This is a genomic window from Scytonema sp. PCC 10023 (genome assembly GCF_963920835.1).
GTDB lineage: Bacteria > Cyanobacteriota > Cyanobacteriia > Cyanobacteriales > Nostocaceae > Kalymmatonema.
Genome location: NZ_CAWUDP010000003.1, coordinates 1 through 57,671 on the forward strand (window position 1 = coordinate 1; position 57,671 = coordinate 57,671).

Sequence of the window (57,671 nt, forward strand, 5' to 3'; positions counted from 1 at the left end):
ACCAATACACTGAGCAAAATGGTGCTGCTGTCAACGGTAGTTCTACGGTTCAAACTTCGACAACCAACAGCCGCCAAGTGCAAAATCAGAGAAACTCTCGCCCTGGCTACGGCCGCTACGGTCAGCGTTACGGTAGCAGTGGCAAAGTTAACCAACGTCAAGATGCTCGCCAAGGTACTGTTCAAAATGGTGCGGCAACCGATGGTTCTAACACTGACCAAGTCGGTCGCACCAACAACAACCAGAGCCAAAATGCTGGTCGTCGCTAATCATCATTGATTTCGTGCAAAGGCGTTGCACAGTCAAAGGTATAAACGCAACGCCCTTGCCTGACTACAACACATAACTTTCACAACACACACACAACTAACAAGGTCCATCAAAATGTTGAACAAATCTATCGCTTTCGGTTTGCTGGCTGCTGGTTTGATGATTGCTCCCACCGCTGCATTCGCAGGTCAATCACAGAGCGTTGACCAATACACTGAGCAAAATGGTGCTGCTGTCAACGGTAGTTCTACGGTTCAAACCTCCACAACCAACAGCCGCCAAGTGCAAAATCAGAGAAACTCTCGCCCTGGCTACGGCCGCTACGGTCAGCGTTACGGTAGCAGTGGCAAAGTTAACCAACGTCAAGATGCTCGCCAAGGTACTGTTCAAAATGGTGCGGCAACCGATGGTTCTAACACTGACCAAGTCGGTCGCACCAACAACAACCAGAGCCAAAATGCTGGTCGTCGCTAATCATCATTGATTTCGTGCAAAGGCGTTGCACAGTCAAAGGTATAAACGCAACGCCCTTGCCTGACTACAACACATAACTTTCACAACACACACACAACTAACAAGGTCCATCAAAATGTTGAACAAATCTATCGCTTTCGGTTTGCTGGCTGCTGGTTTGATGATTGCTCCCACCGCTGCATTCGCAGGTCAATCACAAAGCGTTGACCAATACACTGAGCAAAATGGTGCTGCTGTCAACGGTAGTTCTACAGTTCAAACTTCGACAACCAACAGCCGCCAAGTGCAAAATCAGAGAAACTCTCGCCCTGGCTACGGCCGCTACGGTCAGCGTTACGGTAGCAGTGGCAAAGTTAACCAACGTCAAGATGCTCGCCAAGGTACTGTTCAAAATGGTGCGGCAACCGATGGTTCTAACACTGACCAAGTCGGTCGCACCAACAACAACCAGAGCCAAAATGCTGGTCGTCGCTAATCATCATTGATTTCGTACAAAGGCGTTGTTGAATCTTTGCTATCAGTGAACCTCTTTCCTATTCAAGCAACGCCAGTTCTGTTTGCTCAATCCAATCATAATTTGAGACAAAAATAGTATGGTGAAGAAAACCTATAGCCTGGCTCTCCTAGCTGCTGCTGTGATGATAATGCCAACTGCAGCTTTCGCAGGCGAAGCCGTTACTCGGCAAGAAATTAATCAAAATGCTGCTGTTGGTGGTGAAAATAGCCGAGTCAATCAGAAAGCTGATCAAAGAAGCATTCAGCAAAGAGCGGGTTACCCCAATTCTGGAAGACAAAATGCCAATCAGCGCATAGACCAAAATGGTGCCGCTTTCGACAACAGTGTTGTTGACCAGTATGCTTCTCAACGAAGCGAGCAGCGGCAACAAAATAGACAATATAAAGTGCGTTATTCCCCCCGTTAAGCCGTGCTGTACTAGTCTGTGTTTTTGCTGTTTCAATTGACTGTTCGTGTTGGGCTACACATCTGCCAAACTTCTGATGAGTTTAACTTCCGAGATACATGAGGGTTCCGGCTAATCAACCATTGGGCGTTGCTTTCTGTATTAACAAAGCAACGCCAAATGACTCACCAGCTTGCAAAAAATTGCCAGTGTCTGTTCGCAGTGCGGTGGTGTGTTATAGGTGAGGAGTTAACAGAGGTTTTACCGATTTCCTAGCTTGCTATGTAAAAGTCGGTTGTTTTTTACGAAGAGAGGAATTAAGCCATGCCTGCCAGACAAATAATTTCATTAGTAGTAGTACTCTCTGCGCTGATTGGATTACCTGCTGGAATTGCTATTGCCAATGACTATGACTATGACAATGACAATGACGTTTATGTTCAAGGTAGTAACAGCAGGGTAACAATCGATCAGGACGGTGGTATCACCATTAGGAGAAGTCCTACTAACAGAACCACCTATCCTTCGCGTTTACCTAGTTCTAGAAGGCAGATTCAACAAAGCACTCTAGAACGGCGTCTCCGGAGTTTGAGATATCCTCGCACAACACAAAACATTTGTAACGGCAGAAGAGTAGTTAAAAACAGCACTGTACGCAGTGGCTCTAATCGCGGAAATAGTACTTACAGCTCCACAACTACAACAACTTGTCAATAATTCTAAGGATGCATACATGAAATCCAAATTACTTTCTCTCGGCTTGTTCTCTCTGACGGCTGTATCCCCCTTGTTTATTCCTTCCTTAACCCCTTCTGCATCAGCAGGATGTGTAGGTGTTAGTGCTGGAACACAAATATCGATTTCTAGAGAAGCACAGCAATCTACAAGAGTTAATCGCCAATTTAGTCCAAATTGTAGCGGTAACAGTGCTACTAGTACAGCAACCCAAGTTTGTGTGAATAATGGTCGCTGCGAACAACGTCGCACTGTCAACCAAAGCATTCAAGGTGGTAACCGCAAGGGTTATGATCCTGTAAAAAACATTGAAGTTGATGTCAACGTTCCCGTACACGTTAAATCACCAAGAGCACCTAGGTTTTAGGTACTAGGTAACATAGTCCTAGAAACTGCTCACCAGTAATTTCAGCTATCCGAAGTCCCTAGCAGGCGGGAACTTCGGCTTCATTGCTAGGGACAACTTTTCTTTGGCGAATTTTTTTTGTTAAGTTCACAGCACTAACTCAAATTTTTCTTTTCGCCCAACTTCTTTTTTCAGCATTCAGCAGGTAGAGGAAATTTAACAAACAAATAAATCAGTTGGTTTGCCCTGGTACCTGCTGTTTCCTAAATCTGGTTATGTCATCATGAGTAAATTAGTGATTCTTGCAGGTTGCCTAGTTCTTGTAACTGTAAGCACAGCTGTAGCACAAACTTTTGTCCGTAGCAACCAGAGTACTTCCTCTGTTGTTGTTCAGACAGACAATGGTAACAGCCACAGCAACCAGAGCAGTTCCTCTGTTGTTATTCAGACAGACGGTGGTAACAGCCACAGCAGACACAGCAGACACAGCACTTCCTCTGTTGTTGTTCCTACAAACGACAGTGACGACGAAAGCAGCCAAGATTCTTTTGTTGTTCCCACAGACGACGATGAAGACGAAAGCAGCCAAGATTCTTCCGTTGTTATTTCATCAGGTAGTAGTAGTGATATGAATAGATCTAGGACATTTACTAGCCAGCACTCTAGTTCGGGTGATTCCTTCGCATATCAAAAAAGCTCACTCACTCTAAGTGCGGCTAATCTCAGTAAACCCCATATCTTGAGCATCAATACATCAGGCGCTCAAATGACAGGTGAGATTACTGTTAATGGTAAAGTTGTTAAACAAATCAGCAACGACAAAAACGTCAATATTGATTTGTCACCTTATCTTTCGGTTGGAGAACAAAAGGTTGAAATTTCAGCCCGTTATAATCCTCCATCATCTTCCGTCAGCGTAGAACTCAGTGGTCCTGGCACGAATGTCACCCAACAAAACAGTGGCAATGGTGCTTTGAAGTACAGTATGGATGTTAGCGTACAGTAGCATGATGTGGTCAATTGTGTAGCAAGCCTGAATTGAAAGTCTTTTGGAAAAAAATCATGAAAGGTTTGCTACCCCTAATTTGAACGAATTCCTTAGAGTTTTTTTCGTGCTTACTTAGTTACGTTGCTGGAGAGCGATTTTCTGTAAGCTGGGCACTGCTCACCAATATCTCAAATCGATACCACATGGATTTTTACGGGCAATGCCCACCCTACCATTTGTGGTCTAATCATTGAAAAACGCTATATAACTTGTTGCTTTTTTAATTTGTATACAGCTATCAAATGACATAGTTGTCAATATTGCTTTTATTCATTTTGTGCTTCTTGAGTCGGAGTTTCAGGCTTGGCTTTGCGTGTCTGTAAGTCATATAGTGGTTCGGGGGTTGAGTTGCAATACATCACATCAGGAAATAGGAACCACAGATGGACACAGATGTAGGCGTAAGCCGTGCCGGAGGCTACACAAATAAATTAGTACTTCATTAAAACGAGAAGCCCTATATTTGCAATTGCTAAGAAATAGACTTAGTTGTACGCAGTTGGTTTTCTAAATTGGCACGCACCCACAATTCTGCGACTGACCAAACCCAAAACTTACTTGGTACTTCGGCAAAATCATCGTTGTTGTGAGTGACAATTGCATCTAATTGTTTATCAGTAGCACAAACTAGCTCTACAGCAGATTCAAAATCCTTAATAGGTGAAGAGCGGGCTTGCTGAATAATACTCTGATCTACAGTACAAATTTGGATTTTTTCTTGCAACCAATTAAGGACTATCTCAGCAATCTTTGTATTTCGCAAACGGCTTGCATATGTATATATTTTTTGCCAACCAAGATCTGTTACATACATTTGAATCAACGGATGCACTCTATCTAATAATTCGCTGACTTCTGCGACACACCCGTTACGATTCATTAAAGCCTCTAATACTAAGTCAGCATCAACTAATATTCTGAACACTTTAAAACCCCGTGATTAACGTAATTAATATATTGTGAGAAATAAGTATTGTATCTCACATCGGTAGGAATATACTTACATACAAACTGAAAGGACAGTATTTCAGATTTACATACAATAATTCGTAAAATTGCCAACCCTGGGAAACGTACACTCGCTTTGGCACTATTTTGTCGTTTGGCAAAGATGAGCCGGATTTGGTTGGATCGCTAACACCAGGTACGTATGACGCCAGAGAAATTTTTGTAGTTCCAGCTTCAAACTAAAGTTATTTAGACTGAGATTTTAAGCAAACTTGATATTATATCATGTTAGCTTTATTTAATTTTCACAAGCTTAAACAGTGCTTAGAACTGAAAGTTATAACAGTAGTAGGAGTTGGCTATTGTAGCATTAATCTATGAAAAAAATTAAAATACCCTATTCATTGTATGAATTTTATGAAAATTATGAATCAATTATATAAACATAAGTTTAAATAATTAATTTAAATTTTATATATAAATATGGTTGCCCCTTTATTATAGATGTGATATTTTTGGACAACCAATGACTAAAGTCATCGGTAAACAAACAAAGTCTCCTTGCGCAGAACTTTTATAGTTGTTTTCAATGATCTAGCGAAACAGGCAAGGTTCCTATCCTTAACAAGGATGAAATTGTTCTTCGTTATTCCTCATTTTTTAAGTAATAAATAATATAACTGCCCATAACTAACAGTCACGCCAGCGCGATCGCCCGCCACTTTACCAGAACCTAGAAAATAATCTACTCTTCCCGCGCCTTTAATCGCACCTCCAGTATCTTGATCAAGAACATATCTACTTACAATACGATGCTCCATCTGTCCGGAAAAATTATTGACAAAAGGGAAAGGAGCGCGAATCAACGCCAAAGCACCAGGGGGCATAAGGGATTTATCTGTTGCTATTGAGCGTTCTGGTGTCAGCGGTACTCTAATCGAACCTTGTGCTGGCGCACCATGGTTTTCTTGAAAAAACACAAAGCTGGGATCGCGAGGGATATAAACATTTAACTGTTGTGGATACTTTTGAAAATAGTCGAGGATCTTGGGCATAGTCAGACCTTCAAGCTGTAACTTACCATCGTTCGCCAGTTCTCGCCCAATGCTCTTGTAGTTGTAAGCGGTGTTACCGGCATAACCTATTGTTGTTTGAGTCCCATCAGGAAGCTGAAGTTTAGCCGAACCTTGAATTTGCACTTGGTATGGTTCGAGGCGATCGCGAAACCAAAACAACTCTAACCCGCGCAACCGACCTTTTGATCCTTGCAAACCATCAGCTCCTTCTAGTTGCAAGCGTGTAGGATGAGGTTTTTGCCATGAGTCAATGTCAGGTGGTAAGCGATAAACAGGATAGCGATATTCTGCTGTGGGAACGCGACTAGCAGCATAAATTGGTTCATAATACGCGGTAAACAACACCGAACCTTTCTTGTCTCTCCCCACCGACTGATAAAAGACAAATTCCTTGGCGATCGCTGCATTAAGTTCGGCGGCTGATTTAGACTTAAGTACCAGTTCCCGGAATCTTTGCAAACTTTTGATCACATCAACGTTTGTAATTTCCCCCACCTGATACCGTTGATACGCCGCAGCTGCGTTGCTAGAAAACAGATATTGTAAACTTTTCTCAACAGCCGCCAACAAAGCCTTTTTATCTGGTGCTTGACCGTTTTCGCCCCATAATTGGTTATCGAGACACGAACTATCGCCCTTGCAACAAGGAAACGGTGGCTTTTGGATAGGTAGCAATGGAGGTTGCGCTGCTTGCTGTTGAACATTGCTATCCTGTAATTGTGTTTGAGAGGATACTGGTAATTCCCACTTTGTCACCCTACACTCCAACCTACTCAGTGCTAAATGCCCCAAAGGTTGCATAGGTAATAACAGGATTGCAGGAACTATAGGAAGGCTAATGAAGATGGCTGCAAGTGTCTTTTTCATACATTGAGAGTTAGTGGCTGGCTACTGGTGATTATTTATTAAGTGTAGGGTGTGATAAAAATTGCCTACATCCTACCCTTAACGATTAACCACTAACCCATTTCATCACTCATTCATGTTGTGATATGTAGCAACAGCAGAAGGCGATATGCGATTTAAGTACCGGAATATCCAGTATTTGAAGATCGTATCTAAAATTACCGGAAACGTGGCGATAAATAAGAAAATGAAATCGTGATTTGCTGGTAATCCCCAATGGCGCGAAATCCCATCTAGAATGACTTCCCAACCATGAGGAGAGTGGAAACCGACAAAAATATCCGTGAACAAAATGATAATAAATGCCTTGGCACTATCACTCAAACCATAGACGACATGGTCAAAGAAGTCTTTGAGTACCGCGATTTCTCGTTTGCTAGTGAGTAAAAGCCAGGTGAAAGTCACGACCGACAATATATCTGCAAAAACGTTTTTAATAGCATTAGAACTCGCGCCACGAAACTCTTCAGCAATCTCACGAGCCTTTGTTTTTACCTCACTTTCCAGTTGCTCAGGAGACAGTAATTCGCTAGTGCCAAGTAAGTTATTAAATTTTATTCTTTCTTCAAATCTTTCTAGTTCTTGTAGTGCTTCCTCTTCCATTTCATAATTGAGGAAAACTGTCGTTTTTTCAGAATTTCTATCAAAGAATCGGTCAACAATTGGTCCTACAACCAAGGCTTTTGACAATTGATGAGTCAGAATAGGAACTATGATGAGCAGAAGAATAAATCTAACAGATATTATTGTTCTTCTTTGTGTAGTACGGAAATTTTTAACAACATCTTGTTCTGCTTTGGGATCTAACTCAATTTGCAGACGAGTAAAGGTATTAAAAATCGAACGCGGTAGGACTCCTGTTGTATTTGTTTTACTTGTAACTGATTGACTATTTAATTTTGGGACTGATAAATTTGGTTGTTTTAATTGATTTCTTGAGGGTTCTACTATTGTTAAGCTATTGTTTGCAACTTTTGAATCATTGGTATGAATTTCGTCAAATTTATATTTTCCTGTGACTTCATCAATGAATTTGAGCTTTTCTAGAATCAAGGAAAGGTGCGGATACTCTATACCAAATTCCCTTGCGGCTTTTTCATTCTTATCGTTCAGAAACAAACGACTTGCCTTAAACTCTGTTAGCCGCATTCGGATAATTTTCAAGTGTTTTTTGACGTCTGACTCAAAATAATCCATAACACTGCGGCTATACCTGGTTGAGTCAAAGTCTATTTTATTACCATTAAAATGTTCGTCTTCTATCGCCTTAATCTGCAATGCCTCTGTGTAAGCTTGATCCAGAGAACGCTCTGATGTGCGTAAGTACCACTGGTAAGCTCTTACTAAAAAGGGGTATATTTTTTGACGAAAAACAGAACTAATCATTGTAGGCAATAATCCAGCATTGTTTTAAGAGTCTTAAACATAAGTTAACGTACGAAGTATATTAACAAATCTCCAAGGAGATAATTTGTGAATTCTGATTTCCTTTGGATAACAGGACCTAGCCGCAGCGGTAAGACTGCTCGCTTGGTGAAGCAGTTCTGTAATTGGGTACTCAGTGAAAGTGGCGCTAAAGAGTCATATTATACGAAAAATCGAGGACAAAAAAATAGCGAGATTATACTAAAACGCTTGTATCTTCATCAAACAGAACCAGGGGTCTTAGCTTTGGCTGCTAATGACGAAAATCGCCGAGATTTGGCGGATAGAATTGTCACGGCAACTGAGGGAAAATATCCAGTACGTTGCAAGACACCTTTAGGTTTTATTCAGGATGAAGTTATTTTATTTTGGCCTTTGCTGATTGAGTCGTTGAAGTTGAAGGCGCAATTTCCAGTACGACTGCGTCCAGAAACTGAACAGGAACTAGCAACGAAGCTGTGGCGTTCCCAATTGGACGAGGAAACTTTGCGTCGCGCGGGAGAGAATGAGTACCGATTGGTACGCCGCATCTTGGATTTACTGCAATTAGCGGCTTACAGTGGCACAGCTTGTGAGAGAATTGGCAATGTTTTGGTAAATGCCATAGCACAAGACGAGAATAACATAAACCTAGAACCAGAATTTATAGGATCTTTGCTAGTAAATTGGCGTAACTGGTGTTTGCAAAGGGGATTCCTGACATATGGAATTATTACCGAACTTTACGGCACATACCTGTTACCAAACCCGATTTACCAGCAACAGCTCACAAAACGCTATCAGGCATTGCTGGCTGATGACGTGCAAGATTACCCTGCCCTATCGCGTCATCTATTTGAGTTGCTCCTAAAGGGCAGTGCAGTTGCAGCGTTTAGCTACAATCCTGATAGTGTGGTGCGTTTGGGACTCGGAGCCGACCCCAACTACTTGGAAGGACTATCAACAGTTTGTCAGCAAGAAACTTTAACTCAGCCTGCTTTTTCATGTCTTTCCGATAGCTTAACGACACCAATGTTGGAGCTGATTACAGAACAGACATTTGGCTTGAGCTTACCACAGACAGTGCAGGCAATTCAAACAACCTCCCGCGCTCAATTATTACGGCAAACGGGTGAGGTGATTGTTAAAGCCGTAAAACTTGGGGGTGTACAGCCGAACGAAGTGGCGATCATTGCACCAGGTTTGGATGCGATCGCCCGTTACACCCTCACAGAAATCCTCACCAAGCAAAATATCCCAGTACAGCCTCTCAACGACCAACGCCCCCTGATAAGTTCGCCTATCATCAGAGGATTGCTCACCGTCCTTGCCTTCGTTTATCCTGGCTTGGGACGCTTAGTGGATCGAGATGCTGTAGCCCAGATGTTGGTTGTGTTGAGTCGCAGAGTTTCTCCAGTAGGGGAAGCAGGGGAAGAAATAAATTCAAAATTCAAAATTCAAAATTCAAAATTAGAAGTTTCTCCCTCATCTTCCTCATCTCCCTCATCTCCCTCCCTCCCTCACTCCCTCATCTCCCTCCCTCCCTCATCCCCCCCATCTCCCTCATCCCCCCCATCTCCCTCATTCCCGCACATTGACCCCGTCAGGGCGGGATTAATAGCAGATTACTGCTTTGTGCCGCATCCAGATAAACCCAATTTGCTGCCCGTAACAGCCTTTGACCGTTGGGATAGACTCGGATATGCAGCTACTACGGCTTATAGTGAAATATTGCAGTGGTTAGAAGAGCAGAGAGCGCAGCAGGAGATGCGTTTGATACCCAGCCCCATTTCTCTTTTAGACAGGGCAATTCAGCGCTTTTTGTGGAATGGCAGCAATCTCGCTTATGACCAATTGGCAGCACTGCGGGAATTACTGGAAACTGCTCAACACTACTGGGAAATTGATACTAGATTGCGGCAAACCCATACATATACGGACACGGCAACGCGAGAACACAAAGACGCCCAGAGAAGAAATGTTTCTCAGTCATCACATGAAACAATTGCCGAGTTCATACAACTGCTGCGGCGTGGCACCATTACCGCCAACCCATACCCTGTTCGTCCTCTAGGACCTCAAGCAAACGCTGTCACATTGGCTACTATCTTCCAGTATCGCTCAAGCAGGCGATCGCACCGTTGGCATTTCTGGTTGGATGCGGGTTCGCCTTTGTGGGCAAAAGGCGGTGCAGCAACTTTGTTCGGTGCGCCATTCTTTCTTCAAGAAAGGCGGGGCGCACCTTGGACAGTAGAAGATGAACAATCGGCAGAAGAACAACGACTACGAACAATTCTGGCAGATTTGCTTTCCCGTGTGTCCCAAAGAGTTTATCTATGTCATAGTGATTTAGCTGTTAATGGGCAAGAGCAACTTGGTCCATTGTTACCTTTAGTACATGCGTGTGTAGCGGTTGTTTCTGAGCCTGCTCCGGTTTAGGATGATCCCCCTTTGTCTTCCTTTATAACGGCAATCTGCAATTGGGTAGTCAAAAATTGAATTATTGAGTAAATTCTTGCAAAAGCATGATGAATAGATGTTAAAAACCACAGATGGACACAGATGGACACAGATGAACACTAGTTCATTAACTCAGATCTTCCACGCAACAAGAGCCAGAGGCTCTAATATCTCGTTACTAAGTTCAACCTGGTAACGAGGGTTTGGAGGCTGAGCCTCCTCACTGTTGCAACTCTTACAAGATCTCAGTTAACCGATAGTTGCACGCTCCTTGCCTGTTTGGAAAATTCTCTGGAGTTAAAACTGATGGCTGAAGAGATTTTCCGTGCTGGAAGTTGACAATATAGGACAAATAGATTCCAAAATATTTACAATGTTAAGTAAGGTAAACGTATTTATGAGAAATCAAAGTAAAAATCAATGGTACTATTCGGATTTGGTAAAAAATTAACCCTACCCACTCCTGAGGAAGCTTTGCCAGGACGGGCAGAAGAAATGCCAGTACCTCAGCGTCACTATGTGAACGGTAATTCACTCAAGCCCCCATATCCAGGAGGTATGGAAGTGGCGGTTTTTGGCATGGGGTGCTTTTGGGGTGCAGAACGTAAATTCTGGCAACTTGAGGGAGTTTTCAGCACAGCAGTGGGTTACGCGGCTGGAATAACGCCCAACCCCACCTATAAAGAAGTGTGTAGCGGACGCACAGGTCATAATGAAGTGGTGCTTGTCGTCTTTGACCCGGAGGTCATAAGTTATTCTGAATTACTCAAAGTCTTCTGGGAAAACCACGATCCCACCCAAGGAATGCGTCAAGGTAACGACGTGGGTACTCAGTACCGTTCAGGGATTTACGTGTATTCAGAAGAACAAAGGAACCAAGCAGAAGCCTCGCGGGACGCTTATCAGCAAGCCCTAACCGCCTCAGGTTATGGAAAGATTAGTACTGAAATTCTGGATGCTCCTGAGTTTTATTACGCAGAAGATTACCATCAGCAGTATCTGGCGAAAAACCCCAATGGCTATTGTGGGTTAGGGGGGACAAACGTTGCTTGTCCTGTAGGCATTGCTGTCAAGGATTAATCAATAAACTTCTTGCAAAAGTATGATTAATGGATATTTAGAACCGCAGATGCACTCAGATAAACGCAGATAAATAACTAGTGTAGCCTACGGCACGGCTTACGCCTACATCTGTGTCCATCTGTGGTTTTTTTTTCATAAAATTGACTTTTGCACTCTTGTTTAATGTAGAAACGTAGCATGCTACGTCTCTACACAGTTGGGTTTTCAACCAAATGCTTGTCCGAGCAAACCAAGAGCGGCGAGCCACAAAATAATGCTGATGGGTGCGCCTACAAGAAGCCCGGCGATCGCCCAACCTCTTTGATGTTCTTTAAAGTGTTGAATGCTGCGCCAGCGTCTGCTTTTCCAAGCCCATTCATTGCCTTTAGCACCAAGTGCAATCGTCGTTATCCAACCAACTTGCGGTACAAAACAGAACAAACCAACCCACACTTGGTTAGTCCACAACCACAACCAAGGTAACAGAAATGCTCCCCAATTCCATCCTTGAATTTCATCGGGAATTTGTTCTGTCATATTATTTATACCGCAGCCAGAATTATTAATCACTTCTGGAACTTGCGATTGCTTTTTGGTAGTCAGACCAGACTTGAGAGCAATGAGTGCTTCCTGAGCTGTGGCAAAGCGTTGCTCTGGTGCGGGTTCGGTCATTTTTTCCAACCAGGAGACAAAACTCGGACTGAGGTTGACTCGGTCAGTAAACTGAATTCGCAAACCGCGCTGAGGCAAATCAGAGGGCGAAGTACCAGTTAACAGATGAATCAAACTGGCTCCCAACGCGTAGAGATCCGATGCAGCAACTGCTCTACCGCCAAATTGTTCCATTGGCGCATAACCATAAGTTCCGACCACAGTGAAGGAAACTCCCTCCTTTGCGGCTTTATCTTGAACTGCGCCAAAATCAACTAAATAAATGTTATCGTCTTCACCCCAAATTAAATTGCTCGGCTTGATATCCCGATGCAGTACAACTGGATTTAACTCATGTAAAACCGTGAGAATATTTAAAACTTCAACAGCGATTTTCCGCGCTTGCTTTTGTGTAAACCTTTTACCAAGAACTAGCAATTCCTTGAGAGACTCACCAGGGATATATTCTTGCACTAAGCCAAACCAGAGTGTCTGGTCATCAATACAAAAGTAATCAACATACTTGGGAATGCGGGGATGATTGAGTTGTTGGAGAATTTGTGCTTCTCGTTCAAACAGTTTGAGGTCGTCCCATTGTACAGCACCGCCAAAAGCAAGAATTTTAACTACAACTTGCTTCTTTTGTACATCAGGAGCCTGTAAATCCAATGCTAACCAAGTTTGGCGAATTCCATTGTTACCAAGTAGGCATTGGAGTTGGTAACGATTTTGTAACAATTGTTCTGCTTGCAGCATCTAGCACCTGCTTCATCACCAGCCTAATGTCTCTAATCTAGCTATAACTCTCTAAGAGTGGTAACAGAAATTGTTTAATCCTCACATTCTATAAATTCGCCAACAGCATCATTTATTTATGGCGATGTCCAAGCTGCGTTCTTACTGCACAGCAAGTTTTTATCTAACCTGAAGCCTTTCGTACTGGTTGTAGCGATATGCAACTCCAGAAATTGCAGAAAATAACAACCACGAGAGTGTATTTAAGCGAAAATCGAATAAGGTGACATCTGCTGTATTAAATAGCACCCAGCATACAAAAACCAGAAGATAACTGAAAAATATCAATTTATCTTCTGCCTCCTCTATATGTTGTGACTTTCGCAATAGTTGGACACCTGCAATAAATATCCAAACGAGTAAGCCACAAAATAAAAGAGCGGTGGGAAACCCAGTTTCAGCAAATACCATCAAAAACAAATTGTGGGGATGTCCCAACCAAACGTCCATCTTTGCTTGATAAAGTAGAGTGAAGTTGCGTAAACCCCAACCAGTCCAAGGACGCTGCCCAGTCAAAGACAAAGCAAATTGCCACTGTGTTTTGCGGAGTAACGCTACCGGTCTGTCAGGATACATTTGGTCGTTTAACCGTGCCCAGAAAAAAGCAGGAACGACCTTACGAAACAATTGAGCCACAGGTGAAGGAGCAAAAGCAGCCAAAAGTACGCTAGTGGCGATACCAGCGACACCAGCTACAAGAATCCGCCAGCCTTCGTAAAGCGCATAAGCTAAACAAGCAACAATAGCGATCGCCCAAGCATTCCGCGAGTCAGTCAAAATTAATGCCACGAAATTGGCAATCACCGCCACAGTCAGGAAGAGCAAGGTGAGATGGGGAGATGAGGAGGATAAGGAGGATGAGGAGGATGAGGGGGATGAGGAAGTTATGTCCTTTATCTCCCTCATTCCCCTTATCTCCCTCATACGTCGATAGCTTTCCACCCACAACCCTAACCCTAGGATAAAAACTATCATCAAATAACCAGCCAAGATGTTGGCGTACATGAATATGGAAGCCATGCGACCTAGTGGTTGTCCTCCACGTTCTATGTCCCATTCCACGACAAACCACAAAATTCTTATCTTAAAAGACCAGTCTAAAAACAGCTGCCCAAATCCAAGAATTACCACTGGTAGGGAACTGAACACCAAAATCCAAGACAATTGCCGCAATTGTGCAGGAGTCTGAATCAGGGCACTGAAGCCAGCAAAAACTATAAAATACGGTAAGAAATTAAATAAACCTAGGAACGCCGCCGTCTTGTCATAGGCAAAGCCAGCGGTGATGATCAGCAACACACTCAGGAGAGCAAACCCCCAGTTAAGGGGGCGGCTAATGATTGTGCGATATTGAGCAAGCCAAGTTCCTAGCGATGCCAAAACTATACCCACAGCTCCAAAAAATGGAGTCAGTGGGAAGATGAGCAGTCCCAGTTGGGCGTAGTTCCACAAGGATTGCAAACTAGGTTTGGGATGACGAAAAGCTGTTTTCAAGCAGGCTCCCAACATTCAGCACGAGTCAGACGAATTTGAGCTAAGGCGAATATGGTAGGTATGATCCGACCGTAGTTAGTGGCGATCGCTCTCCATCCCAAATCTGCAAAAAACCAACCCCACATCACTGGTCCTACAACAGCAAACACGCTGCGAGCTACCCCATATCGAGCCGCATTAACAGCCATACCCCGTTTTGCCATCTGCGCTGCGACATAGTTTTGAAACTGGTTCGCAGCCATCCCAGAACCTTGAATCGCTGCTTCTTTGGCAACTTGATATGTCGCAAAATGCAGCGCAAATTGACTGGCGATTTGTTTGAGCAACAATGGCTGGACGACAGAGGTGACAGCGAGGGCGCTACCGCCTTTGAAAAGTAATCCTAGGGGATCTCGCTGCAATGTCAGTGGTAGCGGTTGACTTAATTCTGCTTTAGCAAGCTGACGCTGTATCCGCACGGTCAATTTTTGCTTATCCTTCGCCGGCAATTTTTTCCATACGTGTCCCAAAAGGTGCAAAAACACCTCAGCTTCTAAATCAACTGTTGTCAGTTCACTAGAATAAGGTATTTTCAAATACTTACACACTTGAATCAGCGCTTGTCGGTAAGTCACCTGCTTCGTGCGTCCCCGTAAGACTGTCATCCCATCTGCTGCCAAAAAGCGAAACCGCTGTTCTAGTGCATCTAACCACGCTTTGCGACCTTGGCTTTGCACGTCTATCGGTTCTGGTGTGTGAACATAATCTAGGGGATTAAACTTACGACTAAACAGAATTGCCGTCAAATCCTGCAATTCTTCCTCGGTTGCTAGCTCTAATACCGCCCTTAGTTCATCCAATTTCCCTTCCTCCCTTCCATACAGCTTTTTCTGTACCTTATTCTACTATTAGCTTTCTGGACTCATAAGTAGTCGTGTCACTTGTCCTTATATTCTTTATTCTTTGACTAATGACTGACGTTGCAGTAATTGGTGCCGGCATGGCGGCTTTAGTTTGCGCCCAGCAATTAACTCAAGCTGGATATTCCGTACGAATTGTAGAAAAATCCCGTGGTTTAGGAGGACGAGTCGCCACACGCCGATTATATGGCACTTGCGCGGATCATGGGGCGTGCTACCTCAAACCAAAAGGCGAACTTTTAGGACGTTTTATTAAATTGTTACACCAACGTCATGTCCTCGAAGTCTGGGCAGATACGGTTTACGATTTCAAATCTGGTTCAGGGCTTACTATTGCCAACACCTCACCCCCCACTCCTCGATATGTTGCCCCTGCGGGAATGAGTGCTATTGCCAAATTTCTGGCTCAAGATTTAGAAATCTTGCTGAATCAGCGTGTCATAGCCATCACTCCTACCCCGGAAAACAATTGGCGTCTGACTTTAGAATCCAGCAGCGAAGAATTAACAGCTGCTTCCGTAGTTGTCGCCATTCCTGCACCACAAGCTTTAATGCTGTTGGAACCCTTAGGGGAAACTCTACTAGGCACAGCATTTCTGAATAACCTGCGTTCTGTAGAATTCTACCCTTGCCTCAGTGTTATTGCCGGATATCCTTCCACTTCCCAACCACTTCCACATTGGAAAGCCCTTAATTTTGTGGATGATGCTGATTTAGCATGGATTGGCTTAGATAGCAGCAAACGCCCAAACCCTGAACAACCCGTTTTCGTGGTGCAAAGTAGCGCTGCTTTTGCTCAGCGTCATGATCAAACCCAGGATTTACACCCAGTTGGACAGTATCTATTGCAACGTGCATCTGAGTTGCTGCTTTCTTGGTTAGATACTCCCGAATGGATGCAAGTACATCGCTGGCGATATGCATTTCCTAGCCGTCCTTTGCAGCAAGCTTGTTTACCTGCTAACTCTTCTCTACCTTTGATATGTTGTGGTGATTGGTGTGGCGGCAATCTTGTGGAAGGTGCAATGCTCTCTGGGCTAGCGGCTGCTGAGGAAATTAACAATTACCTACGCCATTTACCTCTACCCAAAGAGAGTTTTTTAAACTTTTTGTCTTGAATAATTTTATTTACATTTTCGGTCTATTGTAGTTGCGCGTCTATCCTAAAAATGGTGCCTAATGAAGTCTGAAATTGACTAAATGCATCAATTTAGAGTAGAAGCGCTACTACGGGTTTAAAATTATCTTTTATTTTAACGGGTCATGTCCCCAATTCATTAACGAGTAGCGCCAGCGTGTATGTTCAACATCGCCATCAGGTTGCTGTGCTGAATGGCGATGAATGTAACTGACGACTTTTTTCATGTGTGCTAAATCATCATCAGTGTAGTCATCTTTTTTCTTTTGCAATAGTTCGACAATGTGTTTCCCGGATTTATGTCCGATGGATTCATCGTCTCCTTCCTTTTGTCCAACAGATTGAGAGTCCTCAGTTTCTAGCCAATCTTTCAGTTCCTTTGCTGTCATGTTAACTGAGGAGTTGAACTCGTCTATGACTGATTTGACATCTTTACTCATAATGTTCATCACTCCTCAATTTTCTCTAAAGACTCAGGTTTGTGAGCCGCTTCTTTTCCGGTTTTGTCACTTTTAACCAAGTACTCAGGGTTATCTTCTGAGGCGGCGACATGATGCCCTTTAATGTCTGTGGGTGAGGTGAGTTTCTTTTCCACCTCACCAGTGGTTTCTCCTCGCGAGGTATTCCACTTCACGCGATCGCCTTTTTTCAACTCGTCAGTCACCGGGTTTTCTCCTATTTTATGTTTTACACCCCTTAATTATGTTTGCGGTAAGAGACGAATTAATCTTTCTATTGACATAAAAAGTGGTAAAGGCGATGTTAACTTGTTCTAAACGAAGCAGTTTACTGTCTTTTTATTAAGTAGGATTTTTGAAAATCCATTAACTCAGATTCCCGACTTCTTTAAAAAGTCGGGAATCTTGTTGTTCATTAATTTGAATGAAGAGATAGAAAAACTGCAAGCACAACGCATAGAATATTTGGCATTGGCGCGTATGCGTGAAGTTTCGCTCACTGCTTTGATGAAAAATTTACTTTTTCAATAATGCACAATGCGGAAATAAGTTTAATCGATGTTCAATATTTTCAGAAAGTTATACTTAAATGAATTCATGATTATAACAGGTCTGAGCAAGTAATTTATGAAGCTTTGAATCAGTCTTAAATAGAGGAAAAAATAAAAATAGGCATTCATATTTTCACCTCATAATCAAGAGCGAACGCCCTAGAACCGCACGTATAAATTTTTATAATAAAATTTTCTGAAAAGAGCGATCGCTTTCTACTTACGATATACAATTTATCAAAAATACTCTACGACAGACGATTTTTTAATTTTTGCTCCCAGTGTCGGGTCAAAATTACTCCCTTTGGTGGTCTAAGATTACCTGTAATAATTTACTCCTCTCTCTGTGTCCTCTGCGTCTCTGCGGTTAAAAAATAGGTATTCTTCTGGCGGGGAAGGGAGTAGCAAGCCAGATTTCACCCCGCTTGGGAGAAGGAGAACTAGTAATCAATCAAGTCTCCCGTTTGTAATTCCTGCCACTCTTTATCTTGCTGGTAATGTAGTAACATTTCCACTGCCTGTTGTGCTAGAATCCGTCGCCGTTCTTCTATTGGCAACTTCATAAACTCACGTCGGCTTATTTTGTTGCTCTGTGCAGTTATCTGTGAAGCCTGTAGTTTTTGGTTTTCTGCTTGAGGACTAGTATTCGATATTTCCATTTTTTCTTGCAATATCTACTTTTTATTGTCGTAAATAAGAGGAAAAAGCAATTCTCGAATGTTCGTACAAACTCAGACTATTTCCTCAGCTAACAGCCTACCGTCAACTCGCTCATATTCATCTTCAAGTAGCCATGAATGAGCCTCGTTGTAGGTCGAACTTGAAAAAATTGGTTTATAATTAGCGGCTGGATCGTAAATACAAGAATTACCCTGCTTATTACTTACTAGCATGAGAATACGAGGTGGGAAAACAATGGCGTCTACCCATAACTCTATAAATTCCCAATTATTGATTTGTGCCGCGATGTCTTGTGCGTGGAATAACATGGTATATATTTGTCCCTTTAATAATTTTGATTTCCGCATAGTAAAGTGGGATGCGGCTTCCATCAGCTTTAATTAGAGAACCTACAGGAGCAGAAAAGTATAGTCCATAAGCTTCATAAGCTGAAAATCTTACAATTTGCACACTATTTTTAAATAAAACTCTTGTGGGGTGGGCATCTTGCCCGCCCAAATATAGGACTCCTGTGCAGATTTTTGAACGACACGCTTGCGGAGGGCAGTGCGAACGCAAAACCCGGATGTAGTGGGCAAAATACGGTAAGCACTGCCCACCCTACAATACTTAAGATTTTTCATAAATCCTGCGCGGATTGCTATAGTGCAAATTAAATGCATAACAGCTTACCTCAATCATTTTCATTAGAGACGCGGCGACAAATAAACATCCTCAACTAACTCTTTTCATTAACAAGCTGACTTCGTGGGATACTGAGATTTGGATAAATCCTATTTCCTTTGCTATACTTGCCACCCGCTTCTCATGTTTTGGGTAGCGGTAAGCGTGCAGAAAAACTATGGTACAGGAAAGAATCCCATCATCGTATGCCGCTTGCAATTGGGGACGAACAGCGTCGAGATTTATGGGAATTTATTCTTCCCCTGGGCGCTGTGGCGTTCCTCTACCTCAATGAACCGCTTACATAAGGCATTTGTGACATAATAATCTGACGGGCAAAGATACCGGGACGGTTTTGGTAACTGATTCGTAGCGCATCCCGAAATCCTTTGGATTCAGGTAAAACTGTGAAAACGCCCCATTCATGGTAATTTCCTCGTCGATGCCAATCAACCAGGTTCAGGGTTATGACTATTGGTAAATTTGAGTTATATTTTTTAAGGTATCAAACACTAGCTTTAGCTGAATTCAAAAAATGGAATTCTTTCTTCTTTATGGGACTTCCAACTAAAAAAGTCTCCATTTTGTAGTGATGTATTAAAACAATGGTGGGTTACGGCGCACTTTAGTTACCATGTAAAACCTCAACTGTCATGCGCCTCACCCACCCTACATAATAGATCATTTATTTTTTGGTACTCCCTATAACCCTTGGATTTCTCTGTGAAATCATTCTACGTTGTACGTTCTGCGTTATTATCATTCCTTCATTCAAAATTTTTTTAGGAAAACATGACTGCAGAAAAAATGCAATGGTTACAAATAGCTTTCCAGCTTAAAGGTTCAGTTGTCACAGCCATTTACAAGCGCGTTCTCGCATGTGGTATTTTTGGTGTTTTTATTTCTCTACTTTACCATTTTAAACTTCCTGTCTCTCAACCTATTTTAGAAAGTGTTATTCCCAGTATTGTTTTAGGTTTATTACTGGTTTTTCGCACGAATACGGCTTACGAACGCTTTTGGGAAGGAAGAAAAATTTGGGGTAGTATCGTCAACGATGTCCGAAATCTGGCGCGGCAAATTTGGGTATCAATAGATGAAATTAACCCAGAGGATAGAGACAAAAAAATTAGGATTTTACGATTAGTGGTAGCTTTTGCCGTAGCAACCAAGTTACATTTACGGGGAGAACGTGTCAATAAAGAGTTAGAAGAATTAATGTCTATTTCTAAATACCTAACGCTGAAGACAATGAACAATCCTCCTCTAGAGATAGCGTTTTGGATTGGAGATTATCTACAGCTACAGTACAACCGCAATTGTATAAATAGCTATCAGTTGATAGCCATACAAGAATTATTAAACAGTCTGGTAGATAGTTTAGGGGCTTGCGAACGTATCTTAAAAACACCCATTCCCCTAGCATATGCGATTCATTTGAAGCAATTATTGTTACTTTATTGCCTCTTGTTGCCTTTTCAACTTGTCCATAATCTCGGTTGGTGGACAGGTGCCATTGTGGGGTTAATTAGTTTTACCTTATTTGGTATTGAAGCCATTGGCTTGGAAATTGAAAATCCCTTTGGTTACGATGCTAACGATTTGCCTTTAGACACTATTTGCAACACGATGAAGCGGAATATCGAGGACTTGATCAGTCTGACTCCCAGCGTTCATGTGTATACAGGCAAGGAAATCAGGAATCGGGAGTCGGAAGTTGGAAATGGTTAACTGAAAATCTCCACACTACACCCCTTTTTCACAAACGCCGAATACCACTTTCCAAACCTTGACAGACACCAGTCAGAAAATCTAAATCCAAAGTAGCAATAGTATCGCTGGGTTTGTGATAGTTTGGATTCCGCATATTGGCTGTATCTGTGACCATGATCGCTGGATAACCCGCATCCCAAAAAGGTGCATGGTCACTCCTTCGTGTATCAGGCACTATCTTACCTCTATTCGGCACTGGTAGCCACTGGCTAGGTACGCCAACTTTGCGAATACTACGGCTAATACTTATTAAGTCGCGAATTGTTCGCCAATTACCAATTAAAGCAATAAAATCACCACGATTAGGATAAAAGCGTTCTAAAGGAGATGGGTAACTTTGAGCACCTGGAGTCGGATCACAATATCCCAGCATTTCCAGAGAAATCATTAAGCGTAAGGGTTGCTGTTCTTGCTTCAGCTTAGCAACATACTCAGTACTACCTAGTAAGCCGTATTCTTCCATATCAAAAGCTACCAGCCGCAGGGGATGTTTTGTCGGTTCGGCAGCAAACATTCTTGCCAATTCCAGCAAGACTGCCATACCTGTGGCATTATCATCAGCCCCTGGTGTTCCGGGTACGGCATCGTAATGGGCACCGATTAAAATCGGTGGCAATTCCTTTTGTGAGCCAGGTTGTGAGGGTAAATTCAATATGAGATTTTGACAGGTTTTTCCCCTGACGCTAAAGGTGTGGATTTCCACACTTCCCAATTGTCCAAATTGTTGACGAATGTATTCTTGGACAAAAAAATGTCCAGCAGTCGCCAAATAGGGATCGCGATCGCGGGCTATTTGACTCAGGTGAGTTTCGAGTTGATTCTTGAGATTCACAAATTAACTAATGGTGAACACTGTTTGACCGTGTAATTCTCAACAGCAAGATACAATAAATCAAGCATTAGCTCTAAACAATTAATTTATAAGACACTATAGGAGAACAGTAACGCATGGGCAAGGTAGTCGGCATTGACTTGGGTACAACCAACTCAGTAGTTGCCGTCATGGAGGGTGGCAAGCCGGTGGTGATTGCCAATGCAGAAGGAATGCGAACGACTCCCTCCGTTGTCGGTTTTAGCAAAGAAGGCGAAAGAGTTGTTGGGCAAATGGCACGGCGACAAACCGTCCTCAACCCACAAAATACATTTTTCGCCGTTAAACGCTTCATTGGGCGCAGGTATGCTGAACTCAGTCCAGAATCAAAGCGAGTTCCATACACTATCCGCAAAGACGAAGTTGGTAACATCAAAATTTCTTGTCCCCGTCTCGATAAGGATTTTGCCCCAGAAGAAATTTCCGCAATGGTGCTGAAGAAATTGGCAGAGGACGCCAGTAAGTACCTGGGTGAACCAGTCACAGGGGCAGTGATTACCGTGCCTGCTTATTTTAATGATTCCCAGCGGCAAGCAACGCGAGATGCTGGCAGAATTGCTGGTTTAGAAGTGCTACGGATTCTTAATGAACCCACAGCGGCTTCTTTGGCTTATGGATTGGATCGTGGTAACAGTGAAACCATATTAGTCTTTGACTTGGGTGGTGGCACGTTTGACGTGTCAGTTCTGGATGTTGGCGATGGAGTGTTTGAAGTCAGATCCACCAGTGGAGATACACAGCTTGGTGGTAATGAATTTGACAAAAAAATCGTTGACTGGTTGGCAGAGAAATTTTTAGAAGAAGAAGGGGTAGACTTAAGACGCGATCGCTCAGCTTTACAACGCCTATTAGAAGCAGCGGAAAACGCCAAAATCGCACTTTCCTCTGTCAGCGTCACTGATATTAACTTACCCTTCATCACTGCCACAGAAGATGGTCCCAAACATCTCGAAACTCGGTTGACTCGTTCCGAATTTGAAGGGTTATGCGATGACTTACTTGGGCGTGTGCGCCTTCCCGTCAAACGTGCACTCAAAGATGCTGGGTTGACACCTGCAGACATTGATGAAGTTGTGCTGGTGGGTGGTGGGACGCGAATGCCAATGATACAGCAGCTTGTGCGGGCAATGATAGGCAAAGAACCCAACCAAAACGTCAATCCTGATGAAGTGGTGGCGGTGGGTGCAGCAATACAGGCGGGTATTCTCGCTGGCGAACTCAAAGATGTGCTGTTGTTGGATGTCACGCCCCTATCTGTAGGACTAGAAACCGTCAACGGCGTGATGAAAAAACTTATTCCCCGCAACACAACTATACCAGTACGTCGCTCTGACATTTTTTCTACATCAGAAAATAACCAAAACACTGTGGAAATCCACGTCGTCCAGGGTGAACGGGAGATGGCAGCAGATAACAAGTCCCTGGGACGGTTCAAGCTGTATGGCATTCCGCCAGCACCACGTGGAATTCCACAAATTCAAGTATCATTTGATATAGACGCCAACGGGATTCTACAAGTGACCGCTCTCGATAGAACCACAGGTAGAGAGCAGAGTATCACAGTTCAAGGCGCTTCTACCTTGAGCGAAGGCGAAATTAGGCAGGCAATTCAAGATGCTGAGAAATACGCCGAAATCGACCGAGAACGCAAAGAACGGGTAGAAAAGCGCACTCGTGCAGAGGCGCTGATTATACAAGCAGAACGACAACTCAGAGAAGTGGCGTTGGACTATGGGATGCAGTTTGCCCGCAGCCGTCGCCAAAGAATTGATAATATCTGCCGAGAACTGCGCGAGAGTTTGCAAGAAAACGACGACAGAGGCATTGACCAAGCTTACGCCGACCTGCAAGATGCTTTGTATGACCTAAACCGGGAAGTCCGCCAGTACTACGTTGACGACGAAGAAGATGACTTGTTCGGTACTATCCGTGACTTGTTTACTGGCGAGAAGGAACGAGAACGCGAATCTCCAAGGGATACGTTCCGCGATCCTCCCTATGGAAGCCGCCCAAGAGGTGATGGCGCAGAACGCTCACCCTACAGGGATGATGCTTCCGGAGGAAGCCGCCCAAGGGGCGATCGCGATTACTACGGCAAAAACTACGACAGGGATGATGACAGGGACTATGACAGAAGAGGTCGTTCCTCTTATGACAGCGGTTCTTCACGCAAACCCCGTCCTAGCTACCAAGATAACTGGGACGATGACGATGATTGGTTATGAAATAGAAGTGGATGTTTTTAGGAAATAAAGTTATAACTTTCACCGGCGGGGTTTCCCGCCCTTAATTCTTAAAATGACATCTCTAACGCAAAATAAAGATGAAAGAGGTTGATTCCGAATTCGGATTTGCTCATAAGTAATAGGTAATAAGTAATTAGTGAGTCGTTCAATAATTAATGAATCGTCATTCAAAAATATAAAATCTAAAAGCTAAACATAAACAACAGAACTATGCAAAATTTGCAGAATTTTCGCGATTATTACGAAATTTTGGGAGTCACTAAAGAGGCAACAAATGAAGATATTAAAAAGAACTATCGACGGTTAGCGCGTCAGTATCACCCAGACCTCAATCCAGGAAACAAAGCAGCAGAGGAAAAATTTAAGGATATCGGTGAGGCATATGAAGTCCTTAGCGATGCAACGAAACGGGCACGTTACGACGAATTTAGCCGCTTCTGGCAACAAAAAGGCTTTAGTGGCAAACAAGCAGCACGAGGAGGAAAAACCTGGGAAAGTCGCTCTAACGGTCGCAGTAGTACTGCTGACGTAGACCCAGGTAAATATGCTGATTTTGATAGTTTTATTAATCAAGTCATTGGTGTAGGTGTTCGCAAAGACAATAAAAATGGAAACTCCAGCAATGGTGCTGAGAGCGATCCGTTTAGTTCTCCAAATAGAAAAGTTCAATATACAGTCAACTCCCGCCCCAGCCGTCGGGATATAGAAGCAAGATTGACCCTGCCACTCGAAAAAGCTTATAAAGGTGGATCGGAAAGGATTCGCTTGGAAGATGGGCGATCGCTCGAAGTCAGTATGCCCCCAGCGATGGTTACAGGTCAAACCATCCGCCTAAAAAACCAAGGCATCAATGGTGGCGATTTATACTTAAAAATTACTGTAGAACCACATTCTTTATTTAAAGTAGAAGGCTCAAATGTCCTGACTCAAGTGCCGGTGACTCCTACGGAAGCGGTCTTGGGAGGACACATCGAAGCACCAACCCTAGACGGACCAGTCAAAATGTCTATTCCCCCTGGTGTCAGATCTGGTCAACGCTTCCGTCTGGCAAATAAAGGCTACCCCAAGGAAAACGGTGAACGTGGTGACCAATTGGTGGAAATTCAGATCGTTGCTCCCAAAAATATTAGTCAGCAAGAACGTGAACTTTACGAAAAGTTACGGCAGATAGAAAGCTTTAAACCCCGCGCTGATTTGGTGAGATAGGGATTGTGAGAGTAAGTGGTAATTAGGAAATGTTAATAACTAACAACTAACAACCAATAACTGACAAACTTACTGTCATCGTCTGCTTGCCGGGTTGGTTAGGTTTAGAATATTAGAAAAAAGTTTATTGCCAGGTGACTCAAACAGCCGTGAATCAGAATGGGGCAATGGCACAAAGCAGCGAACCGACTTATTACTCCCTGCTAGGACTGCATCCCTCAGCATCGCCAATCGACATCCGTCGCGCTTACCGGGAACTGAGCAAGCACTATCATCCAGATACGACAAAATTGCCGACTGCTTTGGCTACTGCCAAATTTCAGCAACTTAACGAAGCGTACGCCACCCTCAGCAGTCCAGAACGACGATTTAGCTACGACCTGAAAATTGGCTATTCGCGCTTTGGAGTTATTCAAGCACCCCCTGACTTGAATCGTCCTGTTTCCTATTCCCATGACTGGTCTAAATCAGCTTACCTCGACGCCAGCGATCGCCCCCTGTCAACAGGCGAAATCTTTGCTTTGTTTATTCTGGGATTGACATTTTTAGTTTGCTTGTTGCTGGCGATCGCGATCGGTTTAACCCGTGGAGAGGCTGCCTTTCAAATGCAGCTGCTACAAAATACCCCAGCAGTACAACAACACGATACCAGTATTTCACCCACTATCCCTTCAGAAATTCCAAATTAAAAATTAAATAAAAATTATCTTTTCACTCTTTACTGTTGACTTTTGACTAAAAATATGATTTTTCCTTCCCCGGAAACACCTTTGTATAACCATCCCCTTCCCCAAATTGAACAGTGGCTGAGAGAGCAAGGCTGCCAACAAGATGAAAAACAACTTCATTGCTGGCACGTACAGCGATCAAATTGGCAAGCAGAACTCTCACTAGATATCGAACAAATCATTGTGCGATATGTCCAAGCCGGAGAAGGTGGGCAAGATATCCAACGCGCGTTCAAGTATTCCCTCAGCCGAGAAGATATAGAACGAGCTGTTTTTTCTGGACCTTGAATAAGCGATTAGGGATTGGGGATTAGGGATTGGGGATTAGGGATTAGGGATTAGGGTAAGGTGCGAGTATTGTCCAGTCCCCAGTCCCCAGTACCCAGTCCCCAGTCCCCAGTCCCCAGTCCCCAATCTTCACACTTTGCCAAACCTACGATCCCGTTGCTGATAGGCGCACAAGGCACGATGAAACTCATTGCGGTTAAAATCGGGCCAGAAAGCTTCAGTTATATAAATTTCTGCATAAGCTATTTGCCACAGAAGGAAATTCGACACCCGCATTTCCCCACTTGTACGAATTAATAAATCTGGGTCACAAATGCCCTCAGTGTAGAGGTGACGTTCAAATGTCGCCTCATCAATTTCATCTGGTTCAAGTAGACCTTGCTGTACTTTATGAGCAATTGCACGGCATGCCTGTAAAATCTCCTGTCTCGCCCCATAATTAGTTGCGACTGTGAATTTAATACCGCGATTGTTTCTAGTTTCTTCCATTGAACGGGAAATTTCTTCTTGCAGCGAACCGGGTAAGGCGCTCAAATTGCCCACAAATCTAATTTGAACATTCTCCTCCATCATTTCCCGCAGTTCTTGGCGCAAAACCCGCTGAAATAGAGTCATCAAAAAATCTACTTCTTCGGTCGGTCTTCCCCAGTTCTCAGTCGAAAAAGCATAAGCCGTCAGCGCCCCAATTCCCCAATCATCGCAACAGCGAAGTAAATTTTTCAGCGCATCTACTCCCCGCTGATGTCCTATAAATCGGGGGAGTCCTCGACTTTTAGCCCATCGACCATTGCCATCACAAATCACCGCAACGTGCTTAGGCAATAGTTCTCGTTTTAAATCAGGGGGCAACTCTTGCAGTTCAGTGTGTTGTGCTGTCATTTCTTATCTCGTCGTGAAGCAGTCGATGGTAATCCGAGTAAACGTGAAATTAGTGCTAGTGCCTTACCACGAATCTGACGACCCAAACTTAACAAATCAGGAGCAACATTCTCCCGATCCACAGTTGGGGAAAATTGAGCCTCTAATGACTCTTTCAGCTTCGTAATGGTCAGTGGTCTATTTAGGGTTCCTCGTTCCGCTAAGGAAATGGAACCTGTTTCTTCTGATACAACGACACAAATGCAATTTTCGACCCGCTCAGTAATTCCCATTGCCGCCCGGTGGCGTGTTCCCAACTGGCGTGAGGCTGTGCGTCCCGATAGCGGTAAAATTATACCTGATGCCACGATGCGCGAGCCACGAATTAACGTCGCCCCATCATGTAATAAAGTTTTCGGCTGAAAAATCGTCTGTATAAGTTCTTTTGAAACTTCGGCATTCAGCTTTACTCCCGGCACAGAAAAATCCCGCTCGTCAATAGGACCAGTGGTTTCCAAAATTAGCAAAGCTCCAATCCGGTTTTTTGACAGTTCTTTAACAGCATCGACAATTTCATCAATTACACTATCAGATTTGGGAACCGCCAGACGCGACGGTTGAAACAACTGCCGGAATTCGCCACGTCCCAATTGTTCCAAAAATCGGCGAAACTCTGATTGGAGAGCAACCGCCATTGCTACAGCACAGCCAATCACTAACTTCTCCAACACAAAGTTCAGCAGATGTAACTGCATTCTGCCACTTATTGCTGACGCCAGCATCAGAATAATAAATCCCCGCACCATCCACAGTGTCCGGCGCTCACTAATAATAACGAGTATCATGTACGTCAGCGCCAGTACTAACACAATATCCAGAGTCTCAACCAGCAAGGACTGTGACCTTCCTAAGTTTGTCAGCCATTGCGTCCACCAATCTCCCATGACATCTGGCGTGAAAGTATGAAGTATGAAGTGTGAAAAATGAAGAATGAAGAAGGAAGAATCAAGAATGAAGAATGAAGAATGAAGGATAAAGGATGAAGTATCAAGTATGAAGTATAAAATTTTCATCCTTTACTGTTCTACCTTCCTTTCATCCTTTATCCTTCTTTCTTTGTTTCTTTCTCTATCCTTCTACCTTCGTTTCATCCTTCATCCTTCTTAAGTCTTTCTGGTAGACGATCCTGTCGAATCAAGTCTTGATAAGTTTCGCGTTGCAAAATCAAATTTGCTTCGCCATTGGCTACTATAACAGCTGCCGGTCGAGGCAAGCGGTTGTAGTTAGATGCCATACTGTAATTGTAAGCACCAGTTGCCATGACTACGAGAATATCCCCTGGTTCCGTTTTTGGTACCTGGGCATCCTTTATTACAATATCCCCTGATTCACAATGCTTTCCGGCAATTGTTACAGTTTCTGTAAGTGGAGCAGACAATCGATTGGCAACCACGGCGCGATACACTGATTGATATGTAATTGGGCGTGGGTTATCAGACATTCCCCCATCAACTGCTACGTAGGTACGTATTTCTGGAACGACCTTGGAAGAGCCAATGGTGTAAGCTGTCACACAAGCTGTTCCAATCAGGGAACGTCCTGGTTCAGATAATAATTTTGGCAAAGGCAAATTTGCTGCTTCACAAGCTTCTTGAATCACTTCACAAATCGGTTTTACCCACTCTTCGATGCTAGGTGGATCATCCGATTCTGTGTACTTAATTCCTAAGCCGCCTCCCACATTCAACTCTTTGATCGATAAACCGTATCCAGCAGCTTTACTCATCCACTGCACCATAACCGCAGCTAAATCCTGATGCGGTTGGCGTTCAAAAATCTGAGAACCAATATGGGCGTGTAATCCCACACAGTCAATGGCAGATTGTTGACTCACAAAAGTGAACAACTCATTGAGTTGATTGGGATCAAAGCCAAATTTACTATCCAAGTGTCCTGTGCGAATGTAGTCGTGTGTATGGCATTCTATACCAGGCGTCAACCTCAGCATGATCCGGACGGGAAGTCGGGAGTGGGACACAGCAGATGAGGAGGATGAGGAGGATGAGGAGGATGAGGAGGATGTTGCTCCCCTATCTCCCTCATCTCCCTCATCTCCCCCTGCTTCCCTCGCTAACTCCACCAAAGTGTGCAACTCATGCCAGTTATCCACTACGATGGTGCAGCGAGACTCAATGGCAAAAATCAGCTCTTGGCGAGATTTATTATTCCCGTGGAAGTAGATTTTATCGGGACTCACACCCGCACTTAAAGCAGTGTAGAGTTCGCCTCCAGAAACGACATCTATTCCTAAACCAACCGAAGCTGCTAGAGCGCAAACAGCCAAGCAACTCCACGCCTTGGAAGCGTACAGTACCTGAGATTCGCCTTTATAGTAGCGCTTGAAGCTGTCCCGGTACTGCCGACAAGCTATTGTGAGGGTTTCTTCATCTAAAATATATAATGGTGAACCAAATTGCTTAACCAAGGTTGTGACATCACAGCCTCCTATTTCCAAACAGTCATCACTGTTTCTTCTGGCTGTCAGCGGTAGAAGTTCCTGATTTGGTGAAAGACTTGTGTTTGAAGTGCTTGATGCAGGCAAATACTGACTACCAAAATGTTGAACCCCAGTAGGGTGTGTCGATACCATAACTATAAAAGTTGTCCTTGTCTAAATTACGGGCGTGAGTAAGTCCTCCGCTTCCCAGTTTACAAAGGGCTTGTACCATTACGAACAAGTGTGAGCAAATTACCATTAGAAATTAGATATGTAACTCCAGCAGATTTGAGTGCAGTGCTGGAACTTGATCAAGCCTGTTTTGGTGGTTTGTGGACTTTAGAAGCCTACCAACGAGAGTTAGATAGCCCCAACAGTGACTTACTCGGTTTGTTTTCCTCTGTTTCTCTCAACAGACTACTGGGAATATGTTGCTTTTGGTCAATTTTAGATGAAGCACACATCACAATTTTGGCGGTTCATCCCCAATACCACCATCAAGGCTTCGGACAGGCTTTACTGTATTCTGTGCTAAAAACTGCTTGCGATCGCGGCTTGGAGCGAGCAACTCTCGAAGTCCGAGCTTCCAACTCGGCGGCAATTTCCTTATATCAAAAATTTGGCTTCAAAACCGCTGGACGGCGGCGGCGCTACTACAAAGATAATGATGAGGACGCGCTCATACTTTGGCTACCAGACTTGCAACAGCAGCAATTTCAACAGACTTTAGATAACTGGTCTACCATAATTAGCGATCGCTTAACAAAAGCGTCTTGGTCATTCGTCATTGACCCGTAGCATTTTATTAGCTTTTTTTATTGAATTTATTATTTTCTTTATAGTGATTTTCGATAGGATACAAAATATATCTGCAGGCGTAGAGCCTACCCTCAGGAAGCGTTTGACGCTTACAATCCCACAATTTTGTGTCTTTCGTTATATAAGATATTGTCATAAAGTTGAAAACCTTCTTGACACGAATACTCAACTCTGGTATTAGTGTTTATTTGGGATTGAATAAAAACTTTTCAATCCAACCATCAATTGTTCGTGGTCAATCCTAAAAAAGGTAAATAAAGTTACCCTCCTCAGCACACTGACCGCACAAAAGTAAAGAAAATTAAATAAAAATCATGAAAATTTAGCAATCGCCCCATAAAGCTGGGTGAGTGATGTCGGATGTCTATTTCTTTATACAAGCATCCGTCCGCTTTGCCTGTGCTAAAATCAGCGTACCGGCACGACGCAGGTGATGGGACGAATGCCATATGTTTGAACGCTTCACAGAAAAAGCCATAAAGGTAATAATGCTAGCCCAGGAAGAAGCTCGCCGTCTTGGGCATAATTTCGTGGGTACCGAACAGATCCTCTTGGGTCTGATTGGAGAAGGTACCGGAGTGGCGGCTAAGGTACTAAAATCCATGGGCGTCAATCTCAAAGACGCTCGGATTGAGGTAGAAAAAATCATAGGTCGAGGCTCAGGCTTTGTCGCTGTGGAAATTCCGTTTACCCCACGGGCAAAGCGGGTTCTAGAACTATCCTTGGAAGAAGCGCGCCAATTAGGCCATAACTATATTGGCACCGAGCATCTGCTGTTGGGCTTAATCCGAGAAGGGGAAGGTGTAGCAGCCAGAGTGCTAGAAAACCTAGGGGTAGATCTATCTAAAGTAAGAACCCAAGTGATCCGAATGCTGGGCGAAACAGCTGAGGTAACTGGTGGTGGTCAACCACGCGGGAACAAAACCCCAACATTGGACGAGTTTGGCTCAAATCTGACCCAAATGGCAGCTGACGGCAAGCTTGATCCAGTGGTGGGACGTGCCAAAGAAATTGAACGAGTGATCCAGATTTTGGGTCGCCGGACAAAAAATAATCCCGTGCTGATTGGGGAACCAGGGGTAGGTAAAACCGCGATCGCCGAAGGTTTAGCACAACGCATTGCCAACAAAGATGTCCCTGACATCCTAGAAGACAAGCGTGTGGTGACTCTGGATATCGGTCTACTTGTTGCAGGAACCAAGTACCGGGGTGAATTTGAAGAACGCCTGAAGAAAATCATGGATGAAATTCGTCAGGCGGGCAATGTCGTTCTCGTGATTGACGAGGTTCACACCTTAATTGGCGCAGGTGCGGCAGAAGGCGCAATCGATGCAGCAAATATCCTCAAACCCGCCTTGGCGCGAGGTGAATTGCAGTGTATCGGAGCCACAACTCTAGATGAATATCGCAAGCACATCGAGCGGGATGCAGCCCTAGAGCGTCGTTTCCAGCCAGTCATGGTGGGTGAACCATCAGTAGATGAGACGATTGAGATTCTCTATGGTCTACGCGATCGCTACGAACAGCACCACAAGCTGAAAATCTCCGATGAAGCTTTGGTCGCAGCGGCGAAGTTGTCTGACCGTTACATCAGCGATCGTTATCTCCCAGATAAGGCAATCGACTTGATTGACGAAGCAGGAAGCCGAGTTCGCTTAATTAACTCCCAATTGCCCCCCGCAGCTAAGGAGTTGGACAAAGAACTGCGCCAGATTTTGAAAGAAAAAGACGATGCAGTCCGCGCTCAAGACTTTGACCGAGCTGGCGAATTGCGCGATCGCGAAATGGAAATCAAAGCCGAAATTCGCGCCATTGCTCAAAGCAAGACCAATTCTACCCGCACCGAAGGTGATGAACCTGTCGTGACGGAAGAAGACATTGCTCACATTGTTGCTTCCTGGACTGGAGTTCCGGTGAACAAACTCACCGAATCTGAATCCGAGAAGCTGCTGCACATGGAAGACACCCTCCATCAGCGCTTGATTGGTCAAGAAGATGCTGTGAAAGCAGTTTCGCGGGCAATTCGTCGCGCTCGTGTCGGTTTGAAGAATCCCAATCGACCGATTGCTAGCTTTGTCTTCTCAGGTCCTACAGGTGTAGGTAAAACCGAGTTGGCGAAAGCTTTGGCTTCTTACTTCTTCGGTTCCGAAGAAGCGATGATTCGCCTAGATATGTCGGAATACATGGAGCGCCACACCGTCAGCAAGCTGATTGGTTCGCCTCCTGGTTATGTCGGATATAACGAAGGCGGTCAACTGACCGAAGCTGTGCGGCGTCGTCCTTACACGGTAGTGCTGTTCGACGAAATCGAAAAAGCACACCCCGACGTCTTCAACATGCTGCTGCAAATTTTGGAAGACGGTCGCTTAACCGATGCTAAAGGTCGCACCGTAGACTTCAAGAACACCTTGCTGATTTTAACATCTAATATCGGTTCTAAGGTGATTGAGAAGAGTGGTAGCGGTTTCGGCTTCGATGTTGCTGAAGACCAAACAGAAGCGCAGTACAACCGAATTAAATCTCTGGTCAACGAAGAACTCAAGCAGTACTTCCGTCCTGAGTTCCTCAACCGTTTGGATGAAATTATCGTCTTCCGTCAATTGAGCAAGGAAGAGGTGTCCGAAATCTCCGACATCATGCTCAAGGAAGTGTTTGGTCGCCTCACAGAAAAAGGCATCGCACTGGAAGTTACCGACAAATTCAAAGACCGCCTCATCCAAGAAGGTTACAGCCCCAGCTACGGCGCAAGACCATTACGTCGGGCAATAATGCGCTTGTTAGAAGATAGCCTCGCCGAAGAGATTCTATCTGGTCGCATCAAGGATGGCGATACAGCCATAGTTGATGTCGATGAAAGTGGCAATGTGGTTGTCAGAGCTGAACAGCGCCGGGAATTGTTGACCCCTGTCGTTGAATAGGAAGAAAGAAGATTTAATATTTCTTTATTCTTCAGTCTTTTTTTAAACGGTAGAGTATGCAACTGCTCTACCTTTTTTTTGTATTTCATTTGGGAAGGAAGCGAGTTCTATAATAAGAAAAGATGAGTTATTCTCAGAGGCTAGCTATGTTTGCTGTAGAATTTCAAGCTAATATCCAAAATGGCTTTATCGAAATACCCGAGCAATACAAATCACAATTCGTCACACAAAAAAGTATTAAAGTTATTCTGCTGAAACCAGAAGAAAATGCTCCCGTAGAAGACTTGATTGATAAACTCTTAAAGAATCCCATACAAGTTGAGGAATTTCAGCCATTAAAACGAAATGAGATTTATGAGTGAACCTTCACAGTCTCTCTGTTATCTAGATTCAAACATATGGCTGTATGCCTTAATAACTAGCACTCAAACAGACAAAAGACATGAGAAAGCTCGATATTTGATATCAAGCAAAGAGGAAGTGATAGTAACAAGTACTCAACTTATTAGTGAGGTTTGCGTTAATCTGCTCAAAAAATCAATACTTAATGAGCAGCAAATAGAAAACTTGATTAAATCTTTTTATATAAAGTATCGAGTTATAGAGATAAATCAAGAAATTCTCTTAAGAGCATCGCAATTGCGAACGCAATATCATTTCTCATTTTGGGATAGTTTGATTGTAGCTAGTGCTTTATATGGAGATACTAGTATTCTTTTTTCTGAAGATATGCAAGATGGTTTAATCGTATTTAATAAGCTAGAAATAATCAATCCTTTAAAATAAGAGAGTAAGACAGCTATACCGTGATGTACTGCATAAGAATCGAACAACAGTAAAGAGTTAAATTGCTCATACCAATTCTATATGAGGCTGCTTACTCCACTATCAGCAAGTCTTGCTACGACTTCACTCAAATTTACACTACTGATGACAGCTTCAGTAAGGACGTTTGTTACGCGAACGCTACCAGGTTCATTGTTTAAAAGCGCCAAAATAGCAGAAGCATCTAAAACATAATTACTCACGCAAACTCTCCTGACGTCGTTCTGCTATGAGTTCATCACTCAGCGATCGCCCTTGGGGAACATATCGACGCACTATTTCTTGTGCTCGTTTAATTGCCTGTTCTAACGTAAAAATTCTCAATTCCCCATTCACTAGCCCAATCATAACTTCCGAGCCTACTTCCAATCCTAGTTGTTTGCGATACTCAGACGGAATCACAACTCTGCCACCCGAGCGAGATTTTTGTCTTAATTGTTTGCATATGAGATTTTTTAATGACTTTGACATAAGTAACAAAATTATATTCCATTAAGGTTTTTTTGTGATATTAAACGCGAGCGTGTGGCACGAATGTGCTATATATTTCCCATGTGTAGAGACGTTGCATGCAACGTCTCTACAAGCAATTCCTACAACACTGTCATCCTCTACTTCAGGTTTGTAGAGACAACAACTTGCAACTGAGGCGATCTGCGCTTCTCCTGTCGGAGACGCTACGCGAATGCAAAGGTCAATCAAATGTAAGGCAACCCATTCGAGTGGGGTACTCAAGCCATTAATGCTGCGATTCAAACATCACAACCACCCCAAGTAGGTGCAGTACCTACCTGATTAACCACAAGCCCAACCAAAGGCGACCTGGGTTTTGTGCGTCTTACACTGTGTGATGTGACCACACCCGACATCGCCAAACATAAACGGCAGATTGTTCTGTGAGTCCAGCTGAAACACTAACCGCATTCTTTGATTGCATACTGGGCAATTGGGATATTCGACTCCTTGAACCCAGCATGGCCAACCTGAGAGTTTGTCGCCGGAGTAGTGCGGATATTCCAACTCGATGTTATCCCACTCATTATCAGTTAAGTCTATTCCAAGTTCTGTGAGTTCTTCAGAGCCGGGATAATCTTGTATTTCCTCCCAGCTTACAATTTCTTTCGGGGGAAAGTAATTCTCTATGTCCGGTATTTCAATATCTAGCACTTCCGTGTCAGGTTGAACAACTCGGACAAGCATACTTTTGGCAAAAGGTAACCAAGCTTCGCACTCGACTTCACAATTAGTATCTGTGCTTGTACAGTAAAACAGTTGGAGTAATCCGCTGCCGAACTCTCCGTGTATGGATTCTGGCAAAGAGTTGAGATTAAGTTGCAAAAACAGTTGCATAGGTTTACCGCAATGTTGACAGACGGGCCAGTGTTCGTTCTTGTTCAACCACGGTTTTCCCGAAAACTTGGAGGCTTTGAGCGCACCGTCACCGTCACTCACTTCTGGTAAAAAAGCAGCACGCATGAACGGTCTTATGGATGCAGGAATCAAATCCATATAGGCTAGTATCTTAACTATAGTTCTTAGCTTATTCGTTCCTCTCCTGATTATTCTTGTTATCTTTGTTTCACAAAGCTGGTGAATAAACTCTTCTAACGTATTTCATAACAACAGGTTGTAGTGTGTAAAGCACTCTACTTTGTTCTTTACTTGTTTCAATAAGCGATCGCCTACTAAGAGAGTCTAAGGCTTCGATGATTTCTGATGTTGATACGGTTGATGATATATTTTCTCTTAATTGCTCTAGTGCGCTCGGCTGTTGATAAATGACTAATGCGTACATAGCTTTTTTTTCTAGCTCTGACAGTCGTTGAAACTGTAGGTCTAAAATCTCTGTAAATATATCACTAAGTACTATTGTGTTGTATCTTAAAAATTCGCCTACGTTACCTCCAAACAAATCTTTGATAGTTTTAGAAACTATTTTTAACGCCAAGGGGTTTCCTCGATAGATTTGAATAAGTTCTTGCCCTTGTTTTCGGTCATATATCAAGTTTGCTTCGCTGAGAATTTTACCAGCAGCTTCTCCTAAACCACCCAATAGTAACGACCGCACAGGTAGCTTATCACCTTCTAATAAAACAATTTCTTTTGGTTTTTGTTGACTAGTCAGTACTACACAACTTGACAAATCACGTTCTTCTCCAAGTCGTTTAATGAGTTCTCCATAACCTTCATATTCTTTACCTGCGCTGTCCAAAATTGCATCTAAATCATCTAAGACCAATAAACAACGATGTTGACGTAAATAATCAACTAATCGTGATAAACTTGCCTGATTATCTTGCTCCTGTCCAAAGAAAAAAAGCAAGCTTGTTAGTACATCAGTAATTGGTAGAGCATGACGAAGCGAGCGCCAAATAAAATACTCAAACTCATCTTTAATTTGTTCTACACAACGTACCGTCAAAGCAGTTTTGCCAATTCCCCCCATGCCTTGTAGTGCTACCACACGACAGCGGTCTTGCATAATCCATTGCTCTAAAGTGGCTAGTTCTTGAGTACGTCCATAAAAAACTGGTATATCTGGCGCGTCGTCCCAATCTTGACTGACAAAATTATCAACAATGTTTTGCCAATCCAACCCAACAGCCGCACAAATATCAATAAAAAATTGTGCTTTAATATACTTTTTTTGCCAAAACCTTTTCAAAGTTGCTACTGAAGCCTTAGCGGCATCAGCCCAAGCAGCAGATTGCCTATCCCAACCCTTGCGGATTCTCGCCTGGTCAACCGTTTTTAGCCCTTGGGGCGAAGCTCGGAGTGAACTTGCCATAATCGTCCTCCAAGGTTACATATCAATACGTACAAGAATACACCTAACTACAAAAAACTACAGTCGCAGCATTTCGGATTGAGATGTTTTATAGTTGCATTTTATCCATATTTTTATCTATATATATATATTTTGACACAGCGGGAAAGGCAGTCAACCAAAAACTGAGCCAAGGATGCGCCAACGCTGCACCGCCAAATCTTTGCATACAAGGCATTATAGAGGTGTAGGAAGAAAACCGTTTTTGTGCAAGGCTTTTGTTTTTGATGACAACCTTCCGGGACTTCCAAATAAAAAAGTATCCAAAAATCTCTTGTGGAACGGGCGTCTCGCCCGTTCAGATTGAGGGCGGGTAGGGATGCCCACCCCACTGTTAGGGATAATTAAGACGTGCTTTGAGTCAGTCTGGTTATTTTGCTAAAATGGTGGCAGGACTTCTAAAAAACTTTGTGAACTACTGACAAACACAGGTATTGTGGGTGTCAACTATCCCATTTCACCCAACGGTACAAGTGCAACTCCTGCCGCGTTTTGTTGAATGATAGCAGCCATAGCTCAAAACAAGCGAGCAGGCTTTTGACGAACATTGGAATCAATTGACCTTACCCGACGCACAACAGAAATCATGTAATTGTAATCCGGGACTGACACATTGGGAACATAGCCTATTTCTCGAACTATACTGAATGGAGCTGCACTCATAATTTTATGGATTTGCTCTTGGCGGTTTTGATCTATATTGGGCGCAATCAAGACTACTTCTGGTGGAACATTGTGAGGGTCAACGTAAAGCACCCGAAATCGTGTATCTCTCAAGCTAGGACTATAAAGGTTATATTCTGCCAGCGAAAGAGCTCCAGCATTGGCTTTTCCTTGGGCAACCAATTCCAAAACTATTTTAGGTGTTGGTGCGAATAGTACTTCAGCCAGTGTTAAGCCATAAAGATTGTAAACAGGCAAATAATATCCTGTTGCTGAACCTTGTTGACCTAAAGCTACCGTCTTTCCCTCTAGCTGTTTCAACTCTGTTATTGGGCTGTCGTTGCGAACAACCAAAATTGACTTGGAATGATTAAAACCTTGCACAATATACAAAGGGCGGTATTGGTAGTCGGCGATCGCAGTTGCTGCTACACCTGGAGAAGCAAACACCAATGACCAAGCTTTACTTTGAATGCGCTCAATAGCCTTATTTTCATTGTAAGCAGGCTCTAGCTCAACCCGTGTCGCCATTGTTTTAGCCAAGTAGCGATTGAAGTCAGTATATCGAGCAAGTATTTGTTCGCCTTCATTGTAGCTTACTACACCTATCACCAACTGACCGTTAAGATTTGGTGACGATGGGTTGCATCCACTCAATGTTATAAATAGCAGCACAATAAGAAAAAATTTAGGTGATAACCTCAAAGACATTACTGTTTTAATTTTTTGAATAAATGTTTTGACTTATTAAGATTCATACCATGTCTCTAAAATCATCCTCTATTCTTCTATAGATATTTTCTCTAGTCCAGTTTCAAAATAAACAGCCGTCGAGGAAAAGAGAAGAAAACCAAAATATAATTTGAAGCAAGTATCCTAAGAATTAATTATGAATTTTTTGGAGGCAAATTAAGTGTTGTGGTTAAATAAATATTTAAGAAATGTCAAAATTCGTGTTAAATTTAACATATTTTTGATGTTAATTTTTATAATTGGCATTTCCTTAAGCGGTACTGCTCTCTCCGCAGTACTTCAGTATAGGGCTAAAGAGGAATTAACCTCTAAAGCCATGATTCTATTTGCCACGGTAAATTCAGTTAGAAACTATACACAACAACGCGTAAATCCCCTGCTATTACCTAAATTAGAAACCGAATCAGCATTTATTCCAGAAGCAATACCAACCTTCTCGGTAAGAGAGGTTTTCGAGAATATTCGTAGCGACGAAGAATATAAAAATTTCTTTTATAAAGATGCAGCACTCAATCCAACTAATTTACGCGATAAAGCTGATGAATTTGAAACTCAGCTTGTAGAGGAATTTCGCAGCCATCCTCAGAATAAACAACGTTTTGACTTTCGTAACCTTTCTGAAGGAAAAGTATTTTACGTTGCACGACCATTTGTTGTTCAAGAACAGAAATGCTTGCAATGTCATTCAACGCCAGCGATCGCTCCTAAAAGTTTGCTAACAAGTTACGGTTCAGAACATGGTTTTGGTTGGAAACTCAATGAAATTGTAGCTGTTCAAATTCTGTATGTCCCTGCTGAAGAGATTTTTAATAGTGTTCGGCGTTCTTTTTATTTAGTAATAGGAGTTTTCATTGGTGTTTTTGTAATAATCATTTTGACAACTAATTTATTACTGAAAGAAGCTGTCATTCACCGAATTAGAAAAATAGCGAAGACAGCACAAGAAGTGAGTACCGGAAATATGGATGCTGATTTTACAGAACAGTCTAAAGACGAAATAGGTGCTTTAGCAGTAGCATTCAATCGAATGAAGTGCAGTTTAAAAATATCAATGAAGCTTCTGAATGAGAAAAAGTCATATTAGAGGTTAAGAATTTATGTTACTTAAGCGTTGTTGAAATTTATAAGCATTTTCTTCCTCGGGAATTTCTTGTCCTAACATCTGCACCAATCGCGCTGGAGAAATTTCCGGATAAGACTCTAGAACTTTTTGGACAAGGAAAGTAGCTACTGGACCAACTATATCAGCTAGTTCTTTCTCGCATTGACGCACAAAGTTTTCGTTAATTTTTTGCTTTTCCTTGCTTTGTCTCTCTGTAGAAGTTGTGTGAAGTTTTCCAGCAGTGTCTTGCATAAGTAACATGACCTGCTTCTCAAACTCCACCTGTTCCTGCTTAGAAAGGTAAAGCCGCAAATTCTCTACCAGTTCTTTGGGGTTAAGTGTGTCTTTACCAGCTTGGTGTAACAAGGTAGGGGCGATAGGACCAAGAAGTTCAATCAACTTGTTTTCTAAAACAGAATATTTTTCTGGAGAAAGGACTAAGTTAGGGGTAGGTTCTACGTTCGCCATAACAATACCTTTGGAGTTAGAATGTGCTGGTTTTTTTTCTAAAGAAGAGATTTGTATAACAGGGTCAATTTCCTTTAAACGTTGCCAAGCTATTTGCAAGATGACCTGCTCTCTTTCTCGCAAAATTTCTTGAGTATTTTTAGGTCTTTTTCCCAATGATGGTTCCATTAATCTATCGATAAAATTTGCAAAAATTGGGGAAATGTCTGATGCTAGGCTAGGCCAAATCAAATGACCTGTTACAGAGCTACAAGCCAAATTACTGGGATGCTGACCTGTGAGTAAATGAACAAATGTACGCCCTAAAGCAAAGAAATCAGATTGCGGAACAACTTTGCGTTGAAATTGCTCGGGAGCCGTATAACCATATGAACATACAAATGTGACAGTGTGCCCATTAATGACTGTCTGTGTAATTTCTCTGGCTGTTCCAAAGTCAATTAATGCGAGTTTACCATTAGGTTTTAGTATAATATTGGAAGGCTTAATATCGCGATGCAAAAATCCATTTTGATGCACGTAAGCTAAAATTTCAGTGATTTGTTTGAGCCAATAAATTGCCAAATCTTGAGAAATTGGTTCATTGTCATTCTCATTCAACCACTGCTGCAAATTCTGCCCCTTAAATTTTTCCATTATTAGACAGAGCAATTCTTGACCGTTGTTAAAATACAAGGAGAATTTTTCTTCTGCTTTAGGAATTCCTGGATGCGTTAACTGACTAAGAATATTTGCTTCTTGTTCAAAAAGTTCGACTATTTTAGAATCATTTTTCATCAAAACTTTGAGAACTTTCAGCGTGTTGTTATCCTTGATATCTTTTACTTCAAAAATCTCAGAGTAACGATACGGTGCGTCCAGATTACATAAAGGTCTAATTGGCAGATATCTGTTCTTAATCAACAAGGGTGTATTGCAGGCTTCGCACTTGGTAGCAGCGTCGGAGTTTTGACGCTGTGAACACTTGGGGTTTAAGCAATAGAGCATACTTCTACAGAGGAATCCCCGTAGGTGAGATATTTCGACTTCTGTTTATCTTTCGAGGGGGTTTGGGGGAGCTATAAGATCCACGTCCTACCCGATAGGGAGGCGTGGGATACATGGACTCCGCCTCGTTAATTTTATGGAGTTCAATACCCCTAAAATTAACAAAAAAACACGTATATTTGTTGGCAATTGCTAACAAAAACGTTAGGATAAATATACCGTATAATCAGCGGTTGCCTTGACTCAAACGGACACGCTTTCTTGTGCGTGGTGAACAGCGCAAACGGCATAAATCGGTCTGTACAGGGGTTCCAACCAAAAACTTCGGGTGAGATGTGCCCGATTCTGTAGTTGGGTAAAAACTTCTCTGCGAGACGCTTCGCGAACGCAGTACGTAGGTGTATTTTCCATTCGTTTTCGTAGGGAGAGCAGTACGCACGGGCTATGCGGAACGGAAACCGCCTGGGCAATCGGTCTGCCGGGGTCGTATGGGAGAAATTTTGCACGACTAGGTAAGTGGTGCAATACCCGGAAGGGAAATAACCAGGAAAACCCAATCGTGAGGTTGGGAAACCTACACCGTAATCTCTGATTCGGTGTAGGAGAGGTCACTAATCGGCAATAACTATTCGTCAATTTGCCAAACATCCTTAGTTACATTTTCATCCAAAATTTTCTTCGGTCGCACAATCACAATAATTCGCCCGAGTAAAGGAATTTCTGGTGCGGTTTCAAACCATTGAAAATCTAATTCACCAGAGTTATCAACTACAAAGTAACTATTAGCGTCCCATTCTCGCTGTTGCCGATCTATAACAACCAACACAGGTTGTGATAGATTTTGTGTTTGGTTGGGAAGGCGATCGCTCTTGCACAAAATCACCACAGGATCTTCCGCATTCAACAAAACCTGCCAACCTGGTAACGGAACCCAAGCTTGCTCTCCGGCAAATTTCACCATGCGAAATGGTTCTATCTCTTCTATCAGGGGTACTGCTTGCAGGTCTTTTGGTGTCAATGGCAACGCACCCACCACTGGTACAAGCCGGGGCAATTCCTCGTCTGATTCCAGGCGGTAAAAGGGCAAAATAGGGGCAGGACGTTTAGGTACGACTGTAAAATCAGTCAGTAACTGTTCGATTTGTTTCCTTGCTGTTTGTGAGTGAGCAAAACGTAAACCTTTGGCTATGAGGCGGGAGCGTTCTTGTAAGTCTGAGTTTTGGCGGGCTAGTTTCCAACATTGATAGGCAACTGCGTCCCCTGGATGATTTTCAAACCCCTCGGGTAAGGTACGAAAGCGGGAAAAATCTTTGATTGCTTTGGCGACTTCCCGCGCCTCATCAACATCAACTTTGTGTTGGAAAGTCAGTTCCGCAGCACCAGCACGTTCTTCTTGGGTGAGCAGCCGCAGTTCGTACAAAACATCACTTCCGCGCGTGCTGTAATGCGATCGCACTGCAACAGAAGCACCAGCCTTTTCTATAGAATTGTAAACTTGAGCGCCAACAACGACCTGATTTTGTTGTACCTGCTCAAATCCAGTTGCCTCAAAAATGGCTTGGGGATCGTAACCGAGTTTTTGCAGTTGGGCTATAGCAACTCCCCATTCCACCCAGGTGCCTTGCTTTTGTCTAAGCTTTCGCAGCAACTCTGGTGCCACATCGTTATTATCAGAATTTTGAGCATTGGGTGGTAGGTCAGTCATAATCCAGGGTTCGAGCTTCAGAAGGCGGTTAATACTTATGCAGCAAGTCTTATTGTATTATGAATCCTCCCGCACCTGACTCTTCAAGTACAGATGGGCTTTCAGTATTCTATTGTGAAGCCGATTTATCCGTTTTCAACAAAAAAACAGTAGAAAACTGGCTGGCTCAAGATCCACTCTTCACCGAGGCGATCGTGCTTACTTGCACTCGTTACTATCAACCGACAAAATAGATAGTCATATCAAGTCCGGATCAACACTTGTAAAAAAATACCCTGCCCCTAATCCCCAGAGGGAACCGGTGAGTTCCCACAAATGACAAATGACAAAAACTAATCACTCATAACTAATGACTGATAACATTCGTACTATTTTTAACCGCATTGCTCCTGTTTATGACCAGTTAAATGATTGGCTGAGTTTAGGACAACACCATGTATGGAAGGAAATGACAGTCAAATGGAGTGCAGCTAAACCGGGAGATACAAGTCTTGATTTGTGTTGCGGTAGCGGAGACTTATCTTTTCGGTTAGCACGACGTGTAGGAAGAAACGGACAGGTGTATGCAGTAGATTTTTCTTCACAATTACTAGAAATTGCCAAGAAACGTTGTCAAACTCAGTATCTCCAACCTAACATTACTTGGGTGGAAGCTGACGTTCTTTCCTTACCTTTTGAGGATAATCAATTTGATGCTGCAACAATGGGCTATGGTTTAAGAAATGTAACAGATATTACGCGTAGTTTGAAAGAGTTACACCGCGTTTTGAAAGCGGGTGCTAAAGCTGCGATTTTGGACTTTCATCGTCCCAGCAATCCCCAACTCCGCGCCTTTCAGCAGTGGTATCTGGACAATCTTGTCGTTCCAATTGCCAATAACCTAGGACTAAAGGAAGAATACGCCTACATTAGTCCCAGCTTAGACCGCTTTCCCACAGGAAATGAGCAAGTAGAGATAGCTCGTCAAGTTGGTTTTGCAGCAGCAACACATTACCCCATTGCGAACGGTATGATGGGAGTGTTAGTGATAACGAAATTTTAAATTTTATGTCGGGCACTAGGGACTAGGGACTAGGGACTGGGAAAATCCTAATCCCTAATCCCTAATCCCTAATCCCTAATCCCAAACGATGGATTGGTCTCACCTTTGGCTTTATGTGTCTCCCCCGATAGTGGGTGGAGTTATTGGCTATTTCACTAACGATATAGCCATCAAAATGTTATTTCGTCCCTACCGCGCAATTTACATCAGCGGACGAAGAGTACCTTTTACACCTGGATTGATTCCACGTAATCAGGAACGGCTTGCCAAGAATGTCTCAGATACAATCATGGGGTCGCTGCTGACACCAGAGGAGTTGCAAAAACTGGCGCGGCGATTGTTGCAAACCGAACGGGTGCAAGGAGCAATTCTCTGGATATTGCGACTGGCAATTGACCAATTAAAATCCGATAAAGAGCAGAAAACTGCCAAGATTTTGTCAGGAATATTGCGGGATTTGTTAGGGGAATCCTTACCTCGTCTTTTGAAGGTTTTAGCGCGGCGAGAAGACTTCTTAGAGGCGCAGGTCAATCAAATTTTTGACCAAATATTACTGGATTTTCAACTGACTGAGGAACAAGCTGGTCGCCTTGCTGAGTGGCTGCTACAAGTCGTTGTACCGCCGGATGTGCTGCGACAAGCAATCATTGACTTTTTGACGGATCGCACGATTCAAACTATTGACGAAAGTTTTCGGGAAAAAACCAGCGGTACCTATTGGGTGGTCGCTAATATATTGGGCTTACGCAATGCTTTGAGCCGGCTGCGGACTTATTGTTTGGATGAAAAAGACGCTACCAATGCGCGCTTGCAGGAATTGACGCAAGAATTGCAGGTGCGCGATCGCATCAAGCGATTTCTGCTAAGTTTATCTTTACAAAATTTACCAATAGGCACAGTACGGCAATTGCGAAAGACGACACGCGAAAGCGTCCGTCATTACCTGCAAACACGCGGTAGCGATTTACTCCAAGGATTAAGTGGCTCCGTTGACTGGGAGAATACTGCCATGTTGCTGGTGAATCGCCTCAGCACGTCACCCGTTGTAACTAGTTCGCTGGAAGTCGTCAGCAAAGAATTGGCTCTTGTTTTAGAGCGTTATTTGGAAAGAGACTTAGAAGCAATTGTGACTCAGGTAATTCCAATTTTGGCAATTGATCAAGTGATTGTTGACCGCGTCAAATCAACTTCACCTGCTGATTTAGAAGCGGCAATTGAGGGAATTGTCAAAAATGAATTGCAGGCAATTGTCAATTTAGGTGGTGTTTTAGGCTTTATTGTGGGATTGGTGCAAGTAACGTTTTTGTTGTTTAGTCAATCGTTATAAACTCGTACCTTGGCTTTTCCAGGGTACGCAATTCAATTCAAATACGCCTTCTTACTAGCTCACTCTGTCTGTTGTTGCAACGAATGTACCTGTTCAACAGATAACCCAGTCAAAACAATTCAAAATTCAAAATTCAAAATTCAAAAATAATACCCCATGACTAAAGCTAGGGGCTTGAAGCAAGGATGCTACGCTTTTTTTGTTTTCCATGGCTAAAGCCAGGGGCTTGTATTCCAACTGTCAATTCAAAATTTTTTCTTAAATTTTGAACGCGTGAATGAGCGAATTTTGAATTCAAAAAATGGTCACTTTTACTACCTCTTCCACAGACATTCCGCTTTTTAGCAAATTCACAGCAACTCGCCTAATACCCTCTTGAAGCCCTTCGGCGCGACCTTCAGCCTTGATTTCTTAATACATCACGGATTCCTTCATAACATCTTGGCGCAATATTGTTTGAATCAACCCTTGATCTAATACTAAACTAGCCAAAATAGATGTTGCAGCTGCCACATTGCTCTGTTGCCGTCGGTCATTAACCGCTTCTGCCTACAATGAAATTATTCTTTTAATGCAATACGGTTTAGATAAGACCAGAACCCTTATTAGGAACACGATGTAGAGACGCGACGCCAGTCGCCTAGGTCGGGAGACCCTCCTGCAGCGCTGGCTCGCCATGGCGCGTCTCTACACAGGTGATTTTTTACACATCAACCTTAACTGAACCGTATTGTCTTTCAATGTTGGTTTATCTATCAGGGCGTAACCTCTTTCCTTATCCACTTATCAACGTATTGAGGTTGATAATTCGCCAATAAATCAAGTAAATTTTCTGGTTCGGCTGCTTCCAATACCAGAGAGCGATTGATAGGACGTAAAAATTCTTCAGTGACAGCCTGGTCAAAAAATTTCAGTAGTGGGCTATAGTAGCCATTGATATTAAGCAGACCAAAAGGCTTTTGATGTAACCCCAATTGTGCCCAAGTCAGGACTTCGCAAAACTCCTCCAGCGTTCCGTAGCCTCCAGGAAGTGCCACAAAAGCATCGGACAGTTGCGCCATCATAGTTTTACGTTCGTGCATCGAGTTGACAATATGAAGTTGTGTCAGTCCAGTGTGAGCAATTTCCTTTGCCACCATAAAATCTGGAATCACTCCAATGACCTCACCACCAGCTGCTAAGGTGGCATCAGCAATTGTACCCATTAGCCCAACATTGCCACCCCCATACACCAAACCCAACTTCCGTCGCGCTAGCGCTTCGCCCATTGCAAGAGCCGCTTGTTGGTAAGCTGGTTGTACACCCATACTAGAACCGCAAAACACGCACACGTACTTCACTGTTCAGCTAGCCTCCTTGATACTGTAAAAAAAGCTAGCACACTGAGTTTCTAACTGGCTAACTTCCTCTGCATTCTGGGAGCAACTAGGCGAAGCATCATTGCTACAACTAGCAAAATCGAAAGCGGCAAATAGATGAACATTGACTGGGAAATCCTCAGACTGAATTCCAGCGTAAAACCCAGCCAGAAATAATGCATTCCGGTACTGTGCAAAATCTTCCAGGCAGGTTGACCTATCCAGGCGGCTGGGCGCTTAAACGAGGTCACAGTCATGGCAATGAGGAAAATATAGCCTAATGTTCCCAAAGGGTCAAATTTGAGGGCAGATCCAGAGGTGACAAACCATAAGCCGAGAATCGCGATCGCATGATAAGTATGAGACACCGCAAAAGATAGCCCTAGGTAGCGGCGATTTTTCAAAAGCCACGCTGTTAGAGGCGTTGACCAAATTCTGTGAAGTGTTGAAGCCACAAACGCACAAAGAAACAGGACACATGAGGTACGAGCAGTTGCTCGAATTGCCATCCGCATCCCTTGCTCATCAATTCCATGAACAAGCCAGATGACACCAACCATTGCGCCAATCGCCAGCACTGACAAACCAACAATGCGCCATCCTTGTAGAGGATGTCGAGTCTCTCTCATATTTGCTACTCCTTTAAAATTCCATACAAGAATTGACACTTTCTCGGAATCAAAATTTTGATTGAATGACTGGAAAGCGTCTGTTGTTATTGCTGATAGCTACCAAGTTTAGCGATCGCCGTCTGGGGCTGTCTTGCCTATTCTTCCGAAAAATGTCCTAATCTTCCTTTAAACTTTAAAACAGTGAACAGTGACGGCTGCGATGGTGTGGTTGTACTGACACCAAAGCTTTCTGTGTTCTTGGTGTGGTGTTTCTCCCGGAGGATGAAACTGATAACTGATAACTGATAACTGATAACTGATAACTGATAACTGATAACTGGTAACTGTTAAAGCCTGTCCCTATAGACCTTTGGTGTTGTTTTGGTATATTGACGAAAGACCCTTGTGAAATGGCTCTGACTTTCAAAGCCAACTTCCTGACAGATTTCTACAAGTGTCAAATCTCGCCTAACCAACAACTGTTTTGCTTTCTCAATTCGGCTTTTGATCACATACTGATGAGGAGTCAGTCCGGTGGATTGTTTAAATAAACTTGCAAAATAATGCGGACTCATCTGCACTACGGCACTTAGTTCAGCTAAGGTCAAGTTTTGGTCTAAATTTTCATGGATGTAGCTGACCACTTGCCTGAGCTTATATTTAGGTAATCCCCCAGTATACTCCTTTAACTGCTGTTGGCGTGACGAGTATCGCCGTAGTAAATGCACGGAGAGTGCTGTTGCCATTGACTCTGCGTATAGCCGACTGTCTGCGCCTCCTGCTTCTAGCTCAGCTAAGAGTGCCAAACCCATGTGCGAAATCAACGGATCGCGTAACTTCAACTGCGGCACAAGTTCGATTTGGTCTGCATTCACACATTCGTGAGCAGCACCGATAAGCGTTGCCCTTTCAACAAACAAATCGATGATTGGGACTTCGCGATCAACCTGTGCCTTGGGGAAGGGTTGGCTCGCTGGGAAAATGCCAATATCACCCTTGGTATAATCTATATGCTGCCAACGTCCGTTCAGCGTATAGCTGCCACGAAAATCATCAAGAGCGATGATAATAAGATGCTGAGCAAACTGAGTTTCAGGTATTTCGTCGGCGGGTTCTACCTCATAAATGAGGTGCAAGCTATTCCATCCTGCCTCAAAGCTTTCTAACAAGTGTAAATGCTGGGGAGGTTCGTGATTGGACATAGCTGGTAGCAGCTATAAAAAGCTACTTATTATTTACTGTTGACTTTGGATAAGCAATGCGCTTGTGATGGAATTGCTGCCAAACTTGCAGGAAAATTTCAGCAATTTGGCTCATCTCCTCTCGTGTTAACCCAGAATCTACCAGTTGATTGTCTTGCCATCTGGCACGAAGGATATTGTTCAGCATTGCTAAAGCTTTTTCTGGAGTGGCGTCTCGAAGCGATCGCAGCGCCGCTTCGCAGGTATCTGCCAACATGACTATTCCGGTTTCTCGTGACTGGGGAATTGGACCATCGTAGCTAAAATCTGCCTCCCTAACTTTTATACTTGGATCTGCTTGTGCCATTTGCTGTGCTTGGTGATAGAAATAGGCAATTTGCATTGTTCCCTGATGCTCTGGAATGAAAGCTTGAATTGAGGAAGGCAAACTGTGCCTCCGTGCCATCACCAACCCTTCACTGACGTGCTTTTTGATGATTTGTGCACTCTTCCAAGGGTCTTTAATTTCTGTATCGTGTTTATTTGGTTGCCCCATTTGATTTTCAATAAATGACATTGGGTCGTGCATTTTACCAATATCGTGGTACAATGCACCTGCTCTGACAAGTTCGACGTTGCATCCTAGTTGTTTGGCAGCTGCTTCGGCAAGAGTTGCCACAAGCAGGGTATGCTGAAAGGTTCCAGGTGTTTCAGTAGCAAGTCTTTTCAATAAGGGGCGGTTAGGGTTTGCCAGTTCTGCTAAGCGAATTGGGGTGACTAAATCAAATAGTTTTTCCAGGTAAGGACTCAACCCCATCGCCACGATACTCCATACTAAACCGGATAAAGCAAATAATGCAGCTTCTTGTAGTAGGATGTAGTATATAGGAAGACCCAATGCTGCACTGATCAGGAGCTTGATGATCAGGTAAACACCACCTTCTGTAAAGGCAATGGCAACACTCAAAAGTGCGAGTTCCTCGCGCGATCGCAAGCGCTGTGCTACGTAACTCCCCAAAACTCCCCCTGCTGCACCAGCTAAAAGGGCAATTTTACTCATCTCTAAACTTATGGGTAGCAGCAGCGACAGCAGCCCGATCACAGTCACGCCGAGAGTTGGTCCGTAGAAGCTACCCAACAACAAACCAACGGCACTCCAGGTCGTATACGGTGTACCCATCATCAGTACTAGTGGTACGCTTAGGGTGAGCAGCAAGACCAACAGGCGATCGCTTTGCCGCAATCGGCACTTAATTCGCCGTTCTACTACCGCAAAAATAATTACACACCCAGTAACAGCACCTCCTAACTGTATCAATCCCAGCCAATGAACTTCGCGCTGAATCAGGTGGTAATGCTCTAGTACATCAAAGTTCCATGCAGTAATCTTTTGTCCCTGGCGGACAATCACCTCACCTTTTTGTACAGTGATGATTACGGGTTCTACCTGAGCAGCAGCCTTTGCAGCTATGAGTTGCGTTCGTAATTCATCTTTCTTAAGATTTGGCTTGAGTACGGCTAACAAAAGTTTGGTTGCTAAGGGTTCGGCGTCTTTTGGTACTAAAGTCTGCACATGTAGGTTGAGTGCATTTCGTAGGATGCTTTGCGGTAGCCCCGGTGAAACACCTTGGGTGAGAATCCGCGCTAAAGAAAGCTGAATTCCCATCTGTGTTTTCGCCCACTCCTCATCTGACAAATTAAGTAGCGAAGCTTCATCGTACACTGTTTCTGGTTTGGCACTCACCAGATCTGCCAGTTTAGTCTTGGCTTCTTTGTATCCCTGCCGTATTTTTATGATTTGAGCGATCAGTGAAGACAAGTTTGAAATGGAAGTTGTGAGGTGGTAAGTTTCTAATTCCGCTACTGCTTGTGCAAAGTCTATGTTTTGGAACAAATCATTTGATTTTGAGTCTAACGTGTTGAGTGGGTTAGACGTAGAAACTGAGACGGGAAGATGGGGAGATGAGGGAGATGAGGGAGATGAGGGAGATGAGGGAGATGAGGGAGATGAGGGAGTTATCCGCTTTATCTGTCCTCTTTGACTTGTCTGCTTTTGAGCCAAAACTCCTGATTTGTGCTTACCATTTTCTACAGCTAACAGCAGTGCTTGCCATTCCGCATCGGAACAGGAACGCAAGTAACGCTGAGTAGAGACGGAGAGAATGAAAGTGTCAAAAAAAGGAAAAGACCCTACAGAGCTACGAATTTCGTTACCTTCTTGCAGCATCTGTTGTAAATTTTCCTTAATTTCTGCATTGATTTGCGCATCTATCATTAGCACTGGTAGGAAGTTTTGAGTTGCGGCTTTGCGCTTTTCCTCTGTTTTTTTCTTATTCTCGATTCTCGCAGTGGCTGGTGCTCTGATCGTCTGTGGCGCAAAAGTCCCCACCTGCAACTGGGGTTGGTTATATAACTTTTGCCCCATGACCCCTGTCAACAAGACAACTGCGATCGCGAAAACAACAGGGTAACGCTTTGCTTTCACCCAGCGCGAACCTACTCGATAAATACCATTTTTTTTATCTTTGACCGATTGTGTCATTGAGCTTGACGCTCTTGCTATTGGGTATCCGTCTTTCCCACTTGTTTTTAATAAATGCATTTGACGGTGTAGCACTTTATACTCTCGCCGCCAGAAAGTCAATTTCTGGGTCAAGGACTGAAAAAATTGCTGCGTTTTCATCACCTATGACCGCAGTTGTTTACTCTGATAGCTTAAAACAAGACAATCCGAAGCGGGAATATACTTGAAGCCAATTTGCCACAATAGCTACCTATAGATTTTGATTTCAGGTTTCCTTTTGGATATTAGGATTACAATTGACTTAGGTAGAGAAGAATGGTTTTGTAGTCTGTCATGTTTTGCACAAGCGCCTTTATTGACTCTAAAGACTATTAGCGTGACTTAATGACGCGAGGAGCTGCTGTTGCTTGTAAGGACACAAGATGTGGTGCAATTGCACTTCCTTCTTCAGTGACCATCACTGGACGCAAAGCCAGGTCATACACTCCTGACCACACAGCTACAAGTGCTTCAGCTAATTCTACCATCCGACGAGATGAGCTTACTTGACCTTCTGTTGAGTTTGCTTGTACAAGCATAACCTGCCAAGTGATGGGAATACCTACTACACTATTGTATGCTCCTGATAAAGCACCAGTAATTGCACTTATTTCTTGTGAACGATGACTATTGTGAATAGCTCGCAAAACTGAAAGCCGAAAGTCCTCTATGGTACTCAGAAAACAGTAAAAAGCCACAGCAATAGAGTGGCTTAACTTTCCTTCCTTACTGAATTCGGCTTGTACCCTTTCTAACCCGGCACCGTCTTCTAACAAATTATTAACTTTTAATAATTGTTGTGGCAAGTCTGTCGATGTTTCTCCAACAAAGGAGATAGTCTGAGAAATGAGGCTTGCTCGAGTGAGTTTTTCCGTCAGCGATTGAGCGATCGCATAGCCTACTGCGAGTATTCCATCCCGCACAATCGGCTGATTCTGCCAAATTTCAGCCGCCAGCAGTAAGTTGTGTCTTAGTTTAATCGGATTTTCGTGAAAAAATAGCGCCACAGGCAATGTGGCAAGAATAGCCCCATAGCTATTTTCTAAGTTCGTCAATTCTTGTTGCTTTGCTTTTTGCCAATCTTGTTGGTCAAATCTACCCAAAGAAATCAAACTGGAAGCACACTCAATAGCCATATCACTCCAGTGCAAAGATGTGATTTTCAACGTCCCTGCACCCTGTAACTGATTTCTACGACTAGAAGCTGTGTTTTCTCCAAGAAGTGCCCCGAGTATTGTGCCTTTAAACCGGCTTCCAAGAGAGTAGCGCATATTGCAATAATCATGAATTGTGAATGATCAATTATGACCCTTCGGGTATGCCAGTTGCCGAAGCGTAGGAAATCTGCTTATGCCCTACGGGTAAGCTTCCGCCAACAGCACGCTTGCTTCACCTTATTTGCATTCATAATTCATCATTCATCATTCATAAGTTCCGTAAATGATGCACCAACGCCTGCAAGCCTAGTAAATAACTTTGTGCCCCAAAACCACTGATCTGCCCAATTGCGACTGGGGCTATATACGAATGATGGCGGAACTCTTCCCGGCGGTGAATGTTACTCAAATGCACTTCTACTGTAGGCAAGTTAACAGCAGCGATCGCATCTCGTAACGCTACACTTGTGTGAGTGTATGCCCCTGGATTGATTAAAATTCCTTGATGTTGCCCTAGTGCTTCATGAATAGCATCTACCAGAACGCCTTCATGATTTGACTGTAATGGAAATACCTTCGCCTGTAGTTTTTTTCCTTCTTCCTCTAAAGCGCGATTAATTTCAGCCAATGTCAGCGATCCATATATTCCTGGTTCTCGCAGTCCCAGCAAATTCAGGTTTGGTCCATGCAGCACCAGAACGCGGTTGGGTTCCAACGTCAACTCCAGCACAAATGCTTCTTAACGACGGCGTGAACGATCATCTACAGGAATCGGAATGAGTTCCGGCTCCTGTTCAGCCTCTGGTCCCAAAAGGGCTTCTATTAGCTTGCGTGCCAAGTCCTTAAGCTTTTCTAGCACCTTTTCTATATAGTCCATTGAACTGACCGCTCCTGAAATACTTTCAAAGATGTTTATTATCATTTACGGACAAAGCAGAGTATTTATGCACCTCTAGCTTCAAAATAGGATAGTTTACACACTTCGTGAATTTTTAAAATTCGGTGTTATCTCTCCTACATTTTAGAGTATCACATCACCAGATATGAGACTGCATCCTACCAATGAGGGTTTTTGATGGGTTTGACACTCCCACTGCCTTTTAGGCGGTGGCATTCTTGGGCTGAGGAAAGCCTTTAGGTTCTCGCTTTCAACTGGCGACTATACCGTTTGGCTTTTTACAAATCCGCTTTAGGGCTTATTTGATTTTAGCAAAGAGTCACAGCACTTTGAGCGTGCAGTGACTCATCATCTTATCCCAAGCGGGGTATATCAGGCTTGGGCTTTCTGCTTCAATTGCTGGGTCGCGTTTTTTGTATAAAAAGTTCATAGTTAATAGTCAAGATTAGATGCTCATAGACTATTGACTGTGAACTTTTCAGCTTAACTAGCCTTTTTTGTCATTTTTTTTTGGCAGTGGTGCTTGACGACTTGGTCGTTGATTTAGAGTTAGAACTCGTGGATTTACCCGTTGTTTTGCGAGTAGATTTTGCTGTTGATGCTTTGGATGCCAGCGACTCTAGCGCTGAAGCAAGGGTCATATCTTCCACAGATACTCCTTCTGGCATTTTGGCATTCGTTTTGCCGTGCTTAATGTAAGGTCCGTAGGGACCATTGTAGATATTGACTGGTTCGCCGTCTTCGGGGTGAGGACCTAATTCTCGTACAGCCGCCTTAGACTTGCTGTTGGTACTGCGTCCCTTTTTCGGTTCAGACAACAATTCCAAAGCACGTTCTAAAGAAATTGTCAATACATTATCAGTCGCTTTCAGAGAACGGTAGTCTTTTTCACCACTTTGGTTATGAACAACGTAAGGTCCAAAGCGTCCCAAATTCGCTTGGATTTCAGCACCTGTGGTTGGATGAACCCCTAGTTTTCGGGGTAGTGACAAAAGACCAACAGCTTGCTCAAGGGTGACGTTTTCTGGCGTTACACCTTTAGGTAAGGAAGCTTGTTTGGGTTTAGGGTTTTCCTCGGTTTTGTCACCCAACTGGACATAAGGACCGTAAGGACCAATAAGCACATAAATCGGTTCGCCAGTTTCGGGATGACGACCGAGCTGTTCCGGACCTTCGGTTTTTTGCCGCAGCAGCGTTTCTACCTTTTGGGGATCAAGGTCAGCAGGAGTCAGGTCTTTGGGAATCGAGGCGGTGACAACACCGTCACCATTCTCTTTTTCCAAATAAGCACCATATTTCCCAATACGGACTTTGGCATCTAGGTTTTCCAGTTCCACTGTCCGGGCAACATTGGCATCAATTTGGTTTTCCTGTTCCTTGACTAGGGTTTCTAAACCTTTGTCTCCCAAATAGAATTCCTTAAGATAGGGTAGCCACTTAGCCTCACCTGTGGAAATGTCATCCAGAGTTTGCTCCATTTTGGAGGTAAAGCTGGGATCAACCACGTCGGGGAAGTGTTTTTCCAAGAGTTCCGTGACAGCAAAGGCAGTGAAGGTGGGCACAAGGGCATTATTCGTCAATTGGGCGTAACCCTTGTCAATAATCGTGCCAATGATGCTGGCGTAGGTGCTGGGACGTCCAATACCTTCGCTTTCTAAGGTTTTCACCAAAGTTGCTTCGGTGTATCTTGCCGGAGGTTGGGTTTCGTGACCAACTGCTTCTAAATTGGAACAGTTGGGACTATCGCCCACTTTTAAGTTAGGCAAGATGACTTCCTGGTCTTCCAGCGCCGCTTCTGGGTCGTCGGAACCTTCCACATAGGCGCGTAAGTACCCTGGAAAGTCAATCCGTTTGCCAGAAGAGCGAAAACCAGCATCTTCCACTTGCAACTGCATGGTGATTTGAGTTTGGCGAGAGTCTGCCATTTGGCTGGCGACGGTACGCTTCCAAATCAGGTCGTACAGTTGTAGTTCCCGACCGCCTAAACCAGTTTCTTGGGGAGTGCGGAAGGTGCTACCTGCTGGGCGAATGGCTTCGTGTGCTTCTTGTGCGCCTTTGGATTTGGTGGTGTATTGCCTTGGTTGGGGGCTAAGGTAATTTTTGCCGTAAAGTTTTTCTACACAGTCACGGGCGGCGACGATCGCCTGATCGGACAAATGCACCGAATCTGTACGCATATAGGTAATGTACCCTTGTTCGTACAAATTCTGGGCAATTCGCATCGTGTCCCGTGCGCTAAGGCGCAGTTTACGGTTAGATTCCTGTTGCAGGGTCGAGGTGGTAAAAGGTGGTGCGGGTTTGCGCGTGACAGGGCGTTCGTCTAGGTCTGTGACTTTCCAGGTTTTCCCTGTAAGCCGTTCCTTGAGCGCTTCTGCTTGCTCCTGATTGAGCAGAACCACATTGCGATCGCTGGCAATTTGCCCTGTAGCGGCGTCAAAATCACCACCATTTGCTATCCTTGTGCCTCCCAGTGTGACCAGTTGGGAAGCGAATGACTGCTTAGGAGAATCAGGCGGGGTCAACGTTGCTTTCAAATCCCAGTATGAACCTTGGCGGAAAGCACGACGTTGACGTTCCCGGATGACTAAGACCCGCACTGCAACCGACTGCACGCGCCCGGCAGATAATCCCCAGGCGATTTTTTTCCACAGCAAAGGAGACAGGGTGTAGCCCACAAGTCTATCCAAAATCCGCCGCGTTTCTTGGGCACGAACTAACTGTTCATCGATGTTGCGGCAGTTATTCAAAGCTTTTTTGATGGCGTCAGAAGTAATTTCGTGAAACACCATCCGCTTTGTTGGAACTTTTGGCTTGAGCAACTGGTGTAAATGCCAACTAATGCTTTCACCTTCCCGGTCTTCGTCCGTTGCCAGGATCAGTTCATCTGCTTCTTTAAGGGCGTCTTTAAGCTGAGTGACAATTTTCTTTTTATCTTTAGGGACGACATATAGCGGTTCAAAGTCGGCCTCTACATTTACCCCCAGCTGCGCCCATTTCTCTCCCTTGACAGTCGCGGGAATTTCACTAGCAGACTGGGGAAGGTCACGCACATGACCCATTGACGCTTCCACCCGAAAGCCTTGTGGCAGGTAGTTGCGAATGGTACGAGCTTTGGTCGGAGATTCGACGATGACGAGAGTTGACATGGAAATTTCAAAAAAAAAGAATAGCTGCTAAGCTAAACACTCAATTGAAATCATTAAAAGCGCATCGGTCAAGCTAAAACCTCACGCTAGGGAACATGTGATTTCATCCTGACACAAACCGCCCACAATGGCGCAAGTCCCTCCCAGAGGGAAAGCTAGCAGCAGCTTGTTGTGAATTTCTAGTTATTTCAATCTTTAGCTTATCTAGGGCATAATTGACGACTACAGTTTTCACTCATCCCCCTCAAGGTGAATACAGAAATTTTTTCTGTGATTTCAGTTTGGCTGATTGTTACGGTTTGTGTTATTGGGAGCAACAGGACACGAGGAAGTTCCCTTGTCTTCCCTGGGTTCCCACCTGCTTGCATCGTTACACAGTTTCATCACATCCAAATTTTTGTTGGCTATCCCAAAATTAAATCAAACTTAACAGTCTCAGTGATGCGGGGTGCTTTCACCATAAACAAAGCTTGCTCACCAAGAGCATAACTGCATTTCTAGTTTTTAGGCTAGGTGGATAGTACGAATGAGAGCGCGAATACGAGCCGCAAGGTTGGCGCTATGTTGCAGACTCAAACGCGAGCAATACCCATGCTCGATGCCCTTATGCCCCAAGATATGGCTAGCGGCTTTCCTCCCCATCCCTCCTAAGGTGGGAAGGAAAGCCGTTTCTTTTGTTAAGTTGTTAAAAAAATACGCCAAGAGGGAGAAAAATACAAAACACAAATACTTTTCAAAAGTCAGAGGCTGTTTCTAGGCTGCGTTATGCGCATTTTATTTGTTAACAGTAGAAATTACCTAATTATCTGCGCCGCAACGCACTGCTATCTCCAACAGCGTGACACTTCATTTTAGATTTCGGGCAGTCATGCACTCTATAAAAAATAGAGTCTAATGTCGGTGTTGAGCCTATTTCCTGATTAAAAATGACTTGTAAGGGCGCGGCATATATTTACGCCTTGTGTATTCTACCTAATATGAAATCACGCGCCGAAGGTAATTGGTTGGGTGAATTGGGGAATTGCTCTTTGAAAATTGTATCTACCAACCTTATTTTCTTTATTTTATTTTCAAATTTAAAATAAGTTAATACTGGTTTCCCTATCCTTGCTATATCGGAGTAAGCTCAACATGAAAGTTAATATTACAAGAATTTAGAAAAGTCATCTTCCCTAAGAAATATTTTAAAAATTCATAGATGGGTGAAAAAATATAGTAAGTAGTGATACATTTTATAAAAATCAAGTCCCAAGGACAGATTTAACCTTTCTTTAAGAAAAGTTGTGTTAGGATAAATTTGGAGAAGAAAATTCGGCGATTCTGACCTTGTTATTATCAATAACTGCAAGCGGCTCTCCGGATAGATGTCTCTTGTATATAGGATTCTGGAGAGTTTCATGTCAATTTACGTAGGTAACCTGTCCTACAGCGTCACACAGGACGACCTCACCAAAGTATTTTCTGAGTATGGTACTGTAACGCGAGTTCAACTACCCACAGACCGGGAAACAGGACGTGCGCGTGGCTTTGGTTTCGTAGAAATGGAATCAGAAGCCGCAGAAAATGCTGCCATTAATGCTCTAGACGGTGCTGAGTGGATGGGTCGTGTTATGAAAGTCAATAAAGCAAGACCACGGGAGGAAAAAAGTAGTCGCTCTGGCAGCGGTAACTGGGGCGGCAGAAGCAACGCAGGTGGATATTCTAGTAGACGCTATTAAGGCTTGAAGTTATTGATCAATCAAGCTTCAGAGCTATTGCCAAAAGGCACAAGAAGCATTTGCAGGCACGAAACTTAATATGCTACAGAGATAGCAGTTCATCAAAGAACTGTTTCTGGAGTATTGTATGCAAGCAGATCGGTAAAGAACCGATCTGCTTCATTGTATGAGAACA

At 43.5% G+C, this 57,671-nt stretch carries 55 protein-coding genes; 24 read left to right on the plus strand and 31 right to left on the minus strand.

Annotation, left to right across the window (positions count from 1 at the left end; genetic code table 11):
- The 7 genes from ACM0OZ_RS02570 to ACM0OZ_RS02600 all read left to right on the plus strand — a co-directional run.
- Positions 1-269, plus strand: a 269-nt coding sequence (locus ACM0OZ_RS02570) for a hypothetical protein (RefSeq protein ID WP_414581272.1), incomplete at its 5' end; no start/stop codon positions are given.
- 115 nt (positions 270-384) lie between these two features.
- Positions 385-744 (plus strand): hypothetical protein, encoded by a 360-nt coding sequence (locus tag ACM0OZ_RS02575; RefSeq protein ID WP_414581273.1) that lies wholly within the window; start codon positions 385-387, stop codon positions 742-744.
- Between the two features lie 115 nt (positions 745-859).
- Positions 860-1,219: a hypothetical protein gene (locus tag ACM0OZ_RS02580; protein ID WP_414581273.1), complete on the plus strand. Its 360-nt coding sequence runs from the start codon at positions 860-862 to the stop codon at positions 1,217-1,219.
- Positions 1,220-1,337: 118 nt separating this feature from the next.
- Positions 1,338-1,667: a hypothetical protein gene (locus ACM0OZ_RS02585; RefSeq protein WP_414581274.1), complete on the plus strand. Its 330-nt coding sequence runs from the start codon at positions 1,338-1,340 to the stop codon at positions 1,665-1,667.
- Positions 1,668-1,970: 303 nt separating this feature from the next.
- Positions 1,971-2,363: a hypothetical protein gene (locus ACM0OZ_RS02590; protein WP_414581275.1), complete on the plus strand. Its 393-nt coding sequence runs from the start codon at positions 1,971-1,973 to the stop codon at positions 2,361-2,363.
- 16 nt (positions 2,364-2,379) lie between these two features.
- Positions 2,380-2,748, plus strand: coding sequence for a hypothetical protein (locus ACM0OZ_RS02595; protein ID WP_414581276.1), 369 nt, complete (start codon positions 2,380-2,382; stop codon positions 2,746-2,748).
- 262 nt (positions 2,749-3,010) lie between these two features.
- Entirely contained in the window at positions 3,011-3,733 is a 723-nt protein-coding gene (locus ACM0OZ_RS02600; RefSeq protein WP_414581277.1) for a hypothetical protein, read from the plus strand.
- A 514-nt stretch (positions 3,734-4,247) separates the two neighbouring features.
- Here the strand turns inward: ACM0OZ_RS02600 and ACM0OZ_RS02605 are convergent.
- The 3 genes from ACM0OZ_RS02605 to ACM0OZ_RS02615 all read right to left on the minus strand — a co-directional run bounded on the left by ACM0OZ_RS02605 (position 4,248) and on the right by ACM0OZ_RS02615 (position 8,091).
- Positions 4,248-4,700, minus strand: a complete 453-nt coding sequence (locus ACM0OZ_RS02605) for a PIN domain-containing protein (protein WP_414581278.1) — start codon at positions 4,698-4,700, stop codon at positions 4,248-4,250.
- A gap of 676 nt (positions 4,701-5,376) precedes the next feature.
- Positions 5,377-6,666: a murein transglycosylase A gene (locus ACM0OZ_RS02610; RefSeq protein ID WP_414581279.1), complete on the minus strand. Its 1,290-nt coding sequence runs from the start codon at positions 6,664-6,666 to the stop codon at positions 5,377-5,379.
- A 105-nt stretch (positions 6,667-6,771) separates the two neighbouring features.
- Positions 6,772-8,091, minus strand: a complete 1,320-nt coding sequence (locus ACM0OZ_RS02615) for a proton extrusion protein PcxA (RefSeq protein WP_414581280.1) — start codon at positions 8,089-8,091, stop codon at positions 6,772-6,774.
- Between the two features lie 87 nt (positions 8,092-8,178).
- Between ACM0OZ_RS02615 and ACM0OZ_RS02620 the strand changes: the two genes are divergently transcribed.
- Complete coding sequence (locus ACM0OZ_RS02620; protein WP_414581281.1) at positions 8,179-10,548, plus strand: recombinase family protein; 2,370 nt, start codon at positions 8,179-8,181, stop codon at positions 10,546-10,548.
- Positions 10,549-10,989: 441 nt separating this feature from the next.
- The gene (gene msrA / locus ACM0OZ_RS02625) at positions 10,990-11,649 is read left to right on the plus strand and encodes a peptide-methionine (S)-S-oxide reductase MsrA (RefSeq protein ID WP_414581282.1); all 660 of its coding nucleotides are present in this window, start codon (positions 10,990-10,992) and stop codon (positions 11,647-11,649) included.
- 207 nt (positions 11,650-11,856) lie between these two features.
- Here the strand turns inward: msrA and ACM0OZ_RS02630 are convergent, their stop codons facing one another.
- The 3 genes from ACM0OZ_RS02630 to ACM0OZ_RS02640 form a co-directional block, all read right to left on the minus strand.
- Entirely contained in the window at positions 11,857-13,038 is a 1,182-nt protein-coding gene (locus ACM0OZ_RS02630) for a serine/threonine protein kinase (protein ID WP_414581283.1), read from the minus strand.
- A gap of 159 nt (positions 13,039-13,197) precedes the next feature.
- Positions 13,198-14,586: an O-antigen ligase family protein gene (locus ACM0OZ_RS02635; protein WP_414581284.1), complete on the minus strand. Its 1,389-nt coding sequence runs from the start codon at positions 14,584-14,586 to the stop codon at positions 13,198-13,200.
- The gene (locus ACM0OZ_RS02640; protein WP_414581285.1) at positions 14,568-15,410 is read right to left on the minus strand and encodes a YaaW family protein; all 843 of its coding nucleotides are present in this window, start codon (positions 15,408-15,410) and stop codon (positions 14,568-14,570) included. The genes ACM0OZ_RS02635 and ACM0OZ_RS02640 overlap by 19 nt, the downstream gene beginning before the upstream one ends.
- Positions 15,411-15,520: 110 nt before the next feature.
- Here ACM0OZ_RS02640 and ACM0OZ_RS02645 point away from each other — a divergent pair, with 110 nt between their 5' ends.
- Positions 15,521-16,588, plus strand: a complete 1,068-nt coding sequence (locus ACM0OZ_RS02645) for an NAD(P)/FAD-dependent oxidoreductase (protein WP_414581286.1) — start codon at positions 15,521-15,523, stop codon at positions 16,586-16,588.
- Positions 16,589-16,718: 130 nt separating this feature from the next.
- Here ACM0OZ_RS02645 and ACM0OZ_RS02650 read toward each other — a convergent pair whose 3' ends face one another.
- The 6 genes from ACM0OZ_RS02650 to ACM0OZ_RS02675 form a co-directional block, all read right to left on the minus strand.
- Positions 16,719-17,048, minus strand: a complete 330-nt coding sequence (locus ACM0OZ_RS02650; RefSeq protein WP_414581287.1) for a DUF3140 domain-containing protein — start codon at positions 17,046-17,048, stop codon at positions 16,719-16,721.
- Positions 17,049-17,056: 8 nt separating this feature from the next.
- Positions 17,057-17,272: a DUF2945 domain-containing protein gene (locus tag ACM0OZ_RS02655; protein WP_041035528.1), complete on the minus strand. Its 216-nt coding sequence runs from the start codon at positions 17,270-17,272 to the stop codon at positions 17,057-17,059.
- A gap of 785 nt (positions 17,273-18,057) precedes the next feature.
- On the minus strand, positions 18,058-18,276 hold the full coding sequence (locus tag ACM0OZ_RS02660; protein ID WP_414581288.1) for a hypothetical protein: 219 nt from the start codon (positions 18,274-18,276) through the stop codon (positions 18,058-18,060).
- 72 nt (positions 18,277-18,348) lie between these two features.
- Positions 18,349-18,645: a hypothetical protein gene (locus ACM0OZ_RS02665; protein WP_414581289.1), complete on the minus strand. Its 297-nt coding sequence runs from the start codon at positions 18,643-18,645 to the stop codon at positions 18,349-18,351.
- Complete coding sequence (locus ACM0OZ_RS02670; RefSeq protein ID WP_414581453.1) at positions 18,566-18,748, minus strand: DUF6972 family protein; 183 nt, start codon at positions 18,746-18,748, stop codon at positions 18,566-18,568. The genes ACM0OZ_RS02665 and ACM0OZ_RS02670 overlap by 80 nt, the downstream gene beginning before the upstream one ends.
- A 264-nt stretch (positions 18,749-19,012) precedes the next feature.
- The gene (locus ACM0OZ_RS02675) at positions 19,013-19,180 is read right to left on the minus strand and encodes a hydantoinase/oxoprolinase N-terminal domain-containing protein (protein ID WP_414581290.1); all 168 of its coding nucleotides are present in this window, start codon (positions 19,178-19,180) and stop codon (positions 19,013-19,015) included.
- Positions 19,181-19,753: 573 nt separating this feature from the next.
- Between ACM0OZ_RS02675 and ACM0OZ_RS02680 the strand changes: the two genes are divergently transcribed.
- Positions 19,754-20,692 carry a bestrophin family protein gene (locus tag ACM0OZ_RS02680; RefSeq protein WP_414581291.1) on the plus strand — a complete coding sequence of 313 codons (939 nt, stop codon included), beginning with the start codon at positions 19,754-19,756 and terminating at the stop codon, positions 20,690-20,692.
- A 28-nt stretch (positions 20,693-20,720) separates the two neighbouring features.
- Here the strand turns inward: ACM0OZ_RS02680 and ACM0OZ_RS02685 are convergent, their stop codons facing one another.
- Positions 20,721-21,566, minus strand: a complete 846-nt coding sequence (locus tag ACM0OZ_RS02685; protein WP_414581292.1) for a M20/M25/M40 family metallo-hydrolase — start codon at positions 21,564-21,566, stop codon at positions 20,721-20,723.
- A gap of 116 nt (positions 21,567-21,682) precedes the next feature.
- On the opposite strand from ACM0OZ_RS02685, the gene dnaK reads away from it, so the two are divergent.
- The 4 genes from dnaK (at position 21,683) to ACM0OZ_RS02705 (ending at position 26,073) form a co-directional block, all read left to right on the plus strand.
- The gene (gene dnaK, locus ACM0OZ_RS02690; RefSeq protein WP_414581293.1) at positions 21,683-23,830 is read left to right on the plus strand and encodes a molecular chaperone DnaK; all 2,148 of its coding nucleotides are present in this window, start codon (positions 21,683-21,685) and stop codon (positions 23,828-23,830) included.
- 231 nt (positions 23,831-24,061) lie between these two features.
- Entirely contained in the window at positions 24,062-25,057 is a 996-nt protein-coding gene (locus tag ACM0OZ_RS02695) for a DnaJ C-terminal domain-containing protein (RefSeq protein WP_414581294.1), read from the plus strand.
- Positions 25,058-25,224: 167 nt separating this feature from the next.
- Complete coding sequence (locus ACM0OZ_RS02700) at positions 25,225-25,746, plus strand: J domain-containing protein (protein ID WP_414581454.1); 522 nt, start codon at positions 25,225-25,227, stop codon at positions 25,744-25,746.
- A gap of 54 nt (positions 25,747-25,800) precedes the next feature.
- On the plus strand, positions 25,801-26,073 hold the full coding sequence (locus tag ACM0OZ_RS02705) for a DUF3143 domain-containing protein (RefSeq protein WP_414581295.1): 273 nt from the start codon (positions 25,801-25,803) through the stop codon (positions 26,071-26,073).
- 129 nt (positions 26,074-26,202) lie between these two features.
- Here the strand turns inward: ACM0OZ_RS02705 and ACM0OZ_RS02710 are convergent, their stop codons facing one another.
- From ACM0OZ_RS02710 to lysA, 3 genes are all read right to left on the minus strand, one after another.
- The gene (locus ACM0OZ_RS02710) at positions 26,203-26,952 is read right to left on the minus strand and encodes an isoprenyl transferase (RefSeq protein ID WP_414581296.1); all 750 of its coding nucleotides are present in this window, start codon (positions 26,950-26,952) and stop codon (positions 26,203-26,205) included.
- Positions 26,949-27,875, minus strand: coding sequence for a diadenylate cyclase CdaA (gene cdaA, locus ACM0OZ_RS02715; RefSeq protein WP_414581455.1), 927 nt, complete (start codon positions 27,873-27,875; stop codon positions 26,949-26,951). Before cdaA ends, ACM0OZ_RS02710 begins: the two co-directional genes overlap by 4 nt.
- Before the next feature lie 203 nt (positions 27,876-28,078).
- Complete coding sequence (lysA, locus tag ACM0OZ_RS02720) at positions 28,079-29,581, minus strand: diaminopimelate decarboxylase (RefSeq protein ID WP_414581297.1); 1,503 nt, start codon at positions 29,579-29,581, stop codon at positions 28,079-28,081.
- Between the two features lie 90 nt (positions 29,582-29,671).
- On the opposite strand from lysA, the gene rimI reads away from it, so the two are divergent.
- From rimI to ACM0OZ_RS02740, 4 genes are all read left to right on the plus strand, one after another.
- Positions 29,672-30,226 carry a ribosomal protein S18-alanine N-acetyltransferase gene (gene rimI / locus ACM0OZ_RS02725; protein WP_414581298.1) on the plus strand — a complete coding sequence of 185 codons (555 nt, stop codon included), beginning with the start codon at positions 29,672-29,674 and terminating at the stop codon, positions 30,224-30,226.
- A 470-nt stretch (positions 30,227-30,696) separates the two neighbouring features.
- On the plus strand, positions 30,697-33,165 hold the full coding sequence (locus ACM0OZ_RS02730) for an ATP-dependent Clp protease ATP-binding subunit (protein WP_414581299.1): 2,469 nt from the start codon (positions 30,697-30,699) through the stop codon (positions 33,163-33,165).
- A 122-nt stretch (positions 33,166-33,287) separates the two neighbouring features.
- The gene (locus ACM0OZ_RS02735) at positions 33,288-33,527 is read left to right on the plus strand and encodes a hypothetical protein (protein ID WP_414581300.1); all 240 of its coding nucleotides are present in this window, start codon (positions 33,288-33,290) and stop codon (positions 33,525-33,527) included.
- Entirely contained in the window at positions 33,520-33,951 is a 432-nt protein-coding gene (locus tag ACM0OZ_RS02740; RefSeq protein WP_414581301.1) for a PIN domain-containing protein, read from the plus strand. The genes ACM0OZ_RS02735 and ACM0OZ_RS02740 overlap by 8 nt, the downstream gene beginning before the upstream one ends.
- A 77-nt stretch (positions 33,952-34,028) precedes the next feature.
- On the opposite strand, the gene ACM0OZ_RS02745 is transcribed toward ACM0OZ_RS02740, so the two are convergent.
- The 5 genes from ACM0OZ_RS02745 to ACM0OZ_RS02765 all read right to left on the minus strand — a co-directional run bounded on the left by ACM0OZ_RS02745 (position 34,029) and on the right by ACM0OZ_RS02765 (position 38,137).
- A complete protein-coding gene (locus ACM0OZ_RS02745; protein ID WP_414581302.1) occupies positions 34,029-34,193 on the minus strand; it encodes a PIN domain-containing protein in 165 nt (54 codons plus the stop codon).
- A complete protein-coding gene (locus tag ACM0OZ_RS02750; RefSeq protein WP_414581303.1) occupies positions 34,186-34,461 on the minus strand; it encodes an AbrB/MazE/SpoVT family DNA-binding domain-containing protein in 276 nt (91 codons plus the stop codon). Before ACM0OZ_RS02750 ends, ACM0OZ_RS02745 begins: the two co-directional genes overlap by 8 nt.
- Positions 34,462-34,785: 324 nt before the next feature.
- On the minus strand, positions 34,786-35,499 hold the full coding sequence (locus ACM0OZ_RS02755) for a DUF1963 domain-containing protein (protein ID WP_414581304.1): 714 nt from the start codon (positions 35,497-35,499) through the stop codon (positions 34,786-34,788).
- 70 nt (positions 35,500-35,569) lie between these two features.
- Positions 35,570-36,778, minus strand: coding sequence for an NB-ARC domain-containing protein (locus ACM0OZ_RS02760; RefSeq protein WP_414581305.1), 1,209 nt, complete (start codon positions 36,776-36,778; stop codon positions 35,570-35,572).
- Between the two features lie 555 nt (positions 36,779-37,333).
- Positions 37,334-38,137, minus strand: a complete 804-nt coding sequence (locus ACM0OZ_RS02765; RefSeq protein WP_414581306.1) for a phosphate/phosphite/phosphonate ABC transporter substrate-binding protein — start codon at positions 38,135-38,137, stop codon at positions 37,334-37,336.
- A gap of 256 nt (positions 38,138-38,393) precedes the next feature.
- Here ACM0OZ_RS02765 and ACM0OZ_RS02770 point away from each other — a divergent pair, with 256 nt between their 5' ends.
- On the plus strand, positions 38,394-39,317 hold the full coding sequence (locus ACM0OZ_RS02770; protein WP_414581307.1) for a c-type heme family protein: 924 nt from the start codon (positions 38,394-38,396) through the stop codon (positions 39,315-39,317).
- A gap of 3 nt (positions 39,318-39,320) precedes the next feature.
- Here the strand turns inward: ACM0OZ_RS02770 and ACM0OZ_RS02775 are convergent, their stop codons facing one another.
- Both ACM0OZ_RS02775 and ACM0OZ_RS02780 read right to left on the minus strand, forming a co-directional pair.
- Positions 39,321-40,790, minus strand: coding sequence for a protein kinase domain-containing protein (locus ACM0OZ_RS02775; RefSeq protein ID WP_414581308.1), 1,470 nt, complete (start codon positions 40,788-40,790; stop codon positions 39,321-39,323).
- Positions 40,791-41,415: 625 nt separating this feature from the next.
- Positions 41,416-42,495, minus strand: coding sequence for a RuBisCO accumulation factor 1 (locus ACM0OZ_RS02780; RefSeq protein WP_414581309.1), 1,080 nt, complete (start codon positions 42,493-42,495; stop codon positions 41,416-41,418).
- A gap of 59 nt (positions 42,496-42,554) precedes the next feature.
- Here ACM0OZ_RS02780 and ACM0OZ_RS02785 point away from each other — a divergent pair, with 59 nt between their 5' ends.
- The 3 genes from ACM0OZ_RS02785 (at position 42,555) to ACM0OZ_RS02795 (ending at position 44,864) form a co-directional block, all read left to right on the plus strand.
- Positions 42,555-42,728, plus strand: a complete 174-nt coding sequence (locus ACM0OZ_RS02785) for a hypothetical protein (RefSeq protein ID WP_414581310.1) — start codon at positions 42,555-42,557, stop codon at positions 42,726-42,728.
- Positions 42,729-42,844: 116 nt separating this feature from the next.
- Positions 42,845-43,537, plus strand: a complete 693-nt coding sequence (gene ubiE, locus ACM0OZ_RS02790) for a bifunctional demethylmenaquinone methyltransferase/2-methoxy-6-polyprenyl-1,4-benzoquinol methylase UbiE (RefSeq protein WP_414581311.1) — start codon at positions 42,845-42,847, stop codon at positions 43,535-43,537.
- A gap of 88 nt (positions 43,538-43,625) precedes the next feature.
- On the plus strand, positions 43,626-44,864 hold the full coding sequence (locus ACM0OZ_RS02795; protein ID WP_414581312.1) for a DUF445 domain-containing protein: 1,239 nt from the start codon (positions 43,626-43,628) through the stop codon (positions 44,862-44,864).
- Between the two features lie 755 nt (positions 44,865-45,619).
- On the opposite strand, the gene ACM0OZ_RS02800 is transcribed toward ACM0OZ_RS02795, so the two are convergent.
- The 8 genes from ACM0OZ_RS02800 to topA all read right to left on the minus strand — a co-directional run bounded on the left by ACM0OZ_RS02800 (position 45,620) and on the right by topA (position 55,778).
- Positions 45,620-46,204: a TIGR00730 family Rossman fold protein gene (locus ACM0OZ_RS02800; protein WP_414581313.1), complete on the minus strand. Its 585-nt coding sequence runs from the start codon at positions 46,202-46,204 to the stop codon at positions 45,620-45,622.
- Positions 46,205-46,254: 50 nt separating this feature from the next.
- A complete protein-coding gene (locus ACM0OZ_RS02805; RefSeq protein WP_414581314.1) occupies positions 46,255-46,851 on the minus strand; it encodes a hypothetical protein in 597 nt (198 codons plus the stop codon).
- A gap of 329 nt (positions 46,852-47,180) precedes the next feature.
- A complete protein-coding gene (locus tag ACM0OZ_RS02810; RefSeq protein WP_414581315.1) occupies positions 47,181-48,035 on the minus strand; it encodes an AraC family transcriptional regulator in 855 nt (284 codons plus the stop codon).
- A gap of 22 nt (positions 48,036-48,057) precedes the next feature.
- Positions 48,058-50,697, minus strand: a complete 2,640-nt coding sequence (locus tag ACM0OZ_RS02815; RefSeq protein ID WP_414581316.1) for an HD family phosphohydrolase — start codon at positions 50,695-50,697, stop codon at positions 48,058-48,060.
- 212 nt (positions 50,698-50,909) lie between these two features.
- Positions 50,910-51,848, minus strand: coding sequence for an ADP-ribosylglycohydrolase family protein (locus tag ACM0OZ_RS02820; protein ID WP_414581317.1), 939 nt, complete (start codon positions 51,846-51,848; stop codon positions 50,910-50,912).
- A 154-nt stretch (positions 51,849-52,002) separates the two neighbouring features.
- Positions 52,003-52,464, minus strand: a complete 462-nt coding sequence (aroQ, locus tag ACM0OZ_RS02825; RefSeq protein ID WP_414581318.1) for a type II 3-dehydroquinate dehydratase — start codon at positions 52,462-52,464, stop codon at positions 52,003-52,005.
- Positions 52,465-52,473: 9 nt separating this feature from the next.
- Positions 52,474-52,611: a hypothetical protein gene (locus ACM0OZ_RS02830; RefSeq protein ID WP_041035496.1), complete on the minus strand. Its 138-nt coding sequence runs from the start codon at positions 52,609-52,611 to the stop codon at positions 52,474-52,476.
- A 521-nt stretch (positions 52,612-53,132) separates the two neighbouring features.
- A complete protein-coding gene (gene topA / locus ACM0OZ_RS02835; protein ID WP_414581319.1) occupies positions 53,133-55,778 on the minus strand; it encodes a type I DNA topoisomerase in 2,646 nt (881 codons plus the stop codon).
- Between the two features lie 1,397 nt (positions 55,779-57,175).
- Between topA and ACM0OZ_RS02840 the strand changes: the two genes are divergently transcribed.
- A complete protein-coding gene (locus ACM0OZ_RS02840) occupies positions 57,176-57,496 on the plus strand; it encodes an RNA-binding protein (RefSeq protein WP_332995341.1) in 321 nt (106 codons plus the stop codon).
- Positions 57,497-57,671 lie beyond the last annotated feature (175 nt).

Bases quoted from the DNA above. Each gene is read 5' to 3' on its own strand.
- ACM0OZ_RS02575 (WP_414581273.1), top strand. From the start codon at position 385: ATGTTGAACAAATCTATCGCTTTCGGTTTGCTGGCTGCTGGTTTGATG.
- ACM0OZ_RS02580 (WP_414581273.1), top strand. From the start codon at position 860: ATGTTGAACAAATCTATCGCTTTCGGTTTGCTGGCTGCTGGTTTGATG.
- ACM0OZ_RS02585 (WP_414581274.1), top strand. From the start codon at position 1,338: ATGGTGAAGAAAACCTATAGCCTGGCTCTCCTAGCTGCTGCTGTGATG.
- ACM0OZ_RS02590 (WP_414581275.1), top strand. From the start codon at position 1,971: ATGCCTGCCAGACAAATAATTTCATTAGTAGTAGTACTCTCTGCGCTG.
- ACM0OZ_RS02595 (WP_414581276.1), top strand. From the start codon at position 2,380: ATGAAATCCAAATTACTTTCTCTCGGCTTGTTCTCTCTGACGGCTGTA.
- ACM0OZ_RS02600 (WP_414581277.1), top strand. From the start codon at position 3,011: ATGAGTAAATTAGTGATTCTTGCAGGTTGCCTAGTTCTTGTAACTGTA.
- ACM0OZ_RS02610 (WP_414581279.1), bottom strand. From the start codon at position 6,666: ATGAAAAAGACACTTGCAGCCATCTTCATTAGCCTTCCTATAGTTCCT.
- ACM0OZ_RS02615 (WP_414581280.1), bottom strand. From the start codon at position 8,091: ATGATTAGTTCTGTTTTTCGTCAAAAAATATACCCCTTTTTAGTAAGA.
- msrA (WP_414581282.1), top strand. From the start codon at position 10,990: ATGGTACTATTCGGATTTGGTAAAAAATTAACCCTACCCACTCCTGAG.
- ACM0OZ_RS02630 (WP_414581283.1), bottom strand. From the start codon at position 13,038: ATGCTGCAAGCAGAACAATTGTTACAAAATCGTTACCAACTCCAATGC.
- ACM0OZ_RS02635 (WP_414581284.1), bottom strand. From the start codon at position 14,586: ATGTTGGGAGCCTGCTTGAAAACAGCTTTTCGTCATCCCAAACCTAGT.
- ACM0OZ_RS02645 (WP_414581286.1), top strand. From the start codon at position 15,521: ATGACTGACGTTGCAGTAATTGGTGCCGGCATGGCGGCTTTAGTTTGC.
- ACM0OZ_RS02650 (WP_414581287.1), bottom strand. From the start codon at position 17,048: ATGAGTAAAGATGTCAAATCAGTCATAGACGAGTTCAACTCCTCAGTT.
- ACM0OZ_RS02660 (WP_414581288.1), bottom strand. From the start codon at position 18,276: ATGGAAATATCGAATACTAGTCCTCAAGCAGAAAACCAAAAACTACAG.
- ACM0OZ_RS02665 (WP_414581289.1), bottom strand. From the start codon at position 18,645: ATGCGGAAATCAAAATTATTAAAGGGACAAATATATACCATGTTATTC.
- ACM0OZ_RS02680 (WP_414581291.1), top strand. From the start codon at position 19,754: ATGACTGCAGAAAAAATGCAATGGTTACAAATAGCTTTCCAGCTTAAA.
- dnaK (WP_414581293.1), top strand. From the start codon at position 21,683: ATGGGCAAGGTAGTCGGCATTGACTTGGGTACAACCAACTCAGTAGTT.
- ACM0OZ_RS02695 (WP_414581294.1), top strand. From the start codon at position 24,062: ATGCAAAATTTGCAGAATTTTCGCGATTATTACGAAATTTTGGGAGTC.
- ACM0OZ_RS02700 (WP_414581454.1), top strand. From the start codon at position 25,225: ATGGCACAAAGCAGCGAACCGACTTATTACTCCCTGCTAGGACTGCAT.
- ACM0OZ_RS02705 (WP_414581295.1), top strand. From the start codon at position 25,801: ATGATTTTTCCTTCCCCGGAAACACCTTTGTATAACCATCCCCTTCCC.
- ACM0OZ_RS02710 (WP_414581296.1), bottom strand. From the start codon at position 26,952: ATGACAGCACAACACACTGAACTGCAAGAGTTGCCCCCTGATTTAAAA.
- cdaA (WP_414581455.1), bottom strand. From the start codon at position 27,875: ATGGGAGATTGGTGGACGCAATGGCTGACAAACTTAGGAAGGTCACAG.
- lysA (WP_414581297.1), bottom strand. From the start codon at position 29,581: ATGGTATCGACACACCCTACTGGGGTTCAACATTTTGGTAGTCAGTAT.
- ACM0OZ_RS02730 (WP_414581299.1), top strand. From the start codon at position 30,697: ATGTTTGAACGCTTCACAGAAAAAGCCATAAAGGTAATAATGCTAGCC.
- ACM0OZ_RS02735 (WP_414581300.1), top strand. From the start codon at position 33,288: ATGAGTTATTCTCAGAGGCTAGCTATGTTTGCTGTAGAATTTCAAGCT.
- ACM0OZ_RS02740 (WP_414581301.1), top strand. From the start codon at position 33,520: ATGAGTGAACCTTCACAGTCTCTCTGTTATCTAGATTCAAACATATGG.
- ACM0OZ_RS02750 (WP_414581303.1), bottom strand. From the start codon at position 34,461: ATGTCAAAGTCATTAAAAAATCTCATATGCAAACAATTAAGACAAAAA.
- ACM0OZ_RS02755 (WP_414581304.1), bottom strand. From the start codon at position 35,499: ATGGATTTGATTCCTGCATCCATAAGACCGTTCATGCGTGCTGCTTTT.
- ACM0OZ_RS02760 (WP_414581305.1), bottom strand. From the start codon at position 36,778: ATGGCAAGTTCACTCCGAGCTTCGCCCCAAGGGCTAAAAACGGTTGAC.
- ACM0OZ_RS02775 (WP_414581308.1), bottom strand. From the start codon at position 40,790: ATGCTCTATTGCTTAAACCCCAAGTGTTCACAGCGTCAAAACTCCGAC.
- ACM0OZ_RS02780 (WP_414581309.1), bottom strand. From the start codon at position 42,495: ATGACTGACCTACCACCCAATGCTCAAAATTCTGATAATAACGATGTG.
- ACM0OZ_RS02785 (WP_414581310.1), top strand. From the start codon at position 42,555: ATGAATCCTCCCGCACCTGACTCTTCAAGTACAGATGGGCTTTCAGTA.
- ubiE (WP_414581311.1), top strand. From the start codon at position 42,845: ATGACTGATAACATTCGTACTATTTTTAACCGCATTGCTCCTGTTTAT.
- ACM0OZ_RS02795 (WP_414581312.1), top strand. From the start codon at position 43,626: ATGGATTGGTCTCACCTTTGGCTTTATGTGTCTCCCCCGATAGTGGGT.
- ACM0OZ_RS02805 (WP_414581314.1), bottom strand. From the start codon at position 46,851: ATGAGAGAGACTCGACATCCTCTACAAGGATGGCGCATTGTTGGTTTG.
- ACM0OZ_RS02810 (WP_414581315.1), bottom strand. From the start codon at position 48,035: ATGTCCAATCACGAACCTCCCCAGCATTTACACTTGTTAGAAAGCTTT.
- ACM0OZ_RS02815 (WP_414581316.1), bottom strand. From the start codon at position 50,697: ATGAAAACGCAGCAATTTTTTCAGTCCTTGACCCAGAAATTGACTTTC.
- ACM0OZ_RS02820 (WP_414581317.1), bottom strand. From the start codon at position 51,848: ATGCGCTACTCTCTTGGAAGCCGGTTTAAAGGCACAATACTCGGGGCA.
- ACM0OZ_RS02830 (WP_041035496.1), bottom strand. From the start codon at position 52,611: ATGGACTATATAGAAAAGGTGCTAGAAAAGCTTAAGGACTTGGCACGC.
- topA (WP_414581319.1), bottom strand. From the start codon at position 55,778: ATGTCAACTCTCGTCATCGTCGAATCTCCGACCAAAGCTCGTACCATT.
- ACM0OZ_RS02840 (WP_332995341.1), top strand. From the start codon at position 57,176: ATGTCAATTTACGTAGGTAACCTGTCCTACAGCGTCACACAGGACGAC.